The following is a 44,921-nucleotide window of genomic DNA, read 5'->3' as shown; positions in this document are numbered from 1 at the left end:
TCGACGGGCTCAGCCACCTCCGCCGAGCCCGTCGAGTGAGCGTCAGCCGCGCAACTCCCGCAGCACCAGAGCGGTACGGATCGCCGCGTCCGCGGCCTCCTCGCCCTTGTCCTCCTTCGACCCCTCGAGGCCGGCGCGGTCGAGACCCTGCTGCTCGTCGTCGAGGGTCAGCACGCCGAAGCCGACGGGCTTGCCCGCGTCGAGGGCGACGCGGGTGAGACCGTCGGTCGCCGCCGATGAGACGAACTCGAAGTGTGGCGTCCCGCCCCGGATGATGACGCCGAGGGCGACGACGGCATCCGCCCCGCCGTCGAACGCGGCTTTCGCGGCGACCGGCAGCTCGAAGGATCCCGGAACGCGCACCACGCGGTACGTCGCGCCCGTGGCATCCAGGACTCTCTTCGCTCCGGCGATCAGGCCGTCGGTGATGACCTCGTGCCAGGTGCCGGCGATGACGACGACGTTCAGGCCCGACGCGTCGACGCCGCCGGTCTCGGGTGCTCCACTACCGGCCATCAGGCGCTCTCTTCCTTCATGTGCGCGAGGGCGTCGCGCAGGTCGTCCTCGGCGATGATGTGACCCATCCGGTCGCGCTTCGTCTCGAGGTACTGGTGGTTGTTCGGGCCGACCCCGACGAGGAGCGGAACCTGCTCGACGACGTCGAGGCCGAAGCCGCGGAGCTGGTTCACCTTGTCGGTGTTGTTGGTCAGCAGGCGCACCTGTTCGACACCGAGGTCGGCCAGGATGCCGGCCGCGGCGGCGTAGTCGCGCGCGTCGGCGGGAAGGCCGAGGGCCAGGTTGGCGTCCACGGTGTCGAGACCGCGCTCCTGCAGGTTGTAGGCCCGAAGCTTGTTGATGAGGCCGATGCCGCGTCCCTCGTGGCCGCGCATGTAGATGACGATGCCGCCGTCCTCGTCGATGCGGTCGAGCGCCGCGTCGAGCTGGGGGCCGCACTCGCACTTCAGCGAGCCGAACGCCTCGCCGGTCAAGCACTCGGAGTGCACGCGGACGAGCGGGGCCTTGGCACCCAGTTCTCCCGAGACGACCGCGATGTGATCGGTCCCGGTGACGCGGTCCTTGTAGGCGAGGAAGCGGAAGGTGCCGTGCGTGGTGGGTACGTTCGACTCGGCGCGCAGGCTCACGCGGCGCCGCGCGGGGGTCGACGCAGGCAGGGGATCGGTTTCGTTCAGGTAGCCGATGAGCTGCTCGATCGTGATGACCGGGATGCCGTCCCGCTCGCCGAGCTCGAAGAGCCCGGGCAGGCGCATCATGCTGCCGTCTTCGGCGACGACCTCGGCGATCGCGGCGACCGGCTCGAGGCCCGCGAGCTTCATGAGGTCGACCGCCGCCTCGGTGTGGCCGGCCCGCTCACGGACGCCGCCGTCGACGGCTCGCAGCGGGAGGATGTGCCCGGGGCGGATGACGCTGGTCGGCACCGATTCGGGGTCGGCGAGGACGTTGAGCGTGCGAGCGCGGTCGGCGGCGCTGATACCGGTCGTCACGCCCGACGCCGCGTCGACGCTCACGGTGTACGCGGTGCCGCGCGCGTCCTCGTTGACCGCGACCATGGGCGGCAGGTCGAGGCGGTCGGCCCACTCGGCGGGCATGGGCGCGCACACGTACCCGCTGGACCAGCGGACCGTCCAGGCCAGGGCTTCGGGGGTCGCGAGTGCCGCCGACAGGATGACGTCGCCCTCGTTCTCGCGGTTCTCGTCGTCGGCGACCAGGATCGGCCGCCCGGCGCGCAGGGCCTCCAGGGCCTCGGGGATGGGGGACAGGCTCATCGGGAGCCCCTCTCGGTCGATGCGGCCGCAGCCGCGGGATTCTCTGATGTGCGGAAGGCGAGCATGCGCTGCACGTGGCGCGCGAGGATGTCGGTCTCGAGGTTGACCGGTGTTCCGGCCTCGGCTCGGCCGAGAGTGGTCGCGGCGAGCGTCTCGGGGATGAGCGACACCTCGAGCCACTGCTCCGCCTCGTGGGCATCGCTCACGGCGCTCACGGTGAGGGAGACGCCGTCGATCGCGATCGATCCCTTGTCGACGACGAGGGGAGCGAGGTGATTCGGGATGCCGATGCGCACGACGCTCCACTGAGCACCGGGACGCACCTCGCGCACCACGCCCGTGCCGTCGATGTGGCCCTGGACGATGTGACCGCCGAGGCGCCCGTGCGCCGCCGTCGCGCGCTCCAGGTTCACCGGGCGGCCCGGTGCGACGTCGGCGAGAGTCGACATGTCGAGCGTCTGCTTCATCACGTCAGCGGTGAACCAGTCCTCGCCCTGGTCGACGACGGTGAGGCACACGCCGCTGACCGAGATCGAGTCGCCGTGGCCGGCGTCCGAGACCGAAAGGGGAGCGCGCACGGTCACGCGCACGCCGTCGCCCGACGGTTCGACCGCGGTGATGGCGCCCATCTCTTCGACGATTCCGGTGAACATCAGTGATCTCCCTGCGTTCGGGTGGTGGGGTGGGCGACGATCAGCAGATCGTCGCCGAGGGTCTGGACGGATGCCACGGCCAAGCGCCGGGCCGCGTCGATGGTGGGGACACCCACGTCGCCCAGGGCGAGGCGCGAGCCGCCGAGCAGCACGGGCGCGACGTAGACGAGCAACTCGTCAGCAAGGCCTTCCCGGACGAAGGCGCTCGCGAGGGTGGGCCCGCCCTCGACGAAGACGCGCTGGATGCCTCTCCCAGCGAGCTCGGTGAGGACGGTCTTCACGTCGTGCGTCGCGAAGAACAGGGGCTCTCGCGGGTGCCGACGGACAGCGGCATCCGGAGGCGTCTCGCTCTTGCCGATGACGACAGGCTGGGGCTGGGCCGCGAGGAGCGTGCCGTCGTCGTCGCGTGCGGTCAGAGCCGGGTCGTCGGCGCGCACGGTTCCCGTGCCGGCGACGATCGCATCGGCGGCGGCCCGGCGGGAGTGCACGTCGCGACGAGCGGCCGGCCCGGTGACCCACTGGCTCGTGCCGTCGTCGGCGGCGGCGCGGCCGTCGAGGCTCTGCGCCCACTTGACGGTGACGTGCGGCCGACCGGTGCGCTGCAGGGCCACCCAGTCGTGGATGAGCTCCTCCGCGGCGTCCTTCTCGACGCCGCGCTCGACGTCGACCCCGGCTGCGCGCAGCCGGTCGGCTCCACCGGAGGCTGCCGCGGTGGGGTCGTCGAGAGCGAACACGACTCGGCTGACGCCGGCGTCGATGAGGGCGACCGCGCACGGACCGGTGCGCCCGGTGTGGTTGCAGGGCTCGAGGGTCACGACCGCCGTCGCGCCACGGGCCGCGCCGGGCGCGAGCTGCGAGAGGGCGTCGACCTCGGCGTGCGGGGTCCCCGCGCCGCGGTGGTACCCCTCGGCGAGGATCTCACCGGTCGGCGAGAGGATGACAGCGCCGACCTGCGGGTTGAGCCCGCGCGGGCCGCGCCGGGCGAGCTGGAGCGCTCGCCGCATGGCGTCGATCTCGACGGCGGATGCCATTTCCCTGTCCTTCCCGCGGTGTCGGGGCAGGGCCAGCGGGAAGGCGCGATGCGCCGTCCGTGCTGCCTCCTATCCGGACTAGCGTCGGTCACCCGTCGCATCACCGTCGGTCCCGGAATTCCACCGGATCGGCCCCACCGCACAAGCGGAGGGGTTCGCGGACTGTCACCGCCGGTTCGGATTCTCACCGACCCCGGAGCACGTTGTTTGCACTTCGAAGTGTAGTCAACGCGGTGTGGCCGGTTTCATTCCCCGACATGGATTGACATGCGGCGCCGGCCGCGCGGCTACTTCAGAAGCCGTGAAAGCCGCCGATCGGCGAGCAGCTTGCCACCGGTCTGGCACGTCGGGCAGTACTCGAGCGAGTTGTCGGCGAAGAACACGCTGCGCACCTCGTCGCCGCAGACGGGACACGCCTCGCCACGTCGACCGTGCACGCGCATGCCGCGCCTCTTGGCGTCCTTCAGCTCCGCCGGCGGCTTGCTGCGCGCGGCATCGATCGCCTCGGTGAGCGTTTCGACCATCGCCCGGAAGAGTCGATCGACCTCCTCGTCGGTGAGCGTCGCGGCGAGAGCGTAGGGAGACATCTTCGCCGCGTGCAGGATTTCGTCGGAGTACGCGTTGCCGACCCCGGCGATGATCGACTGATCGCGCAGCACGCCCTTGATCTGCGTGCGGCGACCGGTGAGCAGCTCGCCGAACGCAGCGCGGTCGAAGCCGTCGCTCAGCGGGTCGGGACCGAGCCGCGCGATGCCGGGCACCTCGTCGGGGGCGTGCACCGCGTACACGGCGAGCGACTTCTTCGTGCCCGCTTCGGTGAGGTCGAAGCCCGAGCCGTCGTCGAAACCGACGCGCAGGGCGATCGGGGTCTTCCCGGGCTTGATGACCGTGGAGGGCAACACGTCGTGCCAGCGCAGCCAACCCGCTTTCGCGAGGTGGAAGACAAGGTGCACCCCCGCGTCGGTCGAGACATCGACGAACTTGCCGTGACGATCGACGGCGGTCACTGCCGAGCCCACCAGGGCCGTCAGGGGCGGGTCGTAGGTCTTCAGGGCATTGATCGCCGACACAGTGGCCTTCGCCACGTGCAACCCCGTGACACGGCCGCGCAGGAACTCGACGAGCCCCTCGACCTCAGGCATCTCCGGCATGCGCCCATGCTGCCACGGGCTTCCGACATCGTCACGACCCTTGCATCGGCGCGCTGCGCCCCGGTTCGTCGAGGCAAGGGGGCGCCGGATTCGGAGATGCGTCGCGGATTCGGACGACGGTGAGCCCTGGCATCCGGATCTGCTGCCCGTTTCCGAATCCGCTGCGCGGCAGACCTCTCGTTCAGCCCCGGCGCAGGAGCCCGATGCGCTCGTACACGTCCGAGAGGGTCTTCTCGGCCACGGATGCCGCCCGCTCCGCGTTCGTCGCGAGCACGCGGTCGAGCTCGGCGGGGTCAGCGATGAGCTCGAGCGCACGCTCGCGCACCGGCTCGAACTCGTTCACCACCACCTCGGCGAGGCCCTTCTTGAAGTCGCCGTACCCACGGCCCGCGTACTCGTCCTCGATCGCCGTGATGTCGCGGCCGGTGAGGGCGGAGTAGATCACGAGGAGGTTGGAGACACCCGGCTTCTCGTCGCGGTCGAAGCGCACGGACCCCTCCGAGTCGGTGACCGCCCGCATGATCTTCTTCGCGCTGACCTTCGGCTCGTCGAGCATCCACAGCACGCCGGCGTCGGACTCGGCCGACTTCGACATCTTCGAGGTGGGGTTCTGCAGGTCGTAGATGCGGGCCGTCTCGCGTTGGATCATCGGCTTCGGCATCGTGAACGTCTCACCGAAGCTCTTGTTGAAGCGCTCGGCGAGGTCGCGGGTGAGTTCGATGTGCTGCTTCTGGTCGTCTCCGACCGGCACGACGTCGGTTTGGTACAGCAGGATGTCGGCGGCCATGAGGACCGGATAGGTGAAGAGGCCGACGTTGGTGGCATCCGCTCCGTAGCGTGCCGACTTGTCCTTGAACTGCGTCATGCGCCCGGCCTCGCCGAATCCGGTCATGGTCGACAGGACCCACTGCAGCTCCGCGTGCGCGGGGACGTGCGACTGGACGTAGAGCGTCGATCGCGAGGGCTCGATGCCCGCAGCGATGTACTGAGCGGCCGTGCGGCGGGTCTTCTCACGGCGCTCGGCGGGGTCGCCGGGCTGGGTCAGGGCGTGCAGGTCGACGACCGAGAAGAAGGCGTCGTACTCGTCCTGCAGCTGACGCCACTGCAGCAGCGCACCGATGTAGTTGCCGATCTGGAGGCTGTCGGCGGAGGGCTGCATTCCGGAGTAGAGGCGCTGCTGGGTCACCCCTCGATCCTAGGCGTCGAGCACACCGCGCCCGACCCGGCGGCGAGCATCGTGGCGAGCGCCGCAGCAGAGCGCGCGGCACTCTGCCCCCGCGCCCTGGACGCAGACGAAATCGCAGCGCGTGGCGCCCCGCTCCCGCGCCGTGGACGCGTGCCCGTGTTCAGCGCCCGAGCGCGTAGTCGACGATCACCGGGGCGTGGTCGCTCCAGCGCGTGTCGTACGAGGGGGCGCGGTCGACGCGGTACGCGGTGACCCGCTCCGCCAGCGCGGGCGTGGCGACGTGGTAGTCGATACGCCACCCGCTGTCGGTGTCGAACGCCTTCCCGCGCATCGACCAGAACGTGTACGGCCCCTCGACCTCGCCCATCTGTCGGCGCCCGACGTCGATCCAGCCGAGGCCCGTGCCCACCGAGCCGTCGACCCCCTCGACTCTTTCGCCGGCGGGCCCGAAGAAGCGGTCGAAGTAGGCGCGCTCGCGGGGGAGGAAGCCGGCGTTCTTGCGGTTGCCACGCCAGTTCTTGATGTCGAGCTCGCGGTGCCCCACGTTCAGGTCGCCCGTGACGAGTGCGAGCTCGCGCTCGGCCTTGAGGGTCTGGAGGCGCTGCTCCATGGCATCCAGGAACAACCACTTCGCGTCTTGCTTGGGGGTGTCGACCTCGCCACTGTGCACGTAGGCGCTGACGATCGTGACGGTCTCGCCGTCGATGTCGAAGTCGGTCTCGATCCACCGCCCGGACGCGTCGAGAGGCTCGGGACCGAGGTGCGTGCGGGTGTCGACGCCGGGGAGCCGGCTGATGATCGCGACGCCCGCGCGGCCCTTCTGCAGGGCCTCGTCGTTGACGATCTCCCACCCGGGCAGGGCCTCGGCGAGCTGGTCGGCGGTGGCGCGCACCTCTTGCAGGGCGACGATGTCGGCACCCGAGGCTTCGAGCCACTCGGTCATGCCCTTGCGGACGGCGGCACGGATGCCATTGACGTTGATGGAGACGATGCGTACGGAACGAGCCACCCCACGAGCCTAACGGGGGCGCCCGACATCGGGCCGGTCAGTCGGGGAGGAGCGACGTGCGACGCGGCGCGGGCACAGCAGCCTGCGCCTGAGCGAGGTTCCTCCGGGCCGCGGCGACCCGTCGGCGTGCCCGCCAGCGCCACGGCCAGCGGGCGGTCGCGGCCGCACGCTCGGCCTCGCGCACCCCCACCTGCGCGGCGATGACGAGAGCCGCCTGCTCCATCGCGAGCCTGTCCTCGGGCGAACGCAGGGGCACATCACGGTCGCCCGCCGCGACGGCGATCCAGGCAGCCGACACGAGGATGACGATCCCGATGAGGCGGAACCAGAGGAGGAAACCGATGAGGGCGGCGAACGTTCCGAGGAGGGGGTTCGTCGGGGTGTAGACGAGGAGGAATCCCGCACCGATCTGCAGCACGACCATTCCGCCGGCGCCGACGAGTGCGCCCGGCCAGGCCCGCCGCCAGCTCAGGCTCGTCCCCGTCAAGAAGCGGAAGAGCGCGGCGAGTGCCAGGGTGTTGACCCCGAAGGCGACCAGGGCCGAGATCGCCCGCGCACCGATCGTCCACCCGGGTGTCTCGCGATCCCACCCGAGGATGCCGAACACGAGGTCGACGGCGCCTGTGGTGATGGAACCGAGCAGGGCGCCGACCAGGAGCGCGAGCCCGAACAACAGCGATGCGACGAAGTCACGGGCCTTCAACAGCGCGTAGTTGCGCATGTCGAAGGGGAGGCCGAACGTGTCGCGTACCGCGCGGCGGGTGAAGGTCACGAACCCGATCGCCGTCCAGATGACGACGATCGCCGCGATGGCACCCGTGATGCCGAGCAGCTTCCCGCTCTCCTGCGCGACGGCCTCGACCTTGTCGGGCTGCACCAGGCCGTTCTTGCTGATGAGCCCCGGGATGTAGCTGTTGATGATGCCGATGAGCCCGTCGATCGCAGCCTTGCTTCCGCCCAGCCAGATCCCCACCGCCGCGAACGACAGATACAGCGCGGAGAAGACGGCGAACAGCCCCTGGTAGCTCATCCCCGCGGCGAGCAGGAAACCGTTGTGCTGGAGGAAGTGCCGCCAGACCCGGATCGGGAACCACTGCACGACTTTGGCCGCCCGTGCGAGCGGTTCGTCGAGGCGCTCCCGCACCGCCAGCTGAGCCGCGTCGAAGCGGTCGCGCAGCGTGCGCTCCTCCTCGCCGGCCGCGGGGAGCGGGCGCGGGTCGTGGCGGCTGTCGGTCACGCGTCGAGCCTAATGAATGGATGCCGCGGGGTCGGGCCCGCAGACGCCGAACGGCGGGTCCGCCTGCGCGCACCCGCCGTTCGAAGAGGGAGGGATCAGCGACCGCCGCGGAGGACGGCCTGCTTGACCTCGGCGATGGCCTTGGTGACCTCGATGCCGCGGGGGCACGCCTCGGTGCAGTTGAAGGTGGTGCGGCAGCGCCACACGCCCTCTTTGTCGTTGAGGATGTCGAGACGCACGTCGCCCGCGTCGTCGCGCGAGTCGAAGATGAAGCGGTGCGCGTTGACGATCGCGGCGGGACCGAAGTACTGACCGTCGGTCCAGAAGACGGGGCACGACGAGGTGCACGCGGCGCACAGGATGCACTTCGTCGTGTCGTCGAAGACCTCGCGGTCGACGATCGACTGGATGCGCTCCTTGCCGGGCTCGGGCTTGGAGTTCGAGATGAGGAACGGTTGCACCTCGCGGTAGGAGGCGAAGAACGGCTCCATGTCGACGATGAGGTCCTTCTCGAGCGGCAGGCCCTTGATCGCCTCGACGTAGATCGGCTGCGAGATGTCGAGATCCTTGATCAGGGTCTTGCAGGCCAGGCGGTTGCGGCCGTTGATGCGCATGGCATCCGATCCGCAGATGCCGTGCGCGCACGAGCGGCGGAACGACAGCGAGCCGTCGACCTCCCACTTGATCTTGTGCAGCGCGTCGAGCACGCGGTCGGTCGAGTACAGCTCCACGTCGTAGTCGACCCAGCGCGGCTCATCGTCGACCTCGGGGTCGAAGCGGCGGATGTTGAAGGTGACGAGGAACGACTGGATGCCGGTGTCCTCAGGAGTCTGCTCGACCTCGTCCGAGGTGTCGACCTGCTCGATGACGGTGGATGCCATCTCAGTACTTCCTCTCCAGCGGCGGGTAGCGCAGCTCCCCGGCCTCGTTCTTGGTGAAGACCACGGGCTTCCAGCCGAGCTCGATGTGATCGGCGGGGTGCGACGAGTGGGGGTCGCCCGACAGGTACGCCATGGTGTGCTGCATGTACTTCTCGTCGTCGCGCGTGGGGAAGTCGTCGCGCATGTGACCACCGCGGCTCTCTTCGCGGTTCTGCGCCGAGTAGACGACGACCTCGGCCAGATCGAGCAGGAAGCCCAGCTCGACGGCCTCGAGCAGGTCGGTGTTGAAGCGCTTGCCCTTGTCGTCGACGTGGATGTTCTTGTAGCGCTCGCGCAGGTCGGCGATCACGTCCATGACGTGGGCGAGGGACTCGTGCGTGCGGAACACCTGCGCGCCCTTGTCCATCTCGTCCTGCAGCGTCTTGCGGAGCACCGCGATGCGCTCGGTGCCGCTGTTGTTGCGCAGGCCCTCGATGAGCCCGCGCACCTCGGCGGCGGGGTCTTCGGGCAGCGGCACGAAGTCGGCGGTCTTGACGTACTCGACCGCGTTGCGGCCGGCGCGCTTGCCGAAGACGTTGATGTCGAGCAGCGAGTTGGTGCCCAGGCGGTTCGAGCCGTGCACCGACACGCACGCGCACTCGCCGGCGGCGTAGAGGCCCGGGACGACGGTGTCGTTGTCGGCGAGAACCTCGGCCTTGATGTTGGTGGGGATGCCGCCCATCGCGTAGTGAGCGGTCGGCATGACCGGCACCGGTTCGACGACCGGGTCGACACCCAGGTAGGTGCGCGCGAACTCGGTGATGTCGGGGAGCTTGGTCTCGAGCACCTCGGCGCCCAGGTGCGTGCAGTCCAGCAGCACGTAGTCGCGGTGGGGGCCGGCGCCGCGCCCCTCGGCGACCTCTTGGACCATGCACCGTGCGACGATGTCGCGGGGTGCGAGGTCTTTGATCGTGGGGGCGTAGCGCTCCATGAAGCGCTCACCGCTGGCGTTGCGCAGGATCGCGCCCTCGCCTCGAGCACCTTCGGTGAGAAGGATGCCGAGCCCGGCGAGACCGGTCGGGTGGAACTGGAAGAACTCCATGTCCTCGAGCGGCAGGCCCTTGCGCCACACGATGCCGACGCCGTCACCGGTGAGGGTGTGGGCGTTGGAGGTGGTCTTGAAGATCTTGCCGAATCCGCCGGTCGCGAAGATGACGGCCTTCGACTGGAAGACGTGCAGCTCGCCCGTCGCGAGGTCGTAGGCGACGACGCCGGCGACCTGCGTCTTACCCGCGGCATCCTTCACCGTGATGAGGTCGAGCACGTAGAACTCGTTGAAGAAGTTGATGCCGAGCTTGACGCAGTTCTGGAACAGCGTCTGCAGGATCATGTGGCCGGTGCGGTCAGCGGCGTAGCATGCGCGACGCACCGGGGTCTTGCCGTGATCGGCCGTGTGGCCGCCGAAGCGGCGCTGGTCGATCTTGCCCTCGGGCGTGCGGTTGAACGGCAGGCCCATGTTCTCGAGGTCGATGACGGCGTCGATCGCCTCTTTGGCGAGGATCTCGGCGGCATCCTGGTCGACGAGGTAGTCGCCGCCCTTGATGGTGTCGAAGGTGTGCCACTCCCACGAGTCCTCTTCGACGTTGGCCAGAGCCGCGGCCATGCCGCCCTGCGCCGCACCGGTGTGCGAGCGGGTGGGGTAGAGCTTCGAGATGACGGCGGTCCTCGCGCCGGGGCCGGCCTCGATGGCCGCGCGCATGCCGGCGCCGCCGGCGCCGACGATGACGACGTCGAACTGGTGGTAGTGGACGCCGTCCTTGACGATCGAGTCCGAGGAAGTCTGAGTGCTCACGTGTGCGATACCTCTGGTGTCAGGGGAGAGAAGGGATGCCACGGGCTTACGCCGCCTGGCACACGTCCCACAGGGAGCTGCTCTCGGTCACGCCGAGGCAGGGGTCGAAGGTGAAGACCACGAGGGTGCCGAGCAGGATGAGGAACCCGGCCGACAGCCACAGCGACCACACGAGGACCTTGCGGACCGTGGCGTTCGTGACGTAGTCGTTCACGATCGTGCGCATGCCGTTGGCGCCGTGGATGAGGGCCAGCCACAGCATCAGCACGTCCCACCACTGCCAGAACGGCGAGGCGAGCTTGCCGGCGACGAACGCGAAGTCGATCTGGTGGATGCCGTCGCCCGTCATCAGGTTGACGAACAGGTGGCCGAAGATGAGGACGATCAGCAGCACGCCGGAGGCGCGCATGTAGATCCATCCCCACTTCTCGAGGTTGGAGCCCTTCTTGCGCACGCTGGGGGTGCGCGGGGCGGGGATCGTGCTGGCTTCCTGGGCGACGGACATCAGTGGCTCCCGGTGACGGCGCTGAAGACGTTGATGAGGTGGCGCGGGGTGAAGCCGAGCATCGTCACGACCCAGAGGCCGAGCACGCCCCACCAGAGCTGACGCTGGTGACGCGTGGCCCAGGGCCAGAAGTCGACGAGGATGATGCGCAGACCGTTGAAGGCGTGGTACGCGATCGCGCCGACGAGGGCGACCTCGCCGAGGCCCATGATCGGGTTCTTGTAGGTGCCGATCACCGCGTCGTACGCCTCAGGCGACACGCGGATGAGCGCCGTGTCGAGGATGTGCACGAGGAGGAAGAAGAAGATCGCCACACCCGTGATGCGGTGCAGGACCCATGACCACATGCCCTCGCGACCGCGGTACAGCGTTCCGCGTGGCCTCTTCGAGGTGGTCTCTTTCACCGACGGCGTGGCACGTGCTGGTGCTGACACGGTCGTCCTCCCTGATCGAACACGGTGGGGGAGCCGGCAGAGGCCCCAGGCGTCACACGGGCGCGAGGAAATACTACGTCCGAGCTATGAATCGAGGGGATTAGGGCGGCCTAACACTCTCTCGACATCGAGATACTTTCGGCCCTGCTCCGTGGCGCGCGTCACGTGTCCGCACACCGCCCGACAAGGGAGGGAAACACGATGCCACTAGGGTCGGTGCCATGGCAGACCCCGCTATCGACGACTTCTACGCCGTGATCCCCGCCGGGGGGATCGGGAGCAGGCTCTGGCCGCTCTCGCGCGCCGACGCCCCCAAGTTCCTCCACGACCTCACGGGGTCGGGGCAGACGCTGCTGCGCGACACGTGGGACCGCCTCGCTCCGCTGTCGGGAGAGGGCCGCATCGCCGTGGTCACCGGCCGCGCGCACCGCGCCGCCGTGGAGCGCGAGCTCCCGGGCGTCCCCGACCACAACGTCTTCCTCGAGTCCGAGCCCCGGGACTCGTCGGCCGCGATCGGCCTCGCCGCCGCGATCCTCGTGCGCCGCGAGCCCGACGTCATCATCGGCTCGTTCGCGGCCGACCACGTCATCCGCCAGACGCGCCAGTTCGAGTTCGCGGTGCGCCAGGCCGTCGCCGTCGCGCGCGAGGGATACATCTGCACGATCGGCATCCAGCCGAGCGAGGCCTCGGTCGGGTTCGGGTACATCAAGCAGGCCGGCGAACTGATCGTCGACGGTGCCCCCGAGGCCTATATGGTGGAGCGCTTCGTCGAGAAGCCCGACCTCGACACCGCCAAGCAGTACTTCGAAGACCGGGCGTACCTCTGGAACGCGGGCATGTTCATCACCCGCGCGGACGTGCTGCTCGCCGAGCTCGCCGTGAACGAGCCCGAGCTCCATGCCGCGCTGCTCGAACTCGCCGAGGCCTGGGACGATCGAGATCGTCGTGGTCCCGCGGTCGATCGCCTCTGGCCGAGTCTGAAGAAGATCGCCATCGACTACTCGGTCGCCGAACCCGCCGCCGAGAAGGGGCGCCTCGCGGTCATCCCCGGTCACTTCGACTGGGACGACGTGGGCGACTTCGCGAGCCTGTCGAAGCTCAACTCCCACGGACGCAACGAACTGGCGATCCTCGGCGAGGGCGCGCGCGTGCTGGCCGACGCCTCCAGCGGCATCGTCGTCACCCAGACCAAGCGCGTGATCAGCCTCATCGGCGTGCGCGACATCGTCGTGGTCGACACCCCCGACGCCCTCCTGGTCACCACGGCCGAGAACGCCCAGCGCGTCAAGGGTGTCGTCGACGCGCTCAAGCTCACCGGTCGCGGCGACGTCCTGTAAGACACCGGATGCCAGGAGGCCTGGCATCCGGTTCCTCGCTGTGGAGCGCCGTGTGGCGGACGGATCACGCGAGATTGCGTCTTTGTAACCATTGCCGCGCACGGGGCCTCCCGGTGCACAAGCGGATCGTCACAGTGGGTAACGTGACGGGATCGTCCCCCGAACCCGTTGGGGGCCCCCGTCTTGGAGGACCATTCGTGAAGACCACGAAGAAGGCCGTTTTCAGCGGTCTCGCCATGATCGGCACCGCGGTGCTGCTCGCCGGCTGCGGCGCTGCACCCGAGAGCAACGGTTCGTCCGCGGCCGCCGGTGCCAGCGACTACCTGCCCTGCATGGTGTCCGACTCGGGTGGATTCGACGACAAGTCGTTCAACCAGCTCGGCAAGGAGGGCCTCGACGCCGCCGCCTCCGAGCTCGGCTCGAAGAAGCCCATCGAGGTGCAGTCGCAGTCCGAGACCGACTTCGCGTCGAACCTGCAGAACCTCGTCGACCAGGGCTGCAACACGATCATCACCGTCGGCTTCCTGCTGGCTCCCGCCGCTCTCGAATCGGCGAAGGCCAACCCCGACCTGCAGTACGTCTCGATCGACGACACCGTCGACCAGGACTTCGACGGCAAGACCGACGCGCCCAACATCAAGCCCATCATCTTCGACACCGCCCAGGCGGCGTACCTCGCCGGCTACCTGGCCGCGGGCACCTCGAAGACCGGCGTCGTCGGCACCTTCGGCGGCATGAACATCCCGACCGTCACGATCTTCATGGACGGCTTCGCGCAGGGCGTCGAGAAGTACAACGCCGACAACGGCACCTCGGTTCGCGTCGTCGGTTGGGACCGCACCGCGAAGGACGGCTCGTTCACCGGTGGCTTCGAGGCCAACGACACCGCGCGCCAGACCGCGCAGGCTCTGATCGACCAGAACGTCGACGTGCTCCTGCCCGTCGGTGGCCCGATCTACCAGTCGGCCGCTGTCGCCATCCAGGACGCCGGTCGCGAGATCGCCATGGTCGGTGTGGACGCCGACGTGTACGAGACCGACACCGACCCGAACGTCCAGAAGATCCTGCTGACCTCGATCCTCAAGGGAATCGACGTCGGCACCAAGGACGCCATCGTCGCCGCGGGTGAGGGCAACTTCGACACCGCTCCGTTCATCGGCACGCTCGAGAACGACGGCGTGGGCCTCGCGCCTTACCACGACTGGTCCGACCGCGTGTCGTCCGACCTGACCGCGAAGGTCGACGCCCTCAAGGCCGACGTCATCAGCGGCAAGATCAAGGTCGAGTCCTACCTGGCCGGCTGAGAGAACCCACTCTCCGGGGGAGGTCGGCGTCTTGCCGGCCTCCCCTCCTCATGAAGCGGGCGGATCCCGCCCGCTTCGCCAGACTCCGATCCGCCCACAAGGCCGGTCGGTCTCGTCGGATGCCTCCCGCGTCCGATGCCACAGAACTTAGGATCGGGAACATGAAGCTCGAACTCCGCGGGATCACGAAAACCTTCGGATCCCTGGTGGCGAACGATCACATCGACCTCACCGTGGAGGCCGGAGAGATCCACTGCCTGCTCGGCGAGAACGGTGCCGGCAAGTCCACCCTCATGAACGTCCTCTACGGCCTCTATCAGGCCGATGGCGGAGAGATCCTGCTCGACGACGTCGTCCAGCACTTCTCCGGCCCCGGTGACGCCATGCGCGCCGGTATCGGCATGGTGCACCAGCACTTCATGCTCATCCCCGTCTTCACCGTCGCCGAGAACGTCATGCTCGGGCACGAGCCCACCAAGATCGGCGGGCGCCTCGACCTCGCCGCTGCGCGCGCCAAGGTGCGCGAGATCTCGGACCGCTTCGGGTTCGACGTCGACCCCGATGCCCTCGTCGACGACCTCCCCGTCGGCGTGCAGCAGCGTGTCGAGATCATCAAGGCGCTCTCGCGCGATGCCAGGGTGCTGGTCTTCGACGAGCCCACCGCCGTCTTGACGCCGCAGGAGACCGACGAGCTGATGGCCATCATGCGTCAGCTGCGCGACGCGGGCACATCGATCGTCTTCATCACGCACAAGCTGCGCGAGGTGCGCGAGGTCGCCGACCGCATCACGGTCATCCGCCTCGGCAAGGTCGTCGGAGAAGCCGAGCCCAGCGCATCCAACGCCGAACTGGCCTCGCTCATGGTGGGCCGCGCCGTCGAGCTCACGGTTCAGAAAGAGCCACCGACCCTCGGCGAGGTCGGCCTGCGGGTCTCGAACCTCACGGTCGTCGACGCGATCGGTCAGCTCGTCGTCAATGACGTCAGCTTCGACGTCCGTCGCGGCGAGGTCCTCGCGATCGCGGGTGTCCAGGGCAACGGACAGACCGAACTCACCGAGGCGCTGCTGGGTCTGCAGGAGCGCGTCGAAGGGTCCATCGTGCTCGATGGCTCCGAGCTGAACGGCCGGAGCGTGCGCGCCGTGCTCGACGCGGGCGTCGGCTTCGTCCCCGAGGACCGCAAGGAAGACGGTCTCGTGGGGGAGTTCTCCATCGCCGAGAACCTCATGCTCGACCGCGCCGACGGGGCGCCGTTCATCAAGGGCGGAGCGATCCAGCTCTCGACGCTCGCCGACTTCGCTCGCGAGAAGGTGTCGGAGTTCGACGTGCGGACGCCCTCGATCGAGACCCCCGTCGGGCGTCTGTCGGGCGGCAACCAGCAGAAGGTCGTGCTCGCGCGCGAGCTCAGCCGCGACCTGCGGCTCTTCGTGGCGGCGCAGCCCACTCGCGGTGTCGACGTCGGGTCCATCGAGTTCATCCACAAGCGCGTCATCGAGACGCGCGACTCCGGCGTCCCCGTCATCGTCGTCTCGACCGAGCTCGACGAGGTCACGGCCCTGGCCGACCGCATCATGGTCATGTACCGCGGTCGCGTCGTGGGCATCGTCCCCGGAGACACCTCGCGTGACGTGCTCGGCCTCATGATGGCCGGCGAAGCGCCCCAGAACGAAGGAGTCGCCGCGTGAGCGATTCGCGCAGCCCCCACGACCCGACCGCCGCACGCGCGGATCGCGCCGCCGAGGTCGCGGAGGCCGGTCAGGCCGACCTCGCGCTCGAGGGCAACGCCGTCGTCGATCCCGTCTCGGGCGCCCGCAAGGTCGCTCCGGAGCCGACCGCCGATGAGAACCGCTGGCGTCGCGCCTTCCGCGAGATCGCGACGGGCAACGCGATCATCTCGGTCCTCGCGGTGATCCTCGCCCTGATCGTCGGCGCGATCATGATCGCCGCCACCGACGAGAACGTGCAAGCGGCCTCCGCGTATTTCTTCGCGCGTCCCGGCGACACGCTCTCCGCCATCTGGACGTCGGTGTCGGGTGCGTACTCGTCGTTCTTCCAGGGCGCGATCTACAACTTCCGCCGCCCGGAGTTCGCCACCGGCATCCGCCCGCTGACCGAGACGCTCACCTTCGCGACGCCCCTGATCGCGGCGGGTCTCGGTGTCGCCCTGGCGTTCCGCGTCGGTATGTTCAACATCGGTGGCCGCGGCCAGATGCTGGTGGCGGCCGCCGCGGGCGGCTGGGTCGCCTTCGCGTTCGATCTGCCGTGGGGCATCCACATGATCGTCGCTCTCGTCGCGGGTGTCGTCGCCGGTGCGCTGTGGGCCGGGATCGCGGGTGTGCTCAAGGCGCGCACCGGCGCGCACGAGGTGATCGTCACGATCATGCTCAACTACGTCGCGTTCTACATCGTGTACTACCTGCTGCGCACCCCCGGTCTGCTGCAGGCCCCGGGCTCGAACAACCCGACGACGCCGGCGATGAAGGACACGGCGGTGTTCCCCGACCTGCTCGGTTCGGGCTACAACCTCCATTTCGGCTTCATCCTCTCGATCGTCGCCGTCGCGGTGGTGTGGTGGATCCTCGAGCGGTCCTCGCTGGGCTTCCGCTTCCGTGCCGTCGGTCTGAACCCCCACGCCGCACGCGTCGCGGGCATCAACGTCAAGTCGATGTACGTCTACGCGATGCTGATCTCCGGAGCCCTCGTCGGGCTCGCGGGTGTCGACCAGGTGCTCGGGACCGTCACCACCGGCTTCTCGAGCGGCATCGACGCCGGTATCGGCTTCGACGCCATCACCGTGGCGCTGCTCGGCCGCTCCACTCCCGTCGGCGTGTTGGTCGCCGGCATCCTGTTCGGTGCGTTCAAGGCCGGTGGCTTCGCCATGCAGGCCGCCAACGGCGTGCCCGTCGACATCGTCCTCGTCGTGCAGTCGCTGATCGTGCTGTTCATCGCGGCGCCGCCGCTGGTGCGCGCGATCTTCCGCCTGCCGACCCCCGGAGCGCGCCCCTCGAAGGCTCGCGTCGCCAAGAAGAAGGAGGCGGCCCGGTGACCACCACCGCCGCACAGCCCGAGGCCGCCGCGCCCGCGCTCGACAAGGCCGTCGTCGTCGGCTGGAAGGCGCCCATCGTCTACGGCGTGATCACGCTGCTGGCGCTCGTGCTCTTCGTCATCGCCCGCCAGGACGGCGACGCGGTCTTCCGCATCTCCAGCCCCGGCGAGTTCCTCCAGCTGCCCGAGGTCGTGCTCGGCGGCGTCGTCACCGGCATCGTCTGCACGGTGCTGCTCGCCGCGGTCACCGTGGTGAGCGCGCTGATGGTGCGCGCCCGCCGTCGTCCGCCCATCTGGCTCGCCGTCATCTTCGCGCTCGTCTTCATGGTCGGCTTCCTGACGTGGGCTGCCGCGGGTGCCACGACGGCGGTCATCCCGCTCACGGGCCTTCTCGCCGGTGGGCTCAGTCTGTCGGTGCCGCTGATCTTCGGTGCCATGGCCGGCGTGCTGAGCGAGCGCGTGGGTGTGGTCAACATCGCGATCGAGGGTCAGATGCTCGCGGGCGCCTTCACCTCGGCGGTCGTCGCCACCGCGACGGGCAACCCCTTCGTCGGTCTGCTCGCGGCTGCCGTGTCGGGCGTTCTCGTGTCGTTCGTGCTGGCGGCTTTCGCCATCAAGTACTTCGTCGACCAGGTGATCGTCGGTGTCGTGCTGAACGTGCTCGTCGTCGGCCTGACGAGCTTCCTGTTCTCGCAGGTCCTCTCGCCGAACGCCACCACGCTCAACTCGCCGCCGCGCTTCCCGCGCCTGCCCATTCCCGTGCTCGCGGACATCCCGATCATCGGTCCGATGCTCTTCAACCAGACGATCATCGTGTACCTGATGTACGTCACGGTCGCCCTGGTCTACGTCGGCCTCTTCCACACCCGCTGGGGTCTGCGCCTGCGTGCCGTGGGCGAGCACCCGCAGGCCGCCGACACCGTCGGCATCAACATCGCCAAGACCCGCTTCTGGAACGTCTCCCTCGGCGGCGCCATCGCCGGCCTCGGCGGCGCGTTCTTCACGCTCGGCTCCGTCGGCGCGTTCAACAAGGAGATGACGGCCGGTGCCGGTTACATCGCCCTTGCGGCGGTCATCTTCGGCCAGTGGGACCCGATCCGCGCGACGCTCGCGGCTCTGCTCTTCGGCTTCGCGTCGAACCTGCAGAACACCCTCGGCGTCATCGGTTCACCCGTGCCCAGCGAGTTCATGCTGATGCTGCCGTACGTGGTCACGATCTTCGCCGTCGCCGGTCTCGTCGGAAAGGTCCGCGGCCCCGCGGCCGCCGGTAAACCGTACGTCAAGGGCTGACCCAGCCCGCTTTCCCTTCACGAGAGGACCCCCTGCTCCACGATGACCGACATCGATTGGGACGAACTCCGTTCCGCCGCGACGGAAGCCATGCACCGCGCGTACGCGCCCTACTCCCGCTTCAAGGTGGGCGCCGCAGCGCTCGTCGCCGACGGCCGCATCGTCTCGGGGTGCAACGTCGAGAACGCCTCGTACGGCGTGACGCTGTGCGCCGAGTGCGGACTGGTGTCCGAGCTGCACATGTCGGGCGGTGGCCAGTTGGTCGCGTTCGTCTGCGTCGACGGTGAGGGGCGCACGCTCATGCCGTGCGGACGCTGCCGTCAGCTTCTGTTCGAGCACGCGATCCCGGGCATGCTGCTCGAGACCGTCAGTGGCATCCGCACGATCGACGAGGTGCTGCCCGACGCCTTCGGCCCGCGCGACCTCGAGGAGGCGGCGCGATGAGCACCGAGCAGTACGACGCCGTCGACATCATCCGCGCGCAGCGCGACGGGCGGGCGATCACCGAGGGCGAGATTCGCTGGCTGGTCGACGCCTACACGCGTGGCTACGTCATGGACGCGCAGATGTCGGCGTTCACGATGGCGGTCCTGCTGAACGGCCTCGGCCGTGACCAGATCCGTGTGCTCACCGACGCGATGATCGCCTCGGGCGAGCGCATGGACTTCTCCTCCCTCGGCAAGGTCACCGTCGACAAGCACTCCACCGGGGGAGTGGGCGACAAGATCACCCTGCCGCTCGCCCCGCTGGTCGCCGCTTTCGGTGTCGCCGTGCCGCAGCTCTCGGGCCGTGGACTCGGCCACACCGGCGGCACGCTCGACAAACTCGAGTCGATCCCGGGCTGGCGCGCGGCGCTCTCGAACGACGAGATCATGGCCCAGTTGCGCGACGTGGGTGCGGTCATCTGCGCCGCCGGCACGGGGCTGGCCCCCGCCGACAAGAAGCTCTACGCGCTGCGCGACGTCACGGGCACCGTCGAGGCGATCCCGCTGATCGCGTCGAGCATCATGTCGAAGAAGATCGCCGAGGGCACCGACTCGCTCGTGCTCGACGTGAAGTTCGGCTCGGGCGCCTTCATGCAGGACATCGACCGCGCGCGCGAGCTCGCTGAGACGATGGTCGCCCTCGGCACCGACTCGGGCGTGAACACCACGGCCCTGCTCACCGACATGAACACCCCGCTGGGTCTCGCCATCGGCAACGCCAACGAGGTGCGCGAGTCGGTCGAGGTCCTGGCCGGAGGCGGCCCCGCCGACGTCGTCGAGCTGACCGTCGCCCTGGCGCGCGAGATGTTGACGCTCGCCGGCCGGCCCGACGCCGACGTGGAAGCAGCGCTGAAGGACGGCCGCGCGATGGACGTCTGGAACCGCATGATCCGTGCGCAAGACGGAGATCCGGATGCCGCCCTCCCCACGCCGCGCGAGACCCACACGGTCGTCGCCGAGCGCTCCGGCGTCGTCACCCGCGTCGAGGCGCTGCCCTTCGGCATCGGAGCCTGGCGCCTGGGTGCCGGACGCGCGCGCGCCGAGGACGCCGTCGTGCACGCCGCGGGCATCGACCTGCACGTGACCGTGGGACAGTCCGTCACCGCCGGTCAGCCGCTGTTCACCCTGTCGGCCGACGACGGGTCGCGCTTCGAGCGTGCTCTCGGTGCCGTCGAGGGGGCGCTGGAGATCGGCGACACCGCCCCGGCAGCGTCGCCGCTCGTGCGCGAACGGATCACCGCGTAATGGCATCCGGGAAGAAGGGCTCGATGGCATCCGAAGAATTCCGCATCGGGCGGACGAAGATCGCCGATCTGCCCAAGGTCTCTCTGCACGATCACCTCGACGGGGGTCTCCGCCCGCAGACGGTGCTCGAGCTGGCCGACGAGATCGGTCTCGACCTGCCCGCCGACGACGCGAGGGGTCTCGAGGCGTGGTTCTCGGACCACATCGACGGCGGCTCGCTCGAGGACTACCTCGAGAAGTTCTCGGTCACCGTCGGCGTGATGCAGACGCGTGAGGGCCTCGTACGCACGGCGAAGGAGTTCGTCGAGGATCTCGCGGCCGACGGCGTCGTGTACGGCGAGGTCCGGTGGGCTCCGGAACAGCACCTCACCCGCGGCCTCAGCCTCGACGACGTCGTGGACGCCGTGCAGGAGGGTATCGAAGCGGGAGAGGATGCCGCCGACGCCCGCGGTCACGACATCCGCGTCGGCCAGCTGCTCACCGCCATGCGTCACACCGACAACTCGCGCGAGATCGCCGAGCTCGCCGTCGCGTGGCGCGGGCGGGGCGTCGTCGGTTTCGACCTCGCCGGAGCCGAGGACGGGTTCCTCCCGAGCCGTCACCGCGCGGCGTTCGAGTACCTCGCGGAGCAGTTCTTCCCCACGACGGTGCACGCCGGCGAAGGGGCGGGGCTGGCATCCATCCGTTCCGCTCTCATCGACGGACGCGCGCTGCGTCTCGGCCACGGCGTGCGAATCGCCAACGACCTCGACGTCGTCTCGCGCGAGGGTGAGGAGGTGCAGGTCACCTTCGGCGACCTGGCCCGCTGGGTGCGCGACCGCGAGATCACCCTCGAGCTGTCGCCGACGTCGAACCTGCAGTCGGGGGCCGTCACGGCCTGGGGCGACACGATGGACGCCCACCCGTTCGACCTGCTGTACCAGCTCGACTTCTCGGTCACCGTGAACGTCGACAACCGCCTGATGAGCGCGACCACGCTCACCCGCGAGCTGGGGCTGCTGGCGCAGGCGTTCGAGTACGACCTCGACGACCTCGAGGCGTTCCAGCTCAACGCCGCCGCCGGAGCGTTCCTGCCGGTGGAGGAGCGCGAGGAGCTGATCGAGATCATCTCGGAGGGCTTCCAGCGCTGAGTAGCGCCGTTAGAGGCGCGGACCGTTCTCGGTCCGCGCCTCTTCGCGTCCCGCGCTCCGGATCTCGGCTCAGGAAATGCCGCACGTGCCCGCGTGCGGGGCGGGCGAGGCCGTGTTCTTCCGGAGCGCGGGACGCCCGGGGCGAGATCCGGCGCCGATGCGGTGCTGCAGTGCGCTCCGTACTGTGGCGCGCCTGATGCGTCCCGCTCTCCGGATCAGTGGCCCCTCAGACGGCTTCCGCGTGCCTCAACTCGCGGACCACGACCGGATGTGCCGGAGCGCGGGACGGTCGGACCGCGATCCAGAATGCTCTGGAGCTGGAGGCGGACAGCGTCTGGGCGTGAGAGGACGTCCGCCGCGAGGAGACGGACTGTGCAGTAGCCCTGCGCCAGGGCCGCGGAGTCGCGGCGCCGGTCGCGGACGTGAGCCTCCCACTCAGAGTGGAACTGTCGGCTGTCGCACTCCACGATGAGCCACCCGTCGACGAGGAGGTCGACCCTCCCCACTCCACGGATGACGACCTGCAGTTCGGCTCGATGACCGAGTGTGCGCAGGATCAGTCTGACGAGAGTCTCGACTCCTGCTTCGCTACGGGGATCCAGCAGCGTCCGCAGCACCCGGAACGCTCGCGGCAGGCGACGGAAGACCTCGTCGATGCCCTCGACATCAACCACACCGAGGTGCCACGCGCTGTCGAGTGTGGCGATGGCGTGTCGCGCCGGTTGGCACAGGACAGCCTGGGCCAGTGCCTCCACCACCTCGACGGCCAACGAGGCGGAGGGCGCAGACGACGACCGCCAGTGGCAGCGCACGCGGGCCGGCCGGGGTGGCAAACGCGTCGCGTGCCGATCGACCTGTACATGCGGAGCGTCATGCGTGTGGACGAAGACTCCGAGATAAGACAGCAACGAGACACAGTCGACGCGACCGCCCCACCGCCCGGCGTCGATGAAGATGTCCGGAGTGTGGTCGGGCGCGTATCGACCCAGCCGGAGACGGATCAAGCGCCCCTGCCGCACGGCGGTCGCGATTTGTCGTTTCGTCAGGCCCGCCTCTCGCAGGTCACTCGTAGACAGAGCTCGCGGGAGGGGGGACGGGGTCTGCACCCGTCCAGGGTGGTCGGACACCCGGGCGCGTGGACTTCGTTTCGAGAAGACGTGGATCGTTGCGGGCCTGTGCAGGAGGAGTCAGCGCGGAGGTCGTCGCGTGCCGCGCTCCGGACGACTCCTGCCGATCCCCGCATACTCCGACCTCGCCGACGGTATGGAGCGAGGATGTTCCGGAGCGCGGGACCCGCGCGGGCGGCGGCGCGCGGCGCACCCGCCTACGGCTGCGGCAGGAAGCCGGCGAGCTCCTCGGCGATCACACGGTCGACCTCGGCAGGGTCCGCGGTGGGGGTGCCGTCGCCCGGCTGCGGGCCGTACGCACCGAACGACGCGTGTGAGGCGCCGGGGATCTCGACGAAGGTGGCGTTCGCGGGCAGTTCGGCCTTGGCATCCGCGATTTTCTGCGGGGTGCTCAGGCCGTCTTCGGAACCGGACAGGCTGAGTACCGGGATACCGGATGCCGAGAGGTCGTTCGCGCAGTACGAGGCGAACAGCACGAGCGCGTCGGCGTCGGTCGCGAGCTGGCACGCGCGCACCCCGCCCAGGGAATGTCCGCCGACCGCCCACACCGCGACATCCGGTGCGAGATCGGTGAACGTCGAGAGCGGGCGCGGGTCGAAGAACGCGAGGTTCAGCCACGGACGGGTGATGACCACCGTGACGCCGTCATCGACCACCGTGTCGGCGAAGGTCGCGATGTAGCCCTCGGCCTCCACCTTGGCGCCGGGGATGAAGACCAGGCCTTGGCCGGTCGCCCCCGACGTCGGCGAGAGCAGGATGCCTGCACCGGAGTCGGTGATCGTCAGCCCGAGATTCGCCTCGGCTTCGGCCAGCGGGCCCGCCTCGGGACCCATCACGCCGACCTGGCTGTAGATCAGGATGCCGCCGACGAGCAGGACCACGAGCGCGCCCAGGCCAGCGAGGGTCCACCGCAGCCAGCGCCGGCGCCGGCGACGGCGGGGAGCAGGGGCGGAGTCGGCGGGGGTCGCGCGGTCGGTCACGTTTCGAGCGTATCCCCGTGCGCCGGAACGATACCGGCGCTGGACACGACGCCGCCGACGTGGCCCGTGGGCGGCACGTCGGCGGCGATGTCCGAGCGGAGACGCGTCAGGCGCCGATCGCCGCCTGTCGTGCGGCGACGATCTCGACCACGCGGGCGAACAGAGGGTGCGAGGGCTCCAGGCCCGTCACCTCGGAGGTGAACGCCTCGGCATCGAGATCGCGCAGCATGCGCTGCAGGTCGACGGCCTGGACGTCTTCGGCATCCTGGAACTCGAGGGCGGCGGCCATCGCGGCGACGAGGGCGTCGACGGGGAGGCCGCGCTCGACCGCCTCGGCGGCGGGACCGACGAAGCGTTCGTGGCGCGAGAGCTTGCGCAGCGGCTGCCGTCCCACGCGCCACACGGTGTCGGGGAGAGCGGCGTTGCGGAAGCGGCGCAGGATCGTCGCGCGATACTCGCCCTGCACGTCGGCATCGAGCTCGTGCTTCTCGACGAGCAGGGCGCTCGTCTCCTCGAGAGCAGCCTCGACCTTCGCCGCGATAGTCGGGTCGGCCAGGGCGTCGGAGATGCGGTCGACTCCCGCCTGCGCACCGAAGTAGGCCGTGGTGGCGTGGCCGGTGTTGACCGTGAAGAGCTTGCGTTCGATGTACGGCTCGAGGTCGTCGACGAAGTGCGCGCCGGGGATGTGCGGCGGCGTGTCGCCGAACGGCGGACGCTCGATGGCCCACTCGTAGAACGGCTCGACGGTGACGTCGACACCGCCCTGCGCCTGCGCGGGGACGATGCGGTCGACCGCGGTGTTGGCAAAGACGGCTCGGGACGCCAGGGCGTCCCAGGACTCGCCGGCGAGCTCGACCATGTGCTCGCGCAACTGGTCGGTCGCCCCGATCGCGTTCTCGCACGCCATGACCTGCAGGGGAGCGAGCGCCGGGTCGCGCAGGGCGAGGCCGGCGACGATGTGCGGAGCCACGAACTTCAGGATGGTGGGGCCGACGGCCGTGGTCACCACGTCGGCGGTGGCGATCTCGTCGACGAGGGCCTCGGCATCCACCGAGCTGTCGATCGCGCGGAAGTTCGTCACCTCCTTGTCGACGCCGCCCTCGCCCACCTCGTGGACCGTGTACGACGACGCGTCGTTAATGGCGGAGACGAGGGCGGCGGAGACGTCGGAGAACACGAGGTCGTACCCGCCCTCGTGGAGCAGCAGTCCGACGAAGCCGCGCCCGATGTTGCCGGCGCCGAAGTGGACGGCCTTCATGCGTTGACGGACCCGGAGAGCGCCTCGAACAGTTCCTCGGGCGACGAGGCCGCCTTCAAACGCGCGACGTCGTCTTCCTCCGAGAAGAGGATCGCGATCTGCGACAGGATCTCGAGGTGCTCGTCGCCCTTGCCGGCGATGCCGATCACGAAGGTGACGGGCTCTCCGCCCCAGTCGACACCGCCGTCGTAGCGGACGACCGAGAGGCCCGACTCGAGGATCGCCTGCTTGGTCTCGTTCGTGCCGTGGGGGATGGCGAGCTCGTTGCCCATGTAGGTCGACACGGTCTCCTCGCGTGCCTGCATGGCCGCGAAATACTCAGCGGTGACGGCACCGGTGGCCTGGAGCAGGTCGGCCGCTTCCTTCATCGCCTCCTCGCGGGTGGTGCTTCCGGGGTGGATGCGGACGGATTCGATGCGGAGGACGTTCGACATGGGTTCTCGCCTTTCTCGTCGTGCTGTCCAGCCTCGCAAACCGCGGGCCGGACGGGAAGACGGAGGGGCCGGGGTTGTGCCCCAGCCCCTCCGTGCTAGGGGATTACTTCGCCTGGTGCTGCGAGCGGACCATTTCGACGACCTCGTCGTACTTCGGCGAGTTCATGAAGTTGTCCACCGACACGTGCACCGCGTCGGGCGACTGCGCCTTGGCGCGGTCGGTGAGCTGGTTCTGCGTGATGATCAGATCGGCCGAGCCGTCGAGGTTCGCGATCGCCTGGTTGGTGACCGTGACGCCCTCGATGCCGGCCTTCTTGATCTTGTTGCGCAGGACGCTCGCGCCCATCGCCGAGGAGCCCATGCCGGCGTCGCAGGCGAACACGATGGTGTTCAGCTGCTTGGTGGCCACGCCGCCTTCGAGCCCGCCCAGGGCGCCGTCGACGTCGCTCTCGGCGGCGTCGGTCGTGCCTGCGCCCGTGGTGCCGGCCGCACGAGTGCGCAGGGCGCCGAGGGTCGCGGACTCCTTGCCCTTGTTCGCGGCGGTCTGGTCGATGGCCGCGGCGAAGCTGTCGCCCTCGGCCTCCTGGTCGCGCTTGCGCGAGGCGCGGAGGATGATGCCGGCGATGAGGAACGTGACGACCGCCGCGACGACCACCGAGAGGTAGACCACCAGGACGTTGCCCACGCCGCCACCGGCGGCCGCGGCCGTCACGGCGATGATGCTGCCGGGCGCGGCCGGGAAGGCGAGGCCACCACCGAAGATCATGTTCACGGCCACACCCGAGGCGCCACCGGCGATGAGGGCCAGGATCGTCATGGGCTTGGCGAGCGCGTACGGGAAGTAGATCTCGTGGATGCCACCGAAGAACTGGATGACGATGGCGCCCGGGGCCGAGGCCTTGGCCGCGCCGATCCCGAAGAAGGTGAAGGCGAGGAGCAGACCCAGGCCGGGGCCGGGGTTCGCCTCGATCAGGAACAGGATCGACTTGCCCGATTCGGCAGCCTGTTCGATGCCCAGCGGGGTGAACACGCCGTGGTTGATGGCGTTGTTGAGGAACAGCACCTTGGCCGGCTCGACGATGATCGAGAGGACCGGCAGCAGGTTGAACTGCACGAGGAACGCGACGATGCTGCCGAGGACCGCGCTGATGCCGAGGAAGACGGGACCGAAGGCGAAGAAGCCGACGATCGCGAGGACCATGCCGAGGATGCCGGCGGAGAAGTTGTTCACGAGCATCTCGAAGCCGGGGCGGATCTTGCCGTCCCAAAGCTTGTCCATCTGCTTGGTGATCCAGGCCGCGAGCGGGCCCATGATCATCGCACCGAGGAACATCGGGATGTTGGTGCCCACGATCACGCCCATCACGGCGATGGTCGCGACCACGCCACCGCGCGCGCCGTAGACGATGCGTCCGCCGGTGTTGGCGATGAGCAGGGGCAGCAGGTAGGTGATCATCACGCTGACCAGGCCGACGTAGCCCTGGTAGGTGCTGCCGTCCTCGTTCGCGGTGAGGGCGGTCATGGCGCCGGGCCAGTTGATGGTCGCGGCGTTTCCGCCGCCGCCGAGGATCTCCGCGACGGGAGCCCAGTGCCAGGCCTCGCCGAACGGGCTCTTCGCCCCGAAGAAACCGGCGGGGATGAAGAGCATCGTGATGAAGCCCCATGCGATGAACGCCGCGATGTTCGGCATGATCATGCCGGAGAGGAACGTTCCGAATCGCTGAACCGCGATCCTTGCCCCTCCCGGCTTCTTGGCGGGTGACGTCGTCGTCATTGCTGTGTCTCCTTGGTGTGGTGCACGGCGGGGGCCGCGCTGTTGGGGGATGACGGCTCGCGCCGTGGTGCAGGTGGGGGCGGCTGTCACCGCCCCCGGGTGGTTCACGAGGCCGCGGGAACGGCCTCACGGGTCGAGGAAGCGGCCTGGGCAGCTTCGCGGGCGGATGCCGCGTCGTCGGCGGACAGGGCGGCCTCGGCGATGCGCAGGGCATCGTCGAGGGTGTGGCTGAGGAGGGTGGCGCGAACGTCCGCGAGCGCGGTGGGGGCCATCGACAGCGTGGTCGCACCGAGCCCGACGAGGACGACGGCGAGCAGCGGGTCGGCCGCCGCCTCCCCGCAGATGCCGACGGGCTTGCCGTTCACGCGGCCCGCCGCGCCGACCTCGCGGATGAGGCGGAGGACGGCCGGATGCCACGGGTCCTGGAACGACGCGACCGAACCGAGCAGCCGGTCGGCGGCGAGCGTGTACTGCGTGAGGTCGTTGGTCCCGATCGAGACGAAGTCCGCGATCTGGAGGATGCGGTCCGCCATCAGCGCGGACGAGGGGACCTCGACCATGACGCCCGTGGTCTTCAGGCCGTAGTCGCGGGCCAGCTCGGTGAAGTAGCGGGTCTCCTCGACGGTGGACACCATGGGGGCCATGACCCACAGGTCGGCCGGTCCGGCCTCGGTCTTGCGGGTCGCGGCATCCGCCTCCGCCAGTGCGGTCAGCTGCTCACGGAGGATGTCCTCGCTCGCGCGGAGGGCGCGCAGGCCGCGGAGGCCCAGGGCCGGGTTCTCCTCGTGTGCGTCGTTGAGGAAGGGCAGCGGCTTGTCGGCGCCGGCGTCGAGCATGCGCACGACGACCTTCTTGCCGGGGAAGGCGCTGAGTAGCTCGGTGTACGCGGCGCGCTGCTCCTCGACGGTCGGGGCCGAGCTGGAGCTGAGGAAGAGGAACTCGGTGCGGAACAAGCCGACGCCCTCGGCCCCCAGCTCGACGGCCTCGGCGGCGCCGCCCGGCTTTCCGAGGTTGGCGAGCAGCGGCACCTTCGTACCGTCGGCCAGGGCACCGTCGGTGATCGGAGCCGAGGCCGCGGCCGCGCGTGCGTCGGCGCGGTTCTGCGCACGTGCCAGGTCGTCGTCGCTCGGGTCGACCGTGACGACGCCGGCGGCGGCGTCCACGATCACGGACTGTCCGTCGACGAGGTCCTTCGCACCTGCGGCGCCGACCACCGCGACGATCGACTTCTCGCGGGCGAGGATCGCGGTGTGCGAGGTGGGGCCGCCCTCGGTCGTGACCAGCGCCAGCACCTTGTCGAGGTCGAGCAGGGCGGTGTCGGCGGGGGCGAGGTCCTTCGCGACGAGCACGAACGGGTGGCCGGGATCGGGGATGCCGGGTGCCGCGACGCCGCGCAGGCGCGCGATGACGCGCTGGGCGACGTCGTCGAGGTCGGCGGCGCGCTCGCCGAGGTAGCCGCCGAGGGCGACGAGCTGCTCACGGAACGAGGCGAAGGCGTCGTGCACGGCGAACTCGCCGGTCTTGCCGGCGGCGAGACGGCTGTCGACCTCGGCTTCGAGGGTCGGGTCCTCGGCGATCATCGCCTGCGCCTCGAGCACGTCGCGGGCGGCGCCGCCCGCCTGCGCCCCGCGGGCCTCGAGCTCGCGCGCGACGGCGCCGATGGCCTCGCGCACGCGCGCGGTCTCGTCCTCGACGCTCAGCTCGCTCTTCGCGTCCTTCGGGGCGGGCAGGGGCTCCGCCATACGCGCGATGGGTCCCTGGGCGACGCCCAGTCCGATTCCGACTCCACGGAGTTCCGTCATGGTGCTGTTCTTCCTTTGCTGGGCGTCTTTACGCGGCGTCGTGGTCGGTGGTCAGCAGTTCGCTGAGGCGGTCGATGGTGGCCTCGGCGGTGTCGCCGTCGGCGGTGAGGGTGACGTAGTCGCCGTACTCCAGGCCCAGCGCGATGATGCCGAGGATGCTCGCGGCGTTCACCGGCGACCCCGCGTCCTTGGCGATGGTCACGGGGATGCCGGACTCCTTCGCCGCCTGGGCGAAGAGTTTGGCGGGGCGGGCGTGGAGGCCGTGCGACGATCCGATGCGGACCGTCCGGGTGAGGCGGGGCATGCGTCACTCCTTCTCGTGGGTCAGAAGCGGTCGGGCGCTGAGCGTTCCCTGGGCGAGCGAGCCCTGGACGAGCGCGAGCGTGCGGCTGCCGTCGAGGTCGGTGAAGACGTCGGGGGGCAGCAGCACCACGTGGACGCCTCGCGTCGCGGCATCCCGTCCAATTCCGTCGAGATCCGCTTCGAGGTGCGGACCGACGAGGACGATGTCGCACGCATCGAGGTCGATCGGGAGCGAACGCAGCGTTCCCGCGGAGGCGGCGTAGTCGAGGCCGCGCTCATGGGCCGCGCGGCGTACCCGCTGCGCGACGAACGTGCTGGACGCACCCGCACCACAGACCACCAGGATCCTCATCGAACCCGCCTCCTTACCTCTCGATTGTCCGGAAGCCGCTCCCAGCGGACAACCAGGTTCGTTTCCCACCCCCCGGAACGTGGATGCCGGTCGCCCGCGCCGCCACCCGGGTCGCGTGGTTGGATGGAGGGAGCGCTGCCATACCGGTCGCGGCGCGGAGGACGGATCGTGACGACGAAAGCTCGCCAAGACCGCCTGCTGGCCCTGTTGCTGCGCGACGGGGAGTGGTCGACGGCTGCGTCCCTGGCGGACGCCCTCGGGGTGACCCCGCGCAGCGTTCGCTCCTACGTGACCGCGATCAACGCCCGCGTCGGGGGCGTGAGCGCGATCGAGTCGGGACCCCTCGGCTACCGGGCCGGCAGCGACGCCGCCGTCGCGCTGCGGGCGAACGGGGGATCGGATGCCGGGACCCCCCGCGATCGCCTCCACACCCTGGTGCGGCGCCTCCTGGACTCGGCCGACGGCATCGACGTCTTCGAGACGGCCGACGCCCTGCACGTCAGCGCGGCCACGCTCGAAGCGGATCTCTCCCGCGTCCGGGGACTGCTCGGCGGGACCGAGCTGACGCTCGAGCGCTCGGCATCCCTCGCACGTCTCCGCGGGACCGAGGTCGCGCAGCGCCGCCTGCTGTCGAAGCTCGCGCACGACGAGATGGATGCCGGGCACTTCGACCTCGACGCGCTGCGGCGAACGCTCGGCGAGAGGTCGGTCGGCGCCCGGGCCTTCGGTCCCTTCAAGGCCGAGCTGGTCGCCGAGCTCGGCGCCCTGGGCTACTTCGTGAACGAGATCGGCATCGGCGACGTCGTCATGCACATCGCGATCGCCGCGGACAGGACCACCCGCGATCGCGCCCTCGGGTCGACCGGTGCGGACGTGTCGGATGCCACGGCTGCGGTCGCGGACCTGTTGGACCGTCTGACCCTCAAGCACATCGGGGTGCAGCTCGGGCAGGGAGACCTCCGTCATCTCGCGACCCTGGTGCTCACGCGGATCGTCGCTCCGGGCGCCCCCGCGGCCGACGACGTGCGTTCCCGCCTGTCGCCCGAGGTCGAGGCCGCCGTTCGCGCGGTCGTCGAGGCGGCGGCATCCCAGTTCCTCGTCGACATCGCGCACGAGGACTTCATCCTGCGCCTCGCGCTGCACGTGCAGAACCTGCTGCACCGCTCTCGTGAGCAGGCGTGGTCGCGCAACCCCCTGACGCGGTCGCTGAAGTCGACGTACCCGATGATCTTCGAGGTGGCGGTGTACATCGCGACCGGACTGCAGGATTCGCTGGGCATCCCGATCCTCGATGATGAGATCGCCTACGTCGCGATGCATGTCGGCGGGCGTCTCGAGCGCAGCCGCCGCGCCGATCAGCTCCTCACCGCGACGATCGTGTGCCCGGGGTACTACGAACTGCACGAGCTGCTGCGCTCCAGCGTCGACCGTTCGCTCGGGCAGGCGATCGAGGTCGTCGGCGTCGAGACGCGCATCGATCCCGTCTGGGAGGGCATCGACACCGACCTGGTGCTCACGACGATCGACCCTCCCCGCACCGGCGACCGGTTCGTCCGCATCCAGCCGTTCCTCACCGACACCGATGTCGAGCGCGTGCAGGCCGCTGCCGGGCGCGTGCGGCGGGGGAGGCGACTGGCGCGTCTGCGTGCCGAGCTGGAGCGCTACTTCTCTCCCGACGCGTTCGTGCGCGGTCTCGACGGCGCCGAGGGGGAGGCGGGCGTCATCCGGGACCTGGGCGCGCTGCTGACGAACCAAGGGGTCATCGACGACGACTACGTCACCCGGGCCGTCGAGCGGGAGGCCATCTCGTCGACGGCGTTCACCGACGCCCTCGCGGTGCCCCACGCGATGGGGATGACGGCGACCCAGACACGGATCGCGATCGGCATCGCCGACCCCTCGATCGCGTGGGGCGAGGGTCGCGTGCAGGTCGTGGCCCTCGTGGCGTTCAGCGAGGCCGACCGCGAGGCGTTCCAGACGGTGTTCGAGCAGTTCGTCGAGGTGTTCAGCGAGCGCGAGAGCGTGCAGCGCATCGTGCGACGCGGCACGGACTTCACGGCGTTCCTCGACGAGCTGGTCGCGGTGATCGACGGCTGACGCCCGCGTGACCCGTCGGTGCGCCGCGCCGATCCGCCCGACGGTGCGTTCCCGCCCATGGCGGATGCGCCTTCGGGGAGGCCATGGCTGTCGTCAGCCCGCCAGCGAGTGGGCCCGTGCCAGACCGAGCAGGCGCTCGATCGCGTCGGCCGCTCTCGGAGCGGCTCGCCCGTCGCCGTACAGCTCCCGGGCGCGTGACATGCGGGCGTGAGCGGCGGGATCGTCGAGCAGGGCCGCCAATTCGGCGGCGACCACCTCCCGGCGCGTGCCGATGAGCCGCGCAGCACCGGCTTCTACGCCTTCCCCGCGTTCGGTCGTGTCGCGGACCACCAGGGCAGGCACGCCGAGCGCGGGCGCTTCTTCCTGTACTCCGCCCGAGTCGGTGACGACACAGTGGGCGCGGGCGAGGAGGCGACCGAACTGCGCGTAGGGCAAAGGTTCGCACAGGATCACGCGGTCGGTTTCGCCGACGGCGGCGACGACCTCGCGACGTACCCGAGGGTTGGGGTGCATCGGGAGGACAGCCACCACATCGGATCGCGCTGTCACCGTCTCCGCCACCGCGGCCACGACGCGAGCGAGAGGTCCTCCCCACGACTCGCGACGATGTACGGTCACCAGCACCAATCTGTCCCAGCCGTGCACGACCTCTTCCATTGCGGGATCGTCGAAACGCTGCGGGTGGGTCCTCTGCCAGTGGAGGGCATCGATGCCGGTGTTTCCCGTGACCACGATGTCGTCGGGGGCGACGCCTTCCGCGCGCAGGTTCGCGGCCGCGCTGTCGGTCGGCGCGAGGTGGAGCGAGGCCACGGGGGCGATCAGTCGACGGTTGCCCTCCTCGGGGAAAGGCGATCGCAGGTCGCCCGATCGCAGCCCCGCCTCGAGGTGGATCACGCGTGACCCCGCGTAGTATGCCGCGACCGCCGCGAGCGCTGCGCTGGCGGTGTCTCCCTGAACGACCACGGCGTCCGGCGCGGCCTCCGCCCAGCGGTGCGCGAGGGCACCGAAGATCGCGGACGACGTCTCCGCGAGCGACGCGCCGCTGCGGAAGACATCGAGATCGACGTCGGGTGTGATCCCGAACGAGGCGTTGACCTCGTCGGCCATCTGCCGGTGCTGCCCGGTGACGGTGACGGTCGTGCGCGCGGAAGCACGTCGTCGCAGTTCCGCGACCAGCGGCGCGCACTTCACGGCCTCCGGGCGGGTGCCGTAGACGACATCGATCCATGGACGGCTCATCGGCGGTCCTTTCTGCCCGGTCGGGTGCCGGAGCGGTGGCGGTCGCGGCGAAGAGGGGCCGCGAGAGGATCGGTGGGGGATGCCTCACTCGCCATCGCAGACGAGATCGTGGGCCCGCCCGTTCCGGCCGAGCGGCGGGCATCGTCGGCTCGTGCCCTCCCGCGTCGTCGAGGGGCGGCATCCGAGATCCTCGTGCGAGAGGACTCGCGCAGGGCGATGCGCAGGACGAGGACGATCGCCGCGATGAAACCGGCGATGACGAAGAGCGACCCCAGGTAGCGATGCACGAGGTCGAAGCCCTCTCGTCCGTACTCGCTGTACGCCCACGCGGCGGTGCCGAAGCGGATCACATTGCTGGCCACCGCGACGATCACGCCGACGGCGAGACCCAGGCCGACGCGGGACGAGCGAGCGCGCGTCACGCCGAGCACGGCGACGGACAGGAGAACCAGCGGAACGACCAGGACGGTCGTCGAGCACAGGGTCGTGATCGACAGCCCGGTGACCTCGCGCGTTCCGATGCCGAAGTACACGATCGAGCCCGACGCCACGGCGCGACCGGGGGTGATCATGGCGACGACGGCACGCGCGAGCTGTGCCTCCGCGTGGCGTGTGTCGCCCTCCGCGACGATCAACACCACAGCGATCGCGAGAAGGAGCGCGACGAGGATGGTGCGTCGAGCTCGGCCGGCGCGCGGGCGGCGGGCGGCTGCGGCGACGCTCACGACTCGACCGCCAGCAGAAGACGGCCGGCCTCCGCGTTACGGCGTGTCTTCGTCCACCCGCGTCGCCCCGTCAGCATGCGTCCGAAGGCACGGATCACGCAGACGTAACTCTGATACATGTACAGCCAGTAGCCCACCCCCCACACCGCGGCGCGCCACAGCGGGTGCCGCTCCTCGCGCAGCACGTACACGAGCGGCCAGAGCGAGAACGGCAGGATGCCGGTGAGCACCCAGAGCGGCACGATCCACACGGACGAGGAGATCCAGCCGAGGATCCCACCCGGCGCGAGGGCTCCCGAGACGAGCATCGCCACGGCCACGCTCGGCCACAGCACCGAGCCGGCGAGCTGGATGTAGGGGATCGCGAGGAAATAGGCCGCTTCGAGGGCGCCGGCGTTGGTGAAGTTCCGGGACGAGTAGATCCGCGGGAGATAGCGCGCGCACTGCAGCCCGCCCTGGCACCACCGCGTGCGCTGCGTGAGGAGCCGACGCGCAGACGGGAGTGCCTCCTGCGAGACCCACGTGTCGTGGGCGTACACCGTGCGGTAACCGGCGAGCATGATGCGGAGCCCGACTTCGTAATCCTCGAGCAGTGCGTGGCCCCATGGCTCCCCTTGCGCCGAGGATGCCGCGCGGAGCGCGCTCAGACGGGTGAACTGACCGTTTCCGCCGAGGCCGACCGAGACGGTGCGCATCCGAAGGACCTGCATCGCCGCGATCGTGGTGCGGAACTCGATGTCCTGCATCCGCACGAGGTAGCGCGCCCACGCCTGCCCGAGACGACCCCGGCCCCGCAGAGGGGCGGGGTCGTCTCTATTGCTCATTCGAACCGCGACCTGCACGGCGCCGACGTCGGTCGAGCCGAAGGCGGTCGGGCCGGACGCCTGGCGAAGGGCGTTTGGGGCGAGGGATCCATCTGCGTCGAGGACGACGACGATGGTGCGATCGTCCCCGGTCCCGCTCTCGCCCCGCAGAGCCCGCCACTGCGTGAGCTGCGCGTAGGCGGCGTTGAGAGCCGCTCCTTTGCCCGTACGGGCATCGGGAAGACGGCGGATCACCGCGTGCACGAAGGAGTCGCCGGCGGCGATCGCCGCGACGATGTCGCCGGTACCGTCCGTGCTCGCGTCATCGATGATCCACACGTGCACGTCCGGGAATCGTTCGCGCATCCTCTTCAACGTCTCCGCGATCACCGTCGCCTCGTCCCGGCAGGGGATGAAGGCGTGCCACTCGAAGGCGCGGGGGTCGCCACCGCGCGCACGCCGGCGGCGCGCGAACGGGACGACGATGAGCGTGGTGTAGGTCAGGAACATCACCAGGAACACGAATGAGAGGGAGAAGAGGATGTCGAGCGGATTCACGGGTTCTGCTGGGCCTCTCGAGATGCCGACGCCTCGTCGCCGTGGCCGCGCAGCCACACGGAGCGCCACGCGAAGAGCGCCCCCAGTGCGGCCGCACCGGCCCCGACGACGACGAGGGTCGCCGTCGGGGCCGTCGAGCCGGTGACCGCGAGAATCGCGGCCCCTCCGCCCATCGCGCCGTTGCGGTACATCGCGTCAGCCCTGGACGGATGCCAGGCGGGTACGGCGACGCAGCGCGATCCCGGCCAGAACGAGCGCACCGATACCGAGGAAGCCGCCGGCGAGCGTCAACGACTCGGGCCCGGCGACCGGAACCGCGAGCTGCCCGGCATTCGGGCCGACCGTCGCGCTGGCGAGGTTCACGCTCGCCAGCGATCCGGACGGGCCGAGGCCGAGGCGCAGTGCGGTCTGCGTGAAGGATCCGTCGGAACCGGTGGACTGCACGTTGACCTGCATCTGCGCCAGCTGCGTCAATGCGTTGCTGAGCGGGGTGACGAGGGTGTTGCTGATCCCGTTCAGCACGGGGACGATCGTGGCCTTCGCCGTGTCGACGGCCGCTTGCAGGGCGATGCCCGCAGCCGCAGTGAGGAAGTTCGACTTCAGCTGCGTCGCAAGGGTGCTCGCGGCATCCAGGACGCCGTTCACCTGGCTGATGATCTTGTCGGCGACGGCCTGCGGGACGTAGGACAACAGGTCCGTGCCCGGGGGCAGATCGTTGACGCTGGCGACTCCGGCAGCCGAGGTGAGATCGTCGAGCGTGAGCTCGATCTTGCCCGACGAGAAGGGGTTCGTCAGCCCTGCGCCACTCGTGTTGGCGAGCGCGATCAGCGTGTCCAGCGCCGGGTTGACGATGGCGAGCGTGCCGGAGACGAGCGTGCCGTCGACGGTGAAACCGGCATCGGACAGAACGTACTGACCGGTTTGCGTGCCGTCCGCCGCTTGCTGGGCCGAGGCGGCCAGCACACCGAGATCCACCTGCATACCGACAGGTGCCGACGACGACCCGAGGCGGAAGGTCGCCGACTGGTTCGCGGTCGGCGAGCCGACGCTCGACGGAGTGACCGTGCCCACGCCGATGAGGCTGGGAGCGGCGGAGACAGCGCCGGAGAACGCAGATGAACTCCCGTCGTCGCGGGCTTGCGCGTACTGGCCGACGCCGCCGAGCTGGATGATGCCGTTGTCGCCGAAGAGGTTCGTCGACCCGGCGGAGATCCCGATCAATCCGGCGAGGGCGGAGGCATCGAGCGGCTGGTCGACGGTGACATCTCCGCTGGCGTCCGGGTTGACGGCCGACGCGCCGCGCAGCGCGAGAATCGCGTCCGTGACGTTGGTGCCGCCGATCGAGGCGCTCACGAGCCGACCGTTGGCTTGCGAAACGACGTCGGCGGCGCGAGCCGCCGTCGCCGGAACGGCCAGCGCGATGGCGACGGCCGTTGCCGCGGCAGCGCGAGCCAAGCGTCCCCGACGGGAGCGCGTAGGTGTGGTGTGCAATTGCGTACCTGATCTCTCTGGTCTCATCCGCATGCGTTCGACGCCCCCCTTGGGCGAGCGGACGGGTTGGAACCTACGAGCGGTGGTCGCCTCGCACATCAGTGGGGTGCACGGAATTCGATTTCGTGTCGGCTCCGCTTTCGGCGCTCCGCATACGGAGACGACTCAGTGACGGGTGCCGCATGTCAGTGCCGCAGACAGAAAACGCAACGGGGTGATAGAAGGGGTGAAGTCGTGCGTGCTGCGGGTGAGTGCGCCGTCAGGGCAGTCAGTAGTAAAGGAAGTGCTTCGGTGAGAACGGAACGTGTCTGGGGACGGAGCGATCTCATCCGGCGGGCGAACGATGCGCTCGCGCAGGGCAACAACGTGATCGTCGCGGGTGCGGTCGGAGTCGGAACCACCCGTTTTCTGAGTGCGGTGGAAGAGTCCCTTCCGGGACCGCCGATGGAGTTGGTCTGCCGGTCGGGGTCCTCTGCGGTCTGTCGCCTTGAAGGGGCGCCGGACGAGGTCGTCACCGACGCGGCCGGCGTGGACGCTGTCATCGCGAGGGCCGCGGACGAGGGGATCGTCGTCGTCGTCGACGACCTCGACGCCTTCGATGCGCCGCTCGTCGAGGGAGTGGTCGACGCGGTGCTTCGTCGCGGTGCGCGCCTGATCGCCACCATACGGACGTGCCCCGTTTCCTCGACGGCGGATGAGCGATTCTCCGCGCTGCAGGCCCTTTCCGCCGATCGCCGCAGCGTGAACATCACGCTCGGACCCCTGAACCTCGGGGATACGGCGCGGATGGCGGATTCACTTCGTGCCCGTCACTACGGGCGCGAACCCGCCGACGGTGCCTGGCATTTCGCGCTGCACCGCCTCACCGGCGGAAATCCGGCGCTGATCGAACAGGTCGTGGCCTTCGCTTTCGCGTCAGAGCGCATGGATGCGCTCATGCCTCTGGACCCGAGATTCGATCCGCTGCCCGGGCGCATCATCGACATCACGCAGACGATGCTCGCGCCCTTGACGGAGTCGCAGCTATGCGTCCTGGCCGTTCTGCGGCAGCTCGCGCCGATTCCGTTGTCGCATCTGCGAGCGACGGTCACCGCTCAGACCTTGGCGGTTTTGCGCGATCGCGGGGTCCTGACGGCCGCGACCGACAGGTCGGAGGTCATTATCGGCGAGATGGCCGCCCGAGTGGCTGAGGATCGCCTGAACGCCGAGCTTCTGGGCGCGGCGAGAGAACGCATCGCGGCCGGTCTCGTGCGGCTGGCCGCCACCGGCACGCCCTTGCGTCCGCGCGCCGACGCATTCTGCGCGCGCTACGCCCCCGAACCCGAGGACGACTACGCGCGAGTGGCGCTGCGGCGTCTGCGGCGTTCCGCCGTGCTGGCGGTGGCGCGGTCGTCACGTCCCGCCGAGGCCATCCCGATCGCCGATGCTGTCCTCACAGACCCCGAGCACAGCGAGTCGCCGGTGCGTCCTCTGCTGGCGCAGGCACTCGCGTACGACGCGCTGGGAAGGAAGGACGCTGTCACCCGCGTGCTTTCGGAGCTGCCCGCCCCCGCGGACAGGAAGGACGCGGAGCTGATCGTCCTGACGGGCGCGCACCTCCTCGTCTCACTCGACGAGGGAGGAGCGCCCCTCCGCGACTGTCTCGGCGCCGCGGCAGACTGGTTCCCCGGTGACACGTCGTGGCTGACGATCCTGGGGTCCGGACAGGCGATCTTCCGCGCGATGACGGATCCGTCCGTCGACCTCTCGACGCTGCGCGTTCCCTTGGCGCTGCCGGGCGCCGATGAAGATGCTGTCGCGTATCGAGACGCGACGGCGGCGGTGTTGACGGCCCTCCAAGGACGCGGGGCGGACGCCGTCGCCCTCCTCGAGCAGCGTCGGCGGAGCGTGGGCCTCGACGCGGAGCCGAACCTCGAGATCTATCTCCGTCATGTCTTCGCGTCGATCGCCCTGGGGCATGACCTCCCCGCCGTCCGGGCTTCGGTCCGAGAAAGGCTCCTGACCGCGCGATGGGATGACCGCCAGGACCTCGTCACCTCGTTCGCCGTTCTCGCCGCCGCGCTGGACGCATTCGAGCGCACTCCTGATGGGATCTTCGCGAACATCAGCTATCTGGGTGCCACCCCGTCGGTGAACACGCGGGTGTGGGTAGATCTGCTCCGGGTGGTCGGGTACGCGATGTCGGGTGATGTCGTCGCCGCCAACGGGGCGCTCGTTCGTCTCGGACGGGTCCCCGACTCGTGGGCGGGAGGCTCGTTCGGGCCCGTGCGCGCGCTCGCGCGTTCGATGACCGAGGTCGCGGCCGGTGCGCCGGAGGCCGCTCTTCGCCGTGTTCTCCGTGAGCTTCCGGCCGCGGAGCGGTCGACGCCGCTCCTGCTTCCCCTGTTCCTTGAGCTCGCACTCGCCGCGGGGATGCGTCCGACCGACGTCCTCGCCCGTGTGAGCGGGTACGCGCAGAGATTCGACCTCCCTCGGATGGGTGTCCTCCTCGAGCGGGTTCACGGTCAGCTCGGCTCGTTCTCGCCGCGGTCCCTGGAGGTCCTGACCGCACGGGAGCGCGAGATCGTTCTCCTGGCGATCTCCGGGGAGTCGAACAGCGAGATCGCGTCACGGCTTCATCTGTCGATCAGAACGGTGGAGTCGCACCTGCACCATGCCCGTACCCGCTTGGGCATGGGGCGCTCCGAACGCTTCGACGTGCTTCTCACGGTGGGGGCATCCGGCGCAGCGGCGAGCGGCCGAGCGTGATCGGGGCAGCGACCGTTCCCCCTGGTGACGGCCTCTGAAGATCCGCTCGCACGGGACAACGGGGACAGGCGTCGCCTCGACGCGAGCGGGAGCGTCGAGGCGACAACCGTGCGCCACGGGTCAGCGCAGCGCGGCCAGCAACCCCTCCGCGCCGGCGCGCAGTGCGGCCAGACGCCGGTTCGCCTTCTTCGCCGAGCTCGCCTGCACGTCGAGGTAGAGCTTGAGCTTCGGTTCGGTGCCGCTCGGGCGCACGATGAGGCGCGAGCCGTCCTCGAGCCAGATTCGCAGCACGTCGCCCGGGGGCAACCCGTCGACCCCGCGCATCAGGTCGTCGATTCTCGACACGGCGACCTCGCCGACCGCGGACGGCGGTTGGGCGCGGAGGGATGCCATGATCCCGGCGATCTCGCTCACGTCGCTGACGCGCACCGAGATCTGGTCGCTCGCGAACGCGCCGAACGTCTCACGGAACTCGCGGAGCAGGTCGGCGACGGTTCGGCCTTCGCCGCGTGCCTCGGCGGCCATGCCCAGAAGAGCGACCGCGGCCGAGATCCCGTCCTTGTCGCGCACGACGTCGGGGTTCACGAGGTAACCCAGCGCCTCCTCGAAGCCGAAGACGATGCCCGGGGCGCGCGAGATCCACTTGAACCCGGTGAGCGTCGAGCGGAAGTCGAGACCGTAGTGCTCGGCCACGGCCTGCAGCCCGGGCGACGACACGAGCGAGCACGCGAGTGTTCCGCCCGTCCCGGCGGCCGCCGCGGCTCGCGCTGCGCGCCAGCCCAGCAGCAGACCGATCTCGTTGCCGCTCAATCGGCGCCATCCGCCGTCGGTCTCGGCGTCCGGGATCGCGACCGCGAGGCGATCGGCATCCGGGTCGTTCGCGATCACCAGTTCGGCGTCGGCCGCGCGCGCGGTCTCGAACGCCAGATCCATCGCGCCCGGCTCTTCGGGGTTCGGGAAAGCGACGGTGGGGAAGCGCCCGTCGGGCTGGATCTGCGCCTCGACGACCACCGGCGCGGGGTAGCCGGCCTCAGTGAGCACCCGCGAAACGGTCTCCCACCCCACACCGTGCATCGCGGTGTAGACCCAGCGGAGCCCCTCCGCGCCCGCCGGCGCCGGGGCGACGGCGGCGGTCGCGGCGACGTACGCCTCCACGACGGACTCCGGGGCGTTGGCGTACCCCACCGACCGCGGCAGGACCGTGACGTCGCCGTCGTCTGCCACGCGCTGGATGTGCGCGGCGATCTCGGCATCGGCGGGCGAGACGATCTGCGCGCCGTCGTCAGCACCGCCGAGGTAGACCTTGTAGCCGTTGTCGTCGGGCGGGTTGTGGCTCGCCGTGACCATGACGCCGGCATCCGCGCCGAGGTGCCGCACGGCGAACGCGAGCACGGGCGTGGGCAACAGACGCGGCAGGAGGATCGCGTGCAGCCCCGCCCCCGCGAAGATCTCGACCGAGTCGCGCGCGAACACGTCGGAGTTGCGTCGACCGTCGTACCCGACGACGACGGTCGGCGTTGCGTCCGGCTGCTTCTCGCGGAGGTACGCGGCGAAACCGGCCGCCGCCTGAGCGACGAGCACGCGGTTCATGCGGTTCGACCCGGCGCCCAGGGTCCCACGCAGGCCCGCCGTCCCGAAGGCCAGGCGCGTCGAGAAACGGTCCGCGAGGTCGGCGGCTGCCGCGTCGTCGCCGTCTTCGACGCGGGTGATGAGCGCGGTGAGCTCCTCGCGGGTGACGGGGTCCGGGTCCTGCGCCAACCAGGCGCGGGCCGCGGCGAGGTACTCGCTCACAATGCGTTGACCACGCGGGCGAGCAGCGCCGAGATGACGGGCTCCGCTTCGCGACCGGCCTCGAGGACCTCGTCGTGGCTGAGAGGCGTTTTCTGGATGCCTGCGGCCAGGTTCGTGATGAGCGAGAGGCCGAGGATCTCCATGCCGGCCTGGCGGGCCGCGATCGCCTCCAGCGACGTCGACATGCCGACGATGTGCCCGCCGATCGTCTTCGCCATCTGCACTTCGGCGGGAGTCTCGTAGTGGGGTCCCCGGAACTGCGTGTACACGCCCTCGTCGAGCGTCGGGTCGATCGATCGCGCCAGGTCGCGCAGGCGCTTGGAGTACAGGTCGGTGAGGTCGATGAAGGTCGCGCCCTCGAGAGGGGAGTCGGCCGTGAGGTTGATGTGATCGCTGATCAGCACGGGCTGTCCCGGCTTCCACGTCTCGCGGATGCCACCGGCTCCGTTCGTGAGGATCATCGTGGTGGCGCCGGTGGCGGCCGCCGTGCGCACGCTGTGCACGACCCGGCGCACGCCGTGGCCCTCGTAGTAGTGGGTGCGCGCGCCGATCACGAGGACGTTCTTGCCGCCGGGGGTGCGGACGCTCCGGAGCGTGCCGACGTGACCCTCGAGAGCGGGCTTCGAGAAGCCGACGACCTCGGTCGCGGGGAACGACGCCGTCTCCTCGCCGATGAGCTCGGCGGCGCGGCCCCAGCCCGACCCGAGGGTGACCGCGATGTCGTGGTGCTCGACACCGGAAAGGCGGGCGATGTCGGCCGCCGCGGCCGCGGCGACCTCGAACGGGTCGACGGCCGGATCGTCGAGCGGGTGAGAAGTGCTGTTGGACATCCCCCCACTCTAGAAACTGCGGGGCTCGCGGGCCACCTGTGCGGCGCATCGGCATCCGCTGAGCGCTGACAGAATGGATGCCATGGTGCAGAGCTTCGAGCGCAAGCAGTCCGTCGCGATCGTCGGCGGTGGCCCCGGCGGCTACGAAGCGGCTCTCTCAGCCGCCCAGCTGGGCGCCGACGTGACCCTGGTGGAACGCGCCGGCGTGGGCGGTTCGGCCGTCATCACCGACGTCGTGCCCTCGAAGACGCTCATCGCGACCGCCGATGCGGCCGTCGCCATCCGCAACGCCAGCGAGCTCGGCGTGCAGCTGTTCGCGCGCGACGACCGGGGCAAGCCCCTCACCCCCGAGGTCGCGATCAACCTCGCGGCGGTCAATCAGCGCCTCCTCTCGCTCGCGCGGCAGCAGTCCGACGACATGCGGGCGTCGCTGCTCGAGGCGGGCGTCCGCATCATCGCGGGTCACGGGCGGCTGGACGGTTCCGGCGCCGTGGTCGTGTCCACCGAGGCGGGCGGCACCGACTTCGATCGCATCGAGGCCGAGACCCTCGTCGTCTCGGTCGGGGCCTCGCCGCGCGAGCTCCCCTCGGCCAAGCCCGACGGCGAGCGCATCCTCACGTGGACGCAGCTCTACAACATGAAGTCCGTTCCCACGCACCTCATCGTCGTCGGCTCGGGTGTCACGGGAGCCGAGTTCGCGTCGGCGTACATGAATCTCGGCGCGAAGGTGACGCTCGTCTCCAGTCGCGATCAGGTGCTTCCCGGTGAGGATCAGGATGCCGCTGCCGTCCTCGAGCGCGTCTTCCAGCGCGGCGGTATGACGCTGTTGGCGAAGGCCCGCGCCGATTCGGTCGTGAACACCGGTGACGGTGTCACCGTGACCCTCGCGGACGGCCGCACGATCGAGGGCAGCCACTGCCTCATGGCGGTCGGCTCGATCCCCAACACCGCGGGCATCGGCCTCGCGGAGGCGGGGGTGCAGATGACGCCGTCCGGTCACATCCGCGTCAACCGCGTCGCGCGCACCTCGGTGCCGAACATCTACGCGGCGGGCGACTGCACGAACTTCTTCCCCCTGGCATCCGTGGCCTCCATGCAGGGTCGTCAGGCGATCTTCCACGCGCTCGGCGACATCGTGATCCCGCTCGAGACGCGCCGGATCACGGCGAACATCTTCACCGCGCCCGAGATCGCGACGGTGGGGTTCAGCGAGCAGGACGTCGTCGACGGCAAGATCGCCGGCGTCGTGAAGAAGCTGCCGTTGTCGGCGAACCCCCGCGCGAAGATGCAGGGCATCACCGACGGGTTCGTGAAGCTCATCGCGCGCAAGGGCAGTGGCACCGTCATGGGCGGCGTCATCGTCGGACCGAAGGCGTCCGAGCTCATCTACCCCTTGGCGATCGCGGTCGAACGCCGGCTGACCGTCGACCAGGTCGCCCGCGTCTTCGCGGTCTACCCCTCGCTCACGTCGAGCATCACCGACGCGGCACGCGCGATGCACATCGTCGACCGCGACGATCCCGGCGAGGACTGAGCAGGGCGGATGCCGCGGCCTCGCGGCATCCCGCCGCCCTCTGTGTGTCCCACTTATGGCGGTGCATGTCCCGTTGGTGGGGGGTTATGGGCGGTCGGACCGGCCATAAGTGGGACGAGGGGTGAGGCGGATGCCGCGCGAACGACGGCGCCGCAACCCCGGAGGGGTGCGGCGCCGCGTTGAAGCGGGGCGTCAGCTGATCAGCAGCAGCTGGTGACCCGCCGACACCGTCGTGCCGGGATTCGCGTCGATGCCGGCGATCGTGCCGTCCTTGTGCGCCTGGATGGGCTGCTCCATCTTCATCGCCTCGAGCACGACGACCAGGTCGCCCTTGACGACCTGCTGTCCCTCCTCGACGGCGACCTTGACGATCGTGGCCTGCATGGGCGACTTCACCGCATCGCCGGTGGCGCCGGCGGTGGGGGAGGCCGCGTGCGACCGTCGCGACGGCGGGGCGGCGGCCGGACGCCCGGGCTTGGCCGCGGGAGCCGCGATGCGGTCGGGGAGGCTGACCTCGAGGCGCTTGCCGCCGACCTCGACGACGACGGTGTGCCGGCCCTGCTCCTCGGCGGGGGCCTCGAGCTCGCCGTCCCACGCCGGGATGTCGTTCACGAACTCGGTCTCGATCCAGCGCGTGTAGACGCCGAATCGGCCGTCCTCGGCGGTGAACGCGGGGTCGCGGACGACCTTGCGGTGGAACGGCAGCACCGTCGGCATGCCGGCGACCTCAAACTCGTCGAGCGCTCGCCGCGAGCGCTCGAGCGCCTCGGCGCGGTCGCGGCCGGTGACGATGATCTTCGCGAGCAGCGAGTCGAAGGCCCCTGAGACACTGTCGCCCGCCGTCACACCCGAGTCGAGACGGATGCCGGGACCCCCGAACGTCTTGAAGACGTGGATGGGTCCGGGCTGGGGAAGGAAGTTGCGGCCCGGGTCCTCGCCGTTAATGCGGAACTCGATCGAGTGGCCGGTGGGGGCGGGGTCGTCGTAGCCCAGCTCCTCACCCTCGGCGAGGCGGAACTGCTCGCGCACCAGGTCGAGGCCGGTGACCTCTTCGGAGACGGGGTGCTCTACCTGGAGACGCGTGTTCACCTCGAGGAACGAGATCGTGCCGTCGGCGCCGATGAGGAACTCGCAGGTACCGGCTCCGACGTAGCCGACCTCCTTGAGGATGGCCTTGGATGCCGCGTACAGGATGCCGTTCTGCTCGTCGCTGAGGAACGGCGCGGGCGCCTCCTCGACGAGCTTCTGGTGCCGGCGCTGCAGCGAGCAGTCGCGGGTCGACACGACGACGACGTTCCCCGCGGCATCCGCGAGGCACTGCGTCTCGACGTGGCGCGGCTTGTCGAGGTACTTCTCGACGAAGCACTCGCCTCGACCGAACGCCGCGACGGCCTCGCGCGTGGCCGACTCGAACATCTCGGCGACCTCGTCGAACTCGCGGGCGACCTTGAGGCCGCGTCCGCCTCCGCCGTAGGCGGCTTTGATGGCGATGGGGAGGCCCACCTGCTCGGCGAACGCGATGACCTCGTCGGCGCCGGAC

Annotated in this window: 39 protein-coding genes and 1 riboswitch (1 of these 40 only partly in view); of the genes, 11 read left to right on the top strand and 28 right to left on the bottom strand. The window is 69.8% G+C overall.

Features of this window, described 5'->3' with window-relative positions:
• Positions 1-42: 42 nt before the first annotated feature.
• The 12 genes from ribH to sdhC all read right to left on the bottom strand — a co-directional run bounded on the left by ribH (position 43) and on the right by sdhC (position 11,702).
• Positions 43-516 (bottom strand): 6,7-dimethyl-8-ribityllumazine synthase, encoded by a 474-nt coding sequence (gene ribH / locus NS283_RS03735; protein WP_058595528.1) that lies wholly within the window; start codon positions 514-516, stop codon positions 43-45.
• The gene (locus tag NS283_RS03730; protein WP_058595527.1) at positions 516-1,784 is read right to left on the bottom strand and encodes a bifunctional 3,4-dihydroxy-2-butanone-4-phosphate synthase/GTP cyclohydrolase II; all 1,269 of its coding nucleotides are present in this window, start codon (positions 1,782-1,784) and stop codon (positions 516-518) included. The genes ribH and NS283_RS03730 overlap by 1 nt, the downstream gene beginning before the upstream one ends.
• On the bottom strand, positions 1,781-2,437 hold the full coding sequence (locus NS283_RS03725) for a riboflavin synthase (RefSeq protein ID WP_058595526.1): 657 nt from the start codon (positions 2,435-2,437) through the stop codon (positions 1,781-1,783). The genes NS283_RS03730 and NS283_RS03725 overlap by 4 nt, the downstream gene beginning before the upstream one ends.
• Positions 2,437-3,468 carry a bifunctional diaminohydroxyphosphoribosylaminopyrimidine deaminase/5-amino-6-(5-phosphoribosylamino)uracil reductase RibD gene (ribD, locus tag NS283_RS03720; RefSeq protein ID WP_058595525.1) on the bottom strand — a complete coding sequence of 344 codons (1,032 nt, stop codon included), beginning with the start codon at positions 3,466-3,468 and terminating at the stop codon, positions 2,437-2,439. The genes NS283_RS03725 and ribD overlap by 1 nt, the downstream gene beginning before the upstream one ends.
• A 56-nt stretch (positions 3,469-3,524) precedes the next feature.
• A riboswitch (FMN riboswitch) is annotated at positions 3,525-3,673 on the bottom strand.
• A gap of 82 nt (positions 3,674-3,755) precedes the next feature.
• A complete protein-coding gene (locus NS283_RS03715; protein WP_058595524.1) occupies positions 3,756-4,619 on the bottom strand; it encodes an Fpg/Nei family DNA glycosylase in 864 nt (287 codons plus the stop codon).
• A gap of 181 nt (positions 4,620-4,800) precedes the next feature.
• On the bottom strand, positions 4,801-5,805 hold the full coding sequence (gene trpS, locus NS283_RS03710; protein ID WP_081317241.1) for a tryptophan--tRNA ligase: 1,005 nt from the start codon (positions 5,803-5,805) through the stop codon (positions 4,801-4,803).
• A gap of 160 nt (positions 5,806-5,965) precedes the next feature.
• A complete protein-coding gene (locus tag NS283_RS03705; protein ID WP_058595523.1) occupies positions 5,966-6,814 on the bottom strand; it encodes an exodeoxyribonuclease III in 849 nt (282 codons plus the stop codon).
• Positions 6,815-6,851: 37 nt separating this feature from the next.
• Complete coding sequence (locus NS283_RS03700) at positions 6,852-8,051, bottom strand: YihY/virulence factor BrkB family protein (RefSeq protein ID WP_193752626.1); 1,200 nt, start codon at positions 8,049-8,051, stop codon at positions 6,852-6,854.
• A gap of 95 nt (positions 8,052-8,146) precedes the next feature.
• Entirely contained in the window at positions 8,147-8,932 is a 786-nt protein-coding gene (locus NS283_RS03695; RefSeq protein WP_058595522.1) for a succinate dehydrogenase iron-sulfur subunit, read from the bottom strand.
• 1 nt (position 8,933) lies between these two features.
• Positions 8,934-10,763, bottom strand: a complete 1,830-nt coding sequence (sdhA, locus tag NS283_RS03690) for a succinate dehydrogenase flavoprotein subunit (protein ID WP_058595521.1) — start codon at positions 10,761-10,763, stop codon at positions 8,934-8,936.
• A 46-nt stretch (positions 10,764-10,809) separates the two neighbouring features.
• Positions 10,810-11,268, bottom strand: coding sequence for a succinate dehydrogenase hydrophobic membrane anchor subunit (locus tag NS283_RS03685; protein WP_058595520.1), 459 nt, complete (start codon positions 11,266-11,268; stop codon positions 10,810-10,812).
• Positions 11,268-11,702, bottom strand: a complete 435-nt coding sequence (gene sdhC / locus NS283_RS03680) for a succinate dehydrogenase, cytochrome b556 subunit (protein WP_013583715.1) — start codon at positions 11,700-11,702, stop codon at positions 11,268-11,270. Before sdhC ends, NS283_RS03685 begins: the two co-directional genes overlap by 1 nt.
• A gap of 221 nt (positions 11,703-11,923) precedes the next feature.
• On the opposite strand from sdhC, the gene NS283_RS03675 reads away from it, so the two are divergent.
• The 8 genes from NS283_RS03675 to NS283_RS03640 all read left to right on the top strand — a co-directional run bounded on the left by NS283_RS03675 (position 11,924) and on the right by NS283_RS03640 (position 21,535).
• A complete protein-coding gene (locus NS283_RS03675; protein ID WP_058595519.1) occupies positions 11,924-13,039 on the top strand; it encodes a mannose-1-phosphate guanylyltransferase in 1,116 nt (371 codons plus the stop codon).
• A gap of 197 nt (positions 13,040-13,236) precedes the next feature.
• Positions 13,237-14,343 carry a BMP family lipoprotein gene (locus tag NS283_RS03670; protein ID WP_241490533.1) on the top strand — a complete coding sequence of 369 codons (1,107 nt, stop codon included), beginning with the start codon at positions 13,237-13,239 and terminating at the stop codon, positions 14,341-14,343.
• Positions 14,344-14,504: 161 nt separating this feature from the next.
• The gene (locus NS283_RS03665; RefSeq protein WP_058595518.1) at positions 14,505-16,025 is read left to right on the top strand and encodes an ABC transporter ATP-binding protein; all 1,521 of its coding nucleotides are present in this window, start codon (positions 14,505-14,507) and stop codon (positions 16,023-16,025) included.
• Entirely contained in the window at positions 16,022-17,386 is a 1,365-nt protein-coding gene (locus NS283_RS03660; protein WP_206542535.1) for an ABC transporter permease, read from the top strand. Before NS283_RS03665 ends, NS283_RS03660 begins: the two co-directional genes overlap by 4 nt.
• A complete protein-coding gene (locus tag NS283_RS03655) occupies positions 17,383-18,675 on the top strand; it encodes an ABC transporter permease (protein WP_058595517.1) in 1,293 nt (430 codons plus the stop codon). The genes NS283_RS03660 and NS283_RS03655 overlap by 4 nt, the downstream gene beginning before the upstream one ends.
• A 42-nt stretch (positions 18,676-18,717) precedes the next feature.
• Entirely contained in the window at positions 18,718-19,119 is a 402-nt protein-coding gene (locus NS283_RS03650) for a cytidine deaminase (RefSeq protein ID WP_058595516.1), read from the top strand.
• Entirely contained in the window at positions 19,116-20,405 is a 1,290-nt protein-coding gene (locus NS283_RS03645; protein WP_058595515.1) for a thymidine phosphorylase, read from the top strand. The genes NS283_RS03650 and NS283_RS03645 overlap by 4 nt, the downstream gene beginning before the upstream one ends.
• 23 nt (positions 20,406-20,428) lie before the next feature.
• Entirely contained in the window at positions 20,429-21,535 is a 1,107-nt protein-coding gene (locus tag NS283_RS03640) for an adenosine deaminase (RefSeq protein WP_058595545.1), read from the top strand.
• Positions 21,536-21,750: 215 nt separating this feature from the next.
• On the opposite strand, the gene NS283_RS19175 is transcribed toward NS283_RS03640, so the two are convergent.
• The 8 genes from NS283_RS19175 to NS283_RS03600 all read right to left on the bottom strand — a co-directional run bounded on the left by NS283_RS19175 (position 21,751) and on the right by NS283_RS03600 (position 29,565).
• Positions 21,751-22,293, bottom strand: a complete 543-nt coding sequence (locus tag NS283_RS19175) for an endonuclease domain-containing protein (RefSeq protein ID WP_241492181.1) — start codon at positions 22,291-22,293, stop codon at positions 21,751-21,753.
• A gap of 566 nt (positions 22,294-22,859) precedes the next feature.
• Positions 22,860-23,642, bottom strand: a complete 783-nt coding sequence (locus tag NS283_RS03630; protein ID WP_058595513.1) for an alpha/beta hydrolase — start codon at positions 23,640-23,642, stop codon at positions 22,860-22,862.
• A gap of 106 nt (positions 23,643-23,748) precedes the next feature.
• Complete coding sequence (locus NS283_RS03625) at positions 23,749-24,900, bottom strand: mannitol-1-phosphate 5-dehydrogenase (protein ID WP_058595512.1); 1,152 nt, start codon at positions 24,898-24,900, stop codon at positions 23,749-23,751.
• Positions 24,897-25,334: a PTS sugar transporter subunit IIA gene (locus NS283_RS03620; protein WP_058595511.1), complete on the bottom strand. Its 438-nt coding sequence runs from the start codon at positions 25,332-25,334 to the stop codon at positions 24,897-24,899. Before NS283_RS03620 ends, NS283_RS03625 begins: the two co-directional genes overlap by 4 nt.
• A gap of 103 nt (positions 25,335-25,437) precedes the next feature.
• Complete coding sequence (locus tag NS283_RS03615; protein WP_058595510.1) at positions 25,438-27,108, bottom strand: PTS mannitol transporter subunit IICB; 1,671 nt, start codon at positions 27,106-27,108, stop codon at positions 25,438-25,440.
• Between the two features lie 104 nt (positions 27,109-27,212).
• The gene (gene ptsP / locus NS283_RS03610) at positions 27,213-28,910 is read right to left on the bottom strand and encodes a phosphoenolpyruvate--protein phosphotransferase (protein WP_081317240.1); all 1,698 of its coding nucleotides are present in this window, start codon (positions 28,908-28,910) and stop codon (positions 27,213-27,215) included.
• Positions 28,911-28,938: 28 nt separating this feature from the next.
• Positions 28,939-29,214 carry an HPr family phosphocarrier protein gene (locus NS283_RS03605; RefSeq protein WP_013583700.1) on the bottom strand — a complete coding sequence of 92 codons (276 nt, stop codon included), beginning with the start codon at positions 29,212-29,214 and terminating at the stop codon, positions 28,939-28,941.
• A gap of 3 nt (positions 29,215-29,217) precedes the next feature.
• Complete coding sequence (locus NS283_RS03600) at positions 29,218-29,565, bottom strand: PTS sugar transporter subunit IIB (RefSeq protein ID WP_058595509.1); 348 nt, start codon at positions 29,563-29,565, stop codon at positions 29,218-29,220.
• Between the two features lie 168 nt (positions 29,566-29,733).
• On the opposite strand from NS283_RS03600, the gene NS283_RS03595 reads away from it, so the two are divergent.
• Positions 29,734-31,662 (top strand): BglG family transcription antiterminator, encoded by a 1,929-nt coding sequence (locus NS283_RS03595; protein WP_193752625.1) that lies wholly within the window; start codon positions 29,734-29,736, stop codon positions 31,660-31,662.
• 93 nt (positions 31,663-31,755) lie between these two features.
• Here NS283_RS03595 and wecB read toward each other — a convergent pair whose 3' ends face one another.
• Genes wecB through NS283_RS03570 form a run of 5 tightly spaced genes read right to left on the bottom strand, consistent with a single transcriptional unit; the run spans position 31,756 to position 36,442 of the window.
• A complete protein-coding gene (gene wecB, locus NS283_RS03590) occupies positions 31,756-32,901 on the bottom strand; it encodes a non-hydrolyzing UDP-N-acetylglucosamine 2-epimerase (RefSeq protein WP_058595508.1) in 1,146 nt (381 codons plus the stop codon).
• Positions 32,898-33,626, bottom strand: coding sequence for an exosortase S (gene xrtS, locus NS283_RS03585; protein ID WP_058595507.1), 729 nt, complete (start codon positions 33,624-33,626; stop codon positions 32,898-32,900). Before xrtS ends, wecB begins: the two co-directional genes overlap by 4 nt.
• On the bottom strand, positions 33,623-34,987 hold the full coding sequence (locus NS283_RS03580; RefSeq protein WP_058595506.1) for a glycosyltransferase family 2 protein: 1,365 nt from the start codon (positions 34,985-34,987) through the stop codon (positions 33,623-33,625). The genes xrtS and NS283_RS03580 overlap by 4 nt, the downstream gene beginning before the upstream one ends.
• Positions 34,984-35,178, bottom strand: coding sequence for a hypothetical protein (locus NS283_RS03575; RefSeq protein WP_058595505.1), 195 nt, complete (start codon positions 35,176-35,178; stop codon positions 34,984-34,986). The genes NS283_RS03580 and NS283_RS03575 overlap by 4 nt, the downstream gene beginning before the upstream one ends.
• A gap of 4 nt (positions 35,179-35,182) precedes the next feature.
• Entirely contained in the window at positions 35,183-36,442 is a 1,260-nt protein-coding gene (locus tag NS283_RS03570; RefSeq protein ID WP_058595504.1) for a PVV-CTERM domain-containing choice-of-anchor G protein, read from the bottom strand.
• 564 nt (positions 36,443-37,006) lie between these two features.
• On the opposite strand from NS283_RS03570, the gene NS283_RS19170 reads away from it, so the two are divergent.
• Positions 37,007-39,226 carry a helix-turn-helix transcriptional regulator gene (locus tag NS283_RS19170; RefSeq protein WP_241492180.1) on the top strand — a complete coding sequence of 740 codons (2,220 nt, stop codon included), beginning with the start codon at positions 37,007-37,009 and terminating at the stop codon, positions 39,224-39,226.
• 120 nt (positions 39,227-39,346) lie between these two features.
• On the opposite strand, the gene NS283_RS03560 is transcribed toward NS283_RS19170, so the two are convergent.
• Positions 39,347-41,017, bottom strand: coding sequence for a phospho-sugar mutase (locus tag NS283_RS03560; protein WP_058595502.1), 1,671 nt, complete (start codon positions 41,015-41,017; stop codon positions 39,347-39,349).
• Positions 41,014-41,847 carry a purine-nucleoside phosphorylase gene (locus NS283_RS03555; protein ID WP_058595501.1) on the bottom strand — a complete coding sequence of 278 codons (834 nt, stop codon included), beginning with the start codon at positions 41,845-41,847 and terminating at the stop codon, positions 41,014-41,016. Before NS283_RS03555 ends, NS283_RS03560 begins: the two co-directional genes overlap by 4 nt.
• Before the next feature lie 73 nt (positions 41,848-41,920).
• Here NS283_RS03555 and NS283_RS03550 point away from each other — a divergent pair, with 73 nt between their 5' ends.
• Positions 41,921-43,381 carry an NAD(P)H-quinone dehydrogenase gene (locus NS283_RS03550; RefSeq protein ID WP_058595500.1) on the top strand — a complete coding sequence of 487 codons (1,461 nt, stop codon included), beginning with the start codon at positions 41,921-41,923 and terminating at the stop codon, positions 43,379-43,381.
• 192 nt (positions 43,382-43,573) lie between these two features.
• Here NS283_RS03550 and NS283_RS03545 read toward each other — a convergent pair whose 3' ends face one another.
• Positions 43,574-44,921, bottom strand: partial view of an acetyl/propionyl/methylcrotonyl-CoA carboxylase subunit alpha gene (locus NS283_RS03545; RefSeq protein ID WP_058595499.1) — the 3' portion only. Its footprint extends 419 nt past the window's final position; the window shows 1,348 of its 1,767 coding nt (coding positions 420-1,767); its start codon lies beyond the right edge, outside the window; it ends in the stop codon at positions 43,574-43,576.

Origin of the sequence: Microbacterium testaceum, from assembly GCF_001476285.1 — a bacterium.
In the GTDB taxonomy this organism is placed as follows: domain Bacteria; phylum Actinomycetota; class Actinomycetes; order Actinomycetales; family Microbacteriaceae; genus Microbacterium; species Microbacterium testaceum_B.
This window is presented reverse-complemented; position numbering and strand designations above follow the sequence as displayed.

Coding starts and splice junctions, on each gene's coding strand:
- ribH (WP_058595528.1), bottom strand. CDS start 516: ATGGCCGGTAGTGGAGCACCCGAGACCGGCGGCGTCGACGCGTCGGGC.
- NS283_RS03730 (WP_058595527.1), bottom strand. CDS start 1,784: ATGAGCCTGTCCCCCATCCCCGAGGCCCTGGAGGCCCTGCGCGCCGGG.
- NS283_RS03725 (WP_058595526.1), bottom strand. CDS start 2,437: ATGTTCACCGGAATCGTCGAAGAGATGGGCGCCATCACCGCGGTCGAA.
- ribD (WP_058595525.1), bottom strand. CDS start 3,468: ATGGCATCCGCCGTCGAGATCGACGCCATGCGGCGAGCGCTCCAGCTC.
- NS283_RS03715 (WP_058595524.1), bottom strand. CDS start 4,619: ATGCCGGAGATGCCTGAGGTCGAGGGGCTCGTCGAGTTCCTGCGCGGC.
- NS283_RS03695 (WP_058595522.1), bottom strand. CDS start 8,932: ATGGCATCCACCGTCATCGAGCAGGTCGACACCTCGGACGAGGTCGAG.
- NS283_RS03685 (WP_058595520.1), bottom strand. CDS start 11,268: ATGTCCGTCGCCCAGGAAGCCAGCACGATCCCCGCCCCGCGCACCCCC.
- NS283_RS03675 (WP_058595519.1), top strand. CDS start 11,924: ATGGCAGACCCCGCTATCGACGACTTCTACGCCGTGATCCCCGCCGGG.
- NS283_RS03665 (WP_058595518.1), top strand. CDS start 14,505: ATGAAGCTCGAACTCCGCGGGATCACGAAAACCTTCGGATCCCTGGTG.
- NS283_RS03650 (WP_058595516.1), top strand. CDS start 18,718: ATGACCGACATCGATTGGGACGAACTCCGTTCCGCCGCGACGGAAGCC.
- NS283_RS03645 (WP_058595515.1), top strand. CDS start 19,116: ATGAGCACCGAGCAGTACGACGCCGTCGACATCATCCGCGCGCAGCGC.
- NS283_RS03640 (WP_058595545.1), top strand. CDS start 20,429: ATGGCATCCGAAGAATTCCGCATCGGGCGGACGAAGATCGCCGATCTG.
- NS283_RS03625 (WP_058595512.1), bottom strand. CDS start 24,900: ATGAAGGCCGTCCACTTCGGCGCCGGCAACATCGGGCGCGGCTTCGTC.
- NS283_RS03620 (WP_058595511.1), bottom strand. CDS start 25,334: ATGTCGAACGTCCTCCGCATCGAATCCGTCCGCATCCACCCCGGAAGC.
- NS283_RS03615 (WP_058595510.1), bottom strand. CDS start 27,108: ATGACGACGACGTCACCCGCCAAGAAGCCGGGAGGGGCAAGGATCGCG.
- ptsP (WP_081317240.1), bottom strand. CDS start 28,910: ATGACGGAACTCCGTGGAGTCGGAATCGGACTGGGCGTCGCCCAGGGA.
- NS283_RS03605 (WP_013583700.1), bottom strand. CDS start 29,214: ATGCCCCGCCTCACCCGGACGGTCCGCATCGGATCGTCGCACGGCCTC.
- NS283_RS03600 (WP_058595509.1), bottom strand. CDS start 29,565: ATGAGGATCCTGGTGGTCTGTGGTGCGGGTGCGTCCAGCACGTTCGTC.
- wecB (WP_058595508.1), bottom strand. CDS start 32,901: ATGAGCCGTCCATGGATCGATGTCGTCTACGGCACCCGCCCGGAGGCC.
- NS283_RS03575 (WP_058595505.1), bottom strand. CDS start 35,178: ATGTACCGCAACGGCGCGATGGGCGGAGGGGCCGCGATTCTCGCGGTC.
- NS283_RS03555 (WP_058595501.1), bottom strand. CDS start 41,847: ATGTCCAACAGCACTTCTCACCCGCTCGACGATCCGGCCGTCGACCCG.
- NS283_RS03550 (WP_058595500.1), top strand. CDS start 41,921: ATGGATGCCATGGTGCAGAGCTTCGAGCGCAAGCAGTCCGTCGCGATC.